Source organism: Hydrogenophaga sp., assembly GCF_030656115.1.
Taxonomy (GTDB): domain Bacteria; phylum Pseudomonadota; class Gammaproteobacteria; order Burkholderiales; family Burkholderiaceae_C; genus Hydrogenophaga.
Genome location: NZ_JAUSOO010000155.1, coordinates 1 through 48,222 on the forward strand (window position 1 = coordinate 1; position 48,222 = coordinate 48,222).

Annotated in this window: 46 protein-coding genes and 1 pseudogene; 33 read left to right on the forward strand and 14 right to left on the reverse strand. The window is 62.5% G+C overall.

The window, feature by feature from the left end:
- The first annotated feature begins 13 nt into the window (after positions 1-13).
- From yjgA to Q7J58_RS20540, 4 genes are all read left to right on the forward strand, one after another.
- Entirely contained in the window at positions 14-688 is a 675-nt protein-coding gene (gene yjgA, locus Q7J58_RS20525) for a ribosome biogenesis factor YjgA (RefSeq protein ID WP_304831763.1), read from the forward strand.
- Positions 685-1,284, forward strand: a complete 600-nt coding sequence (gene mog, locus Q7J58_RS20530; RefSeq protein WP_304831686.1) for a molybdopterin adenylyltransferase — start codon at positions 685-687, stop codon at positions 1,282-1,284. Before yjgA ends, mog begins: the two co-directional genes overlap by 4 nt.
- Positions 1,285-1,448: 164 nt before the next feature.
- Entirely contained in the window at positions 1,449-2,348 is a 900-nt protein-coding gene (locus tag Q7J58_RS20535) for a hypothetical protein (RefSeq protein ID WP_304831688.1), read from the forward strand.
- A gap of 21 nt (positions 2,349-2,369) precedes the next feature.
- On the forward strand, positions 2,370-2,846 hold the full coding sequence (locus tag Q7J58_RS20540; RefSeq protein WP_304831689.1) for a peptidylprolyl isomerase: 477 nt from the start codon (positions 2,370-2,372) through the stop codon (positions 2,844-2,846).
- Between the two features lie 25 nt (positions 2,847-2,871).
- On the opposite strand, the gene cysE is transcribed toward Q7J58_RS20540, so the two are convergent.
- Positions 2,872-3,645: a serine O-acetyltransferase gene (cysE, locus tag Q7J58_RS20545; protein WP_304831691.1), complete on the reverse strand. Its 774-nt coding sequence runs from the start codon at positions 3,643-3,645 to the stop codon at positions 2,872-2,874.
- A 9-nt stretch (positions 3,646-3,654) separates the two neighbouring features.
- Positions 3,655-4,416 carry an RNA methyltransferase gene (locus Q7J58_RS20550; protein WP_304831693.1) on the reverse strand — a complete coding sequence of 254 codons (762 nt, stop codon included), beginning with the start codon at positions 4,414-4,416 and terminating at the stop codon, positions 3,655-3,657.
- A 233-nt stretch (positions 4,417-4,649) separates the two neighbouring features.
- Between Q7J58_RS20550 and Q7J58_RS20555 the strand changes: the two genes are divergently transcribed.
- The 5 genes from Q7J58_RS20555 to Q7J58_RS20575 all read left to right on the forward strand — a co-directional run bounded on the left by Q7J58_RS20555 (position 4,650) and on the right by Q7J58_RS20575 (position 12,140).
- Positions 4,650-5,606: an inositol monophosphatase family protein gene (locus Q7J58_RS20555; protein WP_304831695.1), complete on the forward strand. Its 957-nt coding sequence runs from the start codon at positions 4,650-4,652 to the stop codon at positions 5,604-5,606.
- A gap of 233 nt (positions 5,607-5,839) precedes the next feature.
- Positions 5,840-8,422 (forward strand): DNA mismatch repair protein MutS, encoded by a 2,583-nt coding sequence (gene mutS / locus Q7J58_RS20560; protein WP_304831765.1) that lies wholly within the window; start codon positions 5,840-5,842, stop codon positions 8,420-8,422.
- Complete coding sequence (locus Q7J58_RS20565; protein WP_304831697.1) at positions 8,419-9,246, forward strand: proteasome-type protease; 828 nt, start codon at positions 8,419-8,421, stop codon at positions 9,244-9,246. The genes mutS and Q7J58_RS20565 overlap by 4 nt, the downstream gene beginning before the upstream one ends.
- 7 nt (positions 9,247-9,253) lie before the next feature.
- A complete protein-coding gene (locus tag Q7J58_RS20570) occupies positions 9,254-10,087 on the forward strand; it encodes an alpha/beta hydrolase (RefSeq protein ID WP_304831699.1) in 834 nt (277 codons plus the stop codon).
- A gap of 112 nt (positions 10,088-10,199) precedes the next feature.
- Positions 10,200-12,140 carry a PAS domain S-box protein gene (locus tag Q7J58_RS20575; RefSeq protein ID WP_304831701.1) on the forward strand — a complete coding sequence of 647 codons (1,941 nt, stop codon included), beginning with the start codon at positions 10,200-10,202 and terminating at the stop codon, positions 12,138-12,140.
- 64 nt (positions 12,141-12,204) lie between these two features.
- Here Q7J58_RS20575 and Q7J58_RS20580 read toward each other — a convergent pair whose 3' ends face one another.
- The 3 genes from Q7J58_RS20580 to Q7J58_RS20590 form a co-directional block, all read right to left on the reverse strand.
- Positions 12,205-13,497, reverse strand: coding sequence for an MFS transporter (locus Q7J58_RS20580; RefSeq protein WP_304831703.1), 1,293 nt, complete (start codon positions 13,495-13,497; stop codon positions 12,205-12,207).
- 19 nt (positions 13,498-13,516) lie between these two features.
- A complete protein-coding gene (locus Q7J58_RS20585; protein WP_304831705.1) occupies positions 13,517-14,347 on the reverse strand; it encodes an undecaprenyl-diphosphate phosphatase in 831 nt (276 codons plus the stop codon).
- A gap of 135 nt (positions 14,348-14,482) precedes the next feature.
- Positions 14,483-15,061: a hypothetical protein gene (locus tag Q7J58_RS20590; RefSeq protein ID WP_304831707.1), complete on the reverse strand. Its 579-nt coding sequence runs from the start codon at positions 15,059-15,061 to the stop codon at positions 14,483-14,485.
- Positions 15,062-15,304: 243 nt separating this feature from the next.
- On the opposite strand from Q7J58_RS20590, the gene Q7J58_RS20595 reads away from it, so the two are divergent.
- From Q7J58_RS20595 to yjjJ, 5 genes are all read left to right on the forward strand, one after another.
- Positions 15,305-15,733 carry a DUF2306 domain-containing protein gene (locus tag Q7J58_RS20595; protein ID WP_304831708.1) on the forward strand — a complete coding sequence of 143 codons (429 nt, stop codon included), beginning with the start codon at positions 15,305-15,307 and terminating at the stop codon, positions 15,731-15,733.
- Between the two features lie 41 nt (positions 15,734-15,774).
- The gene (locus tag Q7J58_RS20600) at positions 15,775-16,065 is read left to right on the forward strand and encodes a 2TM domain-containing protein (RefSeq protein WP_304831709.1); all 291 of its coding nucleotides are present in this window, start codon (positions 15,775-15,777) and stop codon (positions 16,063-16,065) included.
- Between the two features lie 100 nt (positions 16,066-16,165).
- On the forward strand, positions 16,166-17,299 hold the full coding sequence (locus Q7J58_RS20605) for a histidine kinase (protein ID WP_304831710.1): 1,134 nt from the start codon (positions 16,166-16,168) through the stop codon (positions 17,297-17,299).
- Complete coding sequence (locus tag Q7J58_RS20610) at positions 17,296-18,105, forward strand: LytTR family DNA-binding domain-containing protein (RefSeq protein ID WP_304831712.1); 810 nt, start codon at positions 17,296-17,298, stop codon at positions 18,103-18,105. Before Q7J58_RS20605 ends, Q7J58_RS20610 begins: the two co-directional genes overlap by 4 nt.
- A 92-nt stretch (positions 18,106-18,197) precedes the next feature.
- The gene (yjjJ, locus tag Q7J58_RS20615) at positions 18,198-19,520 is read left to right on the forward strand and encodes a type II toxin-antitoxin system HipA family toxin YjjJ (protein WP_304831714.1); all 1,323 of its coding nucleotides are present in this window, start codon (positions 18,198-18,200) and stop codon (positions 19,518-19,520) included.
- A gap of 44 nt (positions 19,521-19,564) precedes the next feature.
- Here the strand turns inward: yjjJ and Q7J58_RS20620 are convergent, their stop codons facing one another.
- A complete protein-coding gene (locus Q7J58_RS20620) occupies positions 19,565-20,017 on the reverse strand; it encodes a hypothetical protein (RefSeq protein WP_304831716.1) in 453 nt (150 codons plus the stop codon).
- A gap of 131 nt (positions 20,018-20,148) precedes the next feature.
- Between Q7J58_RS20620 and Q7J58_RS20625 the strand changes: the two genes are divergently transcribed.
- Positions 20,149-20,772, forward strand: coding sequence for a DUF924 family protein (locus Q7J58_RS20625; RefSeq protein WP_304831718.1), 624 nt, complete (start codon positions 20,149-20,151; stop codon positions 20,770-20,772).
- Positions 20,773-20,964: 192 nt separating this feature from the next.
- Complete coding sequence (locus tag Q7J58_RS20630) at positions 20,965-22,815, forward strand: choice-of-anchor I family protein (RefSeq protein WP_304831767.1); 1,851 nt, start codon at positions 20,965-20,967, stop codon at positions 22,813-22,815.
- Between the two features lie 113 nt (positions 22,816-22,928).
- On the opposite strand, the gene Q7J58_RS20635 is transcribed toward Q7J58_RS20630, so the two are convergent.
- Positions 22,929-23,297 carry a hypothetical protein gene (locus tag Q7J58_RS20635; protein ID WP_304831720.1) on the reverse strand — a complete coding sequence of 123 codons (369 nt, stop codon included), beginning with the start codon at positions 23,295-23,297 and terminating at the stop codon, positions 22,929-22,931.
- Positions 23,298-23,445: 148 nt separating this feature from the next.
- A complete protein-coding gene (locus tag Q7J58_RS20640) occupies positions 23,446-23,769 on the reverse strand; it encodes a hypothetical protein (protein ID WP_304831722.1) in 324 nt (107 codons plus the stop codon).
- Positions 23,770-23,984: 215 nt separating this feature from the next.
- Between Q7J58_RS20640 and Q7J58_RS20645 the strand changes: the two genes are divergently transcribed.
- The 13 genes and pseudogenes from Q7J58_RS20645 to Q7J58_RS20700 all read left to right on the forward strand — a co-directional run bounded on the left by Q7J58_RS20645 (position 23,985) and on the right by Q7J58_RS20700 (position 35,393).
- The gene (locus Q7J58_RS20645; RefSeq protein WP_304831724.1) at positions 23,985-25,835 is read left to right on the forward strand and encodes a glutamine--tRNA ligase/YqeY domain fusion protein; all 1,851 of its coding nucleotides are present in this window, start codon (positions 23,985-23,987) and stop codon (positions 25,833-25,835) included.
- 79 nt (positions 25,836-25,914) lie between these two features.
- Positions 25,915-29,415, forward strand: coding sequence for a hypothetical protein (locus Q7J58_RS20650; RefSeq protein ID WP_304831726.1), 3,501 nt, complete (start codon positions 25,915-25,917; stop codon positions 29,413-29,415).
- Entirely contained in the window at positions 29,396-29,848 is a 453-nt protein-coding gene (locus Q7J58_RS20655; RefSeq protein WP_304831727.1) for a hypothetical protein, read from the forward strand. Before Q7J58_RS20650 ends, Q7J58_RS20655 begins: the two co-directional genes overlap by 20 nt.
- Entirely contained in the window at positions 29,839-31,062 is a 1,224-nt protein-coding gene (locus tag Q7J58_RS20660) for a response regulator (protein ID WP_304831729.1), read from the forward strand. Before Q7J58_RS20655 ends, Q7J58_RS20660 begins: the two co-directional genes overlap by 10 nt.
- Positions 31,063-31,178: 116 nt before the next feature.
- Positions 31,179-31,895, forward strand: a complete 717-nt coding sequence (locus Q7J58_RS20665; RefSeq protein WP_304831731.1) for an AAA family ATPase — start codon at positions 31,179-31,181, stop codon at positions 31,893-31,895.
- 33 nt (positions 31,896-31,928) lie between these two features.
- Complete coding sequence (locus Q7J58_RS20670) at positions 31,929-32,177, forward strand: type II toxin-antitoxin system Phd/YefM family antitoxin (protein ID WP_304831733.1); 249 nt, start codon at positions 31,929-31,931, stop codon at positions 32,175-32,177.
- Positions 32,174-32,437, forward strand: a complete 264-nt coding sequence (locus Q7J58_RS20675) for a Txe/YoeB family addiction module toxin (protein ID WP_304831735.1) — start codon at positions 32,174-32,176, stop codon at positions 32,435-32,437. The genes Q7J58_RS20670 and Q7J58_RS20675 overlap by 4 nt, the downstream gene beginning before the upstream one ends.
- A gap of 203 nt (positions 32,438-32,640) precedes the next feature.
- Positions 32,641-33,162 carry a helix-turn-helix transcriptional regulator gene (locus tag Q7J58_RS20680; protein WP_304831737.1) on the forward strand — a complete coding sequence of 174 codons (522 nt, stop codon included), beginning with the start codon at positions 32,641-32,643 and terminating at the stop codon, positions 33,160-33,162.
- Positions 33,155-33,865: a nucleotidyl transferase AbiEii/AbiGii toxin family protein gene (locus tag Q7J58_RS20685; RefSeq protein ID WP_304831738.1), complete on the forward strand. Its 711-nt coding sequence runs from the start codon at positions 33,155-33,157 to the stop codon at positions 33,863-33,865. Before Q7J58_RS20680 ends, Q7J58_RS20685 begins: the two co-directional genes overlap by 8 nt.
- Positions 33,866-34,113: 248 nt before the next feature.
- On the forward strand, positions 34,114-34,350 hold the full coding sequence (locus Q7J58_RS20690; protein ID WP_304831740.1) for a nucleotidyltransferase domain-containing protein: 237 nt from the start codon (positions 34,114-34,116) through the stop codon (positions 34,348-34,350).
- 37 nt (positions 34,351-34,387) lie between these two features.
- Positions 34,388-34,522: pseudogene (locus Q7J58_RS23210) on the forward strand (HepT-like ribonuclease domain-containing protein); the annotation flags it as partial.
- 123 nt (positions 34,523-34,645) lie between these two features.
- A complete protein-coding gene (locus Q7J58_RS20695; RefSeq protein ID WP_304831769.1) occupies positions 34,646-35,053 on the forward strand; it encodes a phage holin family protein in 408 nt (135 codons plus the stop codon).
- A gap of 16 nt (positions 35,054-35,069) precedes the next feature.
- Positions 35,070-35,393 (forward strand): hypothetical protein, encoded by a 324-nt coding sequence (locus tag Q7J58_RS20700; protein ID WP_304831742.1) that lies wholly within the window; start codon positions 35,070-35,072, stop codon positions 35,391-35,393.
- Between the two features lie 44 nt (positions 35,394-35,437).
- On the opposite strand, the gene Q7J58_RS20705 is transcribed toward Q7J58_RS20700, so the two are convergent.
- The 3 genes from Q7J58_RS20705 to Q7J58_RS20715 all read right to left on the reverse strand — a co-directional run bounded on the left by Q7J58_RS20705 (position 35,438) and on the right by Q7J58_RS20715 (position 38,232).
- Positions 35,438-36,241 carry an alpha/beta hydrolase gene (locus tag Q7J58_RS20705; protein WP_304831744.1) on the reverse strand — a complete coding sequence of 268 codons (804 nt, stop codon included), beginning with the start codon at positions 36,239-36,241 and terminating at the stop codon, positions 35,438-35,440.
- Between the two features lie 226 nt (positions 36,242-36,467).
- Positions 36,468-36,962, reverse strand: a complete 495-nt coding sequence (locus Q7J58_RS20710; protein ID WP_304831746.1) for a hypothetical protein — start codon at positions 36,960-36,962, stop codon at positions 36,468-36,470.
- Between the two features lie 124 nt (positions 36,963-37,086).
- Positions 37,087-38,232 (reverse strand): alpha/beta hydrolase, encoded by a 1,146-nt coding sequence (locus Q7J58_RS20715; protein ID WP_304831748.1) that lies wholly within the window; start codon positions 38,230-38,232, stop codon positions 37,087-37,089.
- A gap of 208 nt (positions 38,233-38,440) precedes the next feature.
- On the opposite strand from Q7J58_RS20715, the gene Q7J58_RS20720 reads away from it, so the two are divergent.
- Positions 38,441-40,585, forward strand: a complete 2,145-nt coding sequence (locus tag Q7J58_RS20720) for a hypothetical protein (RefSeq protein WP_304831750.1) — start codon at positions 38,441-38,443, stop codon at positions 40,583-40,585.
- A gap of 18 nt (positions 40,586-40,603) precedes the next feature.
- On the opposite strand, the gene yghU is transcribed toward Q7J58_RS20720, so the two are convergent.
- Positions 40,604-41,428, reverse strand: a complete 825-nt coding sequence (gene yghU, locus Q7J58_RS20725) for a glutathione-dependent disulfide-bond oxidoreductase (RefSeq protein WP_304831752.1) — start codon at positions 41,426-41,428, stop codon at positions 40,604-40,606.
- A gap of 151 nt (positions 41,429-41,579) precedes the next feature.
- Positions 41,580-42,791: a serine hydrolase gene (locus Q7J58_RS20730; protein ID WP_304831754.1), complete on the reverse strand. Its 1,212-nt coding sequence runs from the start codon at positions 42,789-42,791 to the stop codon at positions 41,580-41,582.
- Between the two features lie 231 nt (positions 42,792-43,022).
- Between Q7J58_RS20730 and Q7J58_RS20735 the strand changes: the two genes are divergently transcribed.
- Complete coding sequence (locus tag Q7J58_RS20735; protein WP_304831756.1) at positions 43,023-43,682, forward strand: c-type cytochrome; 660 nt, start codon at positions 43,023-43,025, stop codon at positions 43,680-43,682.
- Entirely contained in the window at positions 43,679-44,320 is a 642-nt protein-coding gene (locus Q7J58_RS20740) for a rhodanese-like domain-containing protein (RefSeq protein WP_304831757.1), read from the forward strand. The genes Q7J58_RS20735 and Q7J58_RS20740 overlap by 4 nt, the downstream gene beginning before the upstream one ends.
- Before the next feature lie 81 nt (positions 44,321-44,401).
- Here Q7J58_RS20740 and Q7J58_RS20745 read toward each other — a convergent pair whose 3' ends face one another.
- Positions 44,402-46,303: a pyruvate kinase gene (locus Q7J58_RS20745; RefSeq protein ID WP_304831759.1), complete on the reverse strand. Its 1,902-nt coding sequence runs from the start codon at positions 46,301-46,303 to the stop codon at positions 44,402-44,404.
- A 297-nt stretch (positions 46,304-46,600) separates the two neighbouring features.
- Between Q7J58_RS20745 and Q7J58_RS20750 the strand changes: the two genes are divergently transcribed.
- Positions 46,601-48,222, forward strand: a 1,622-nt coding sequence (locus Q7J58_RS20750; RefSeq protein ID WP_304831761.1) for an AMP-binding protein, incomplete at its 3' end; no start/stop codon positions are given.

A 48,222-nucleotide genomic window follows, 5' to 3' on the forward strand; every position in this document is an offset into this window, starting at 1 on the left:
CACCCAGGAATTCATGTCCCGCAAACCCACCAAAGGCTATTTCGTCCGTGGCCAGTTCGTCGCCATCGGCAGCGAATTGGACCTTGAGCTCAAGCGCGAGCTCAAGGGCTCGGTCGACATGAGCAAGACCGACCTGAAAAAGTACAGCGACCGGCTACAGGAACTGGGCGAAAGCCTGCTGACCCTGCGCGCCGACCTGATGAAGCGGCTCGACCTGTCGGAAAAGCTGGTGGACGCAGTGGCCGAGGCCAAGCGCATCACCAACTTTGAAGGCCGCCGCCGCCAGATGCAGTTCATCGGCAAGCTCATGCGCGGCCTGCCCGAGGACACCATTGCCGCCGTGGAAGCCGCGCTGGACGAGCAAAACAAGGGCTCGGCCAAAGGCACGCTGTCGCTGCACCAGGCAGAGCAGTGGCGCGACCAGCTGATTGCCGACGACGATGCGCTGACCCGCTGGCTGCAACTGGACACCGACGCCGATGTGCAGCAACTGCGTGCTCTCATTCGCCAGGCACGCAAAGATGCACAGGCACCACAGGCCCAGGAACAGCCTGGCGAAGCGGTGCGCCACGGCAAGGCTTACCGCGAAGTCTTCCAGCTGGTCAAAGCCGTGCTGACGCGCCAGAACGCCAATGACAGCGCCGACGCCGCCGACGATGGCGCCCTTGAAGAAAACGAACAACCATGAACGACGCTCTGCAACCCGAGCCGGTGCGCATTGGCATTGTGTCCATCAGCGACCGCGCCAGCACGGGCGTGTACGAAGACAAGGGCCTGCCCGCGCTGCAAGACTGGCTCACGCGCGCGCTGAAAAACCCCATCAGCTTCGAGCCGCGCCTGATACCCGACGAGGTGGACCGCATCAGCGCCACGCTGATAGAGCTGGTCGACGCGGGCTGCTCGCTGGTGCTCACCACCGGCGGCACCGGCCCCGCGCTGCGCGACGTGACGCCCGAAGCCACGCTGGCAGTGGCCCACAAGGAAATGCCCGGTTTTGGCGAGCAGATGCGCCAGATCAGCCTCACGTTTGTGCCCACCGCCATCCTGTCGCGCCAGGTCGCGGTGGTCCGTGACCGCAGCCTCATCATCAACCTGCCCGGCCAGCCCAAGGCGATTGCCGAAACGCTGGAAGGCCTGAAAAACGCCGATGGCACGCAGAAGGTGAACGGCATCTTTGCCGCCGTGCCGTATTGCATCGACCTGATTGGCGGCCCGTACCTGGAAACGAACGACGACGTTTGCAAAGGCTTTCGCCCCAAATCGGCCGTGCGCCCGGCCCGCTGAGCCCGCGATGCGCCGGGGTCGTGCCCACGACCCACGGCCAGCTTTAAGACACCCTCGGGGAAATCCACATGCCTGTCTACCGCTGCAACCAGTGCGGTCATATCAGTGAATCGTCCGTGGCAGGCACCCAGGTGCCCTGCGCCGCCTGCCAAACACCCTGTTCCGTGTTCGACACCGCGTTCTACGTCCGCAAGGTGATCGAACGCTACGCCGCGGCGGTGCGAGAAATCAAGGCACTGAAGGCGGAGGATCAGCGCAACGCCGACAACGAGCCTGCGCCCACCGCTGACGAGCCATCCGCTGCCGATGAGGCCGGCAGCGTAGGCAGCAACGAAAATCTCGCCACCGCCGCGCAGCACGCGCCGATCGAAAAGTGGCTCAAGGCCCGCCAGATCGAGGCCCAGTTCGACCACAGCACCGTGGACACCAGTGGCTACTTCGACGAGGCCGCGCAGCAACTCGGACGGCGTTACGACCTGTTCGGCGAACTCGTCCAGCGCGTGGCCTTTGCTTACCGTAAGAGCCACACCGGTCTGAACATCGACCTCACCGGTCTGGCCCAGAAGGACGTCCAGGAGCTCACCACCCTGTGCCGGCAGCTGTACAGCCACACACTGTTCGCCCGCTACCACTACCAGAAGGTGGAAAAAGTGGTGCGCCTTACGCTGCAGTCCGCGCCCAAGGTGCGCCAGTTCTTTGAAGGCGCCTGGCTGGAGTGGTATGCCTTGCTGGAATTGCTGGAAGTCCTTCAGCAGCGCAAGCTGGGTTTTTCGTGTGCGCGAAGCGTGAAAGTGCTGTTTCCGAACGAGGACGTGCATGAACTGGATGTGGTGGCCCTGCCGGCCGGCCAATCCCCGATCTGCATCGAATGCAAGTCGGGCGAGTTCCGCCGCGACATCGACAAATACCAGCGCCTGCGCAAACGGCTGGGTATCGAGCGCAGCCGCTTCGTGATCTGCTCGACCGACATCACCGACGACCAAGCCAGCAGCCTCACCGCCATGTACGACCTCACCTTCGTGAGCCTTCAGTCTCTGCCCCGCTATCTCGCCAGCATCGTCTGACCACCACCCTGAATGAACCCCATGAAAATCACCAAAGACACCGTTGTCACCATCACCTTCCGCGCCACCGACGCCCAGGGCAAATTGCTAGAAGACGGCAAGGAACCCCGCGCCTACCTGCACGGCGGTTACAACAACACCCTGCCGGGCATTGAAAAGGCGCTGGAAGGCCAGGAAAAAGGCTTTGCGGCCACGCTGGTGTTGCCACCTGAAGACGCCTTTGGCGTGCGCGATGAAAGTCTGGTCACGAGCATCGCCAAAAAGGACTTTCCACCCGGCGTGAAGGTGGGCGGCCAGTTGCAAGGCGTGGACGACCAGGGTCGCGAACAGGTGTTCACCGTGATGAAGATCAAGGGCGACACGGTGCTGCTGGACGGCAACCACCCACTGGCTGGCGAGGTGCTGCACTTCGCGGTGAAAGTGGTGGATGTGCAGCCGGCCAGTGCCGAAGAGGTGGCGCATGGCCACGCGCACGGCGCCCACGGCCACCATCACTGATCCTGCCTGCGGCGCAGGGGTGGTTTTACTTCCCCACCAGTTGGTTCAGCTTGTCCGCCTCAAAGCACTCGCTGCGCGCCGCGTCTGCCGGTACGCAGTCGCCCTTTTGCTGCTGGGAGAGCGTTTCAATCGCCTTCCACAGCAGGGCAATCTGGTGCTCTTGGCCGGCAGCGCTGTCGATCAAGCCGCGCATGGCTTGTGAGAGCGGATCGTCTTCCTGCGTGATGCCGTAGGCCTGAAATTTGGGCTTGGCGTCTTCCATCACATCGGCGCTTTCACCGGCTTTGCTCTGGATGATGCGCGCCGGAATGCCCACCGCCGTGGCGCCCGGCGGCACCGGTTTGATGACCACGGCGTTGCTGCCGATCTTGGCGCCGTCGCCCACCACAAAGCCGCCCAGCACCTTGGCGCCTGCGCTCACCACCACGTTTTTGCCCAGCGTGGGGTGGCGTTTGGTGCCTTTGTAGAGCGAGGTGCCGCCCAGTGTGACACCCTGGTAAATGGTGCAGCCGTCGCCAATTTCGGCGGTTTCGCCAACCACCACACCCATGGCGTGGTCAAAAAACACCCGCTCGCCGACCTTGGCGCCGGGGTGAATCTCAATGCCGGTGAGCCAGCGTGCCAGGTGGGAAATAAACCGACCCGGCCACTTCAGGCCATGCGTCCAGCACCAGTGCGCTGGGCGGTGCAGCCACACAGCGTGCAGCCCGGGGTAGCAGGTGATGACTTCCCAGGTGCTGCGGGCGGCGGGGTCGCGTTCAAGAACGCACTGGATGTCGGAGCGGATGCGTGAAAACATGCGGTCAGTCTATCGCTTTGCCTTGGCGGCCATTTGCAGCATGGCTTTGGCAACACCGCGCAGGATGTGGATTTCTTCGTCGGTGGGTGCCGCGCGGTTGAACAGCTGGTTCAGGCGTGGCATGAGCTTTTTGGGCGCGGCAGGGTCTAAAAAATCCACCGCCACCAAGGCCTGTTCCAGGTGTGTGAGCATGCCTGCCAGCGCATGGGCGTCGGCGGCGGGGCGTGCGGGCTCGGCGGGTGGCAAGGCAAAGCCGCCGAGGGCCTGGCGCCAGTCATAGGCAATCAGCTGCACCGCAGCGGCCAGGTTGAGGGAGCCAAAGTGCGGGTCGGTCGGAATGCTCAGGCAGGCGTGGCAGCGGTACACGTCTTCGTTGCGCATGCCAAAGCGCTCGGAGCCAAACAAGAAGGCCACACCACCGGGCCGGTTGGATGGTGCTGCGTCGAGTGCCCCTGGAGCCTGGGCCAGCAAGGCTGCAAAGTGTTCGCGCGGCGCGCGGGTGGGCGGGCCAAAGTCGCGTGGGGTCATGGCGGTGGCGCACAGGTGGTCCATGCCGTCGAGCGCTTCGTCCAGCGTGTCCACGATGCGGGCTTTGGCCAGCACGTCGTTGGCCCCGCTGGCGCGTTGGATGGTTTCTTCGCGCCGCAGCACATTGGCCCAACGCGGGGCCACCAGCACCAGGTCGTCAAAGCCCATGACCTTCATGGCGCGGGCCACCGCGCCCACGTTGCCGGCGTGGCTGGTTTGGATCAGAACAAAACGGGAATGCATAAGGGTTCCCCCTGCGCCACTTCGCGCCGCCCCCCAAGGGGGGCCACACCAGCAAGCCCGGCAAAGACGGTTCTGCGGTGTGCTGGCGCGGTGCGTGGTCGGCAAAGATGGGGGTGTTGTGTTGAAACGGTAAAATCCGGTATTGTCGCCGCCCCGTATCGCCTGGGGCCCAGCCTTCCCGCTCTTCCACTGTCACGCGAGCCGCCCTGCGGCCGCGCAAAGGTTTACAACGTATGTCGTCCACACTCCACCCCATGCTCAACGTGGCCATCAAGGCCGCACGTACCGCCGGTACCATCATCAACCGCGCCGCGCTGGACGTGGAGTCCGTCCGGGTGTCTGCCAAGCAGACCAACGACTTTGTGACCGAGGTGGACCATGCGGCCGAAGCCGCCATCATCGACACCCTGCTCACCGCTTATCCCGACCACGCCATCTGGGCCGAAGAGTCGGGCCAACGCCCGGGCAAACACGGCGGTGCCGACCATGTCTGGATCATCGACCCGCTGGACGGCACCACCAACTTCATCCACGGTTTTCCGGTGTACTGCGTGAGCATTGCGCTCATGGTGGGCAACAAGCTGGAACAGGCCGTGGTGTACGACCCGAGCCGCAACGACCTGTTTTGTGCCACCAAAGGGCGTGGCGCCTACATGAACGACCGCCGCATCCGCGTGGCCAAACGCATCGCCCTGCGCGACTGCCTGCTCTCCACCGGCTTCCCGTTCCGTCCGGGCGACGCTTTTCAAACCTATATGCAAATGTTGGGCGATGTGATGCCCAAGTGCGCCGGTGTGCGCCGCCCCGGCTCCGCCGCACTGGACCTGGCCTATGTGGCCGCAGGTTTTACCGACGGCTTTTTTGAAATGGGCCTGTCGCCCTGGGACGTGGCCGCTGGCGCGCTGCTGGTGACCGAGGCCGGCGGCCTGGTCGGCAACTTCACCGGCGAGTCCAACTTCCTGGAGCAAAAGGAATGCATGGCCGCCAACCCGAAGATTTACGGCCAGCTGGTCGGCATCACATCCAGGTACAGCAAGTTCGCCAGCGCGGGCGACAAAGCCGCGCTGCGCCAGTCTCTGAAAAAATCGGGTGCTGAACCGGTTGCTGAAGCCGACGCCGAGACCCCAGAAGCCAGCGCACCCACCGCCACGCCTGCGGCAGGCCATGCGTCGGACGCTGCGCCGTTTTAACCATTTGACAGACCACGGGAAGTGAGCACGGGCCGGATGCGCCTCGGTCACGCCAGCCCCCATCCCAACCTTCCCCCAGAGGGGGAAGGGGCAAGACACGCCTTGGGCACAGCGCTTGAGCGTGGGCATGTCTGGCTCCCTCCCCCGCTGAGGGAGGGTTGGGGTGGGGGCTCTCCCGCGTTGTTTAACTTGAGACACATGCTTTGACCGCCCCGCTGGACAAACACACCCCCATGATGCAGCAGTACCTGGCCATCAAGGCCGGGTACCCGAACACGCTGGTGTTCTACCGCATGGGCGATTTTTACGAGCTGTTTTTTGGCGATGCCGAAAAAGCCTCGCGCTTGCTCGACATCACACTGACGCAGCGCGGCCAGTCGGCGGGCGAGCCGGTGGTCATGGCGGGCGTGCCGTTCCATTCGGTGGACAGCTACCTGGCCCGGCTGATCAAGCTGGGCGAGTCGGTGGCGCTGTGCGAGCAGGTGGGCGATGTGGCCACGGCCAAAGGCCCGGTGGAGCGCAAGGTGGTGCGGGTGGTGACACCCGGCACGCTGACCGACACCGAGCTGCTGTCGGACAAAAGCGAAGCCTTGCTGATGGCGGTGCACCCCGGCGCGCGCACCGGCTGTGGCCTGGCCTGGATGTCGGTCACGCAGGGCATTGTGTTTCTGGCGCAGTGTGCCAGCAGCGAACTGGCCGACTGGGTGGCGCGCATCGGCCCCGGCGAGCTGCTGTACAGCGCCGAGGTATCGCCCGCGTTTGAGAAACACCTGCAAACCCTGGCCAGCCAGCCCACTGCGGCGGGCGCGCGGCTGGTGGCGGTGTTGCGCCCGGCCTGGGCGTTTGACGCGGCCCTGGGCGAACGCAAGCTGCTGGAACAGCTGCAAGCCGCCAGCCTGGCCGCCTGGGACGCGCAAGACCTGCCCGACGCCCACGCCGCCGCCGCCGCGCTGCTGGATTACGCCGAACACACGCAGGGCCGCGCACTCACCCATGTGAAGAGCCTGAAGGTGGCGCGCACCGACGAGCTGATCGACCTGCCGCAGAACACCCGGCGCAACCTGGAACTGACCCACACCCTGCGCGGCGAAACCAGCCCCACGCTGTTTTCATTGCTCGACGTGTGCTGCACCGGCATGGGCAGCCGCATGCTGCGCAGCTGGCTGCTGGAACCCCCGCGCCAGCGCGCCACCGCCCGCGCCCGCCTGGGCGCCGTGGGCACGCTGCGCGCGGGCCTGTGGCACAGCCTGCGCCAGGCGCTCAAAGGCGCCAGCGATGTGGAACGCATCACCGCGCGCACGGCACTGCGCCAGGTGCGCCCGCGCGAACTGGTGGGCCTGGGTTTGACGCTGGCACGGGCACAACAACTGGCGCAACTGCTGGGCACACCCAGCGGTTTGCTGGGTCAACTGGCTGCCGATTTGCAACCGCCCACCGGCTGCGCTGAACTGCTGCACGCCGCCCTGTTGCCCGAGCCGGCCGCGCTGGTGCGCGACGGCGGCGTGATCAACGACGGTTTTGATGCCGACCTGGACGAGCTGCGCGGCATACAGAACAACTGCGACGGCTTCCTGATTGAGCTGGAAGCCCGCGAACGCGCCCGCACCGGCATTGCCAACTTGCGGGTGCAGTTCAACAAGGTGCACGGCTTATACATTGAAGTGACACAGGGCCAGGTGGACAAGGTGCCCGACGACTACCGCCGCCGCCAGACCCTGAAAAACGCCGAGCGCTTCATCACGCCCGAGCTGAAAGCCTTCGAAGACAAAGCGCTCAGCGCGCAAGACCGGGCGCTGGCCCGCGAAAAATGGCTGTACGACCAGCTGCTGGACCAGTTGCAAAGCTTTGTGCAACCGCTCACGCAGCTGGCCCGCGCCATGGCCGCGCTGGACGCGCTGTGCGCGCTGGCCGAGCGCTCGCTCACGCTGGAGTGGACCGAGCCGCAGTTTGTGCCCGAACCCTGCATCGACATCCGCGGCGGGCGCCACCCGGTGGTGCAAGCGCGGCTGAACGAAACCAGCGGCGCCAGCTTCATGGCCAACGACACGGTGTTGGGGCCGAAACAGCGCATGCAGGTCATCACCGGCCCCAACATGGGCGGCAAAAGCACCTACATGCGCCAGGTGGCGGTGATCGTGTTGCTGGCCAGCATGGGCAGCTACGTGCCCGCGCAGAGCTGCCGCCTGGGGCCGATCGACGCCATCCACACCCGCATTGGCGCGGCCGACGACCTGGCCAACGCGCAGTCCACCTTCATGGTCGAAATGACCGAAGCGGCGCAGATATTGCACGCCGCCACGCCCAACAGCCTGGTGCTGATGGACGAGATTGGCCGCGGCACCTCCACCTTTGACGGCCTGGCCCTGGCCGGTGGCATTGCCACCCATCTGCACGACAAGGCGCGCGCCTTCACCCTGTTTGCCACCCACTACTTCGAACTCACCGAATTCCCGGCCCACCACCACGCTGCGGTGAACGTGCACGTGAGCGCGGTCGAAAGCGGCAAGGGCGGCATTGTGTTTTTGCACCAGATCGAGCCCGGCCCGGCCAGCCGCAGCTACGGCATTCAGGTGGCCCGCCTGGCCGGTGTGCCCGCCAGCGTGGTGCAACACGCCCGCCACGCCCTCGCCGCGCTGGAAGCCCAGAGCGAAGAAAACCGCAGCCAGGTGGACCTGTTTGCCCCACCGCCGCTGAGCGCCGAACCCGAAACACACCCCCTGCAAGCCACCTTGCAGGGTATCAACCCCGACGCACTGAGCCCGCGCGAAGCGCTGGAACAGCTCTACCAACTCAAGCAACTCGCCGACAAAACATGACCTACTGCGTCGCCGTCAAACTCAACGCCGGACTGGTGTTCCTCTCCGACTCCCGCACCAACGCGGGCCTGGATCAGATCAGCACCTTCCGCAAAATGATCGTCTACGAGAAGCCGGGCGACCGCTTCATGTGCCTGCTGTCCGCTGGCAACCTGAGCATCTCGCAGTCGATCCGCGAAATTCTCCAGGTCGAACAAATCGACGACAACGCGGGCGGCGAGCCCATCACCATCTGGAACGCCAAAAGCATGTTCGACGCCGCCCGCGTGCTGGGTGCGGCGGTGCGCCATGTGTACGAGCGCGACGGCGAGTCGCTGCAACGCGCCGGGGTGGACTTCAACGTCTCCATCATTTTCGGCGGGCAAATTGCGGGCGAAGGCATGCGTCTGTTTCAGGTGTATTCGGCAGGCAACTTCATTGAAGCCACGTCGGAAACCCCGTTTTTCCAGATTGGCGAGTCCAAATACGGCAAGCCGGTGCTGGACCGCGTGATCACGCCCGACACACCGCTGAACGAAGCCGCCAAGTGCGCACTGGTCTCGATGGACTCCACACTCAAGTCCAACCTGTCGGTGGGCCTGCCGCTGGACCTGGCGGTGTACGAGGTGGACCGCCTGGCCTCGGACAAGATCACCTGCATCGATGAGAACAACCCCTACTTCCGGATGGTGCACAACACCTGGGGCCAAAAGCTGCGCGAGGTATTCGACAGCATTGAGCACCCCACCTGGGACGGCGCCCACACCGAGGTGCCTCTGTTGTGCGGCAGTGCGCGCAGCCAGCCGCTCAAAAAGATATCGAACGCCAAAGAACGGCTGATCTGACGCCGCGATGTCTCTCATCGTCTTTTCCCACGCCAACAGCTTTGGTGCCAGCACCTACCGCGTGCTGTTCAAGTCGCTGCGCGCGCGCGGGTTCTCGGTGCGCGCCGTGGACCAGTTCGGCCACGACCCGCGCTACCCCGTCACCAGCAACTGGCCGCACCTGGTGCAGCAGTTGGCCGACTTTGCCGGCCCCGAGGTGCAGCAGCACGGCCAGGGCGCCTGGCTGGTGGGCCATTCGCTGGGCGGGTTTCTGAGCCTCATGTGCGCGGCGCGGCATCCGCAGTTGGGCGGACACCCTGTCAAGGGCGTGCTGCTGCTGGACTCGCCCGTGCTCGGCGGCTGGCGGGCACGCACGCTGGAACTCGTCAAACGCACCCAGCTGGTGGGCTCGGTGTCGCCCGGCAAAGTGAGCCAGCGCCGGCGCAACAGCTGGCCCAGCGAAGCGGCCGCCCTGGAGCACTTCGCCAGCAAGAAAGCCTTTGCCCGCTGGGAACCTCAGGTGCTGCGCGACTACATTGCCCACGGCACACACGACACCCCCCACGGCACGGGCCTCCAACGGGTGCTCAGCTTTGACCGCGATGTGGAAACCGCGATCTACAACACCCTGCCCCACAACCTGGACCGCCTGCTGCGCCGCCACCCGCTGCAATGCCCCGTCGCCTTCATGGGCGGCACCGCATCGCAAGAAATGAAGCAGGTCGGCATGGCCATGACACACCGGCTGGTGGGCAAAGACCACCCCGAGCGCCTGCTCATGCTCGAAGGCAGCCACCTGTTCCCCATGGAAAAACCCCAGGAAACCGCCGCCGGTATTGAAAAACTGCTGCGAGCCATGTAACCGGCCAGCCTGGCCCTGGGCCGGGCGTTTTTGCGCGGTGCATCGCTTGGCCTGCAGGGTTTCGTTGGTATAAAACCATGGGCGACACGCCCAACCGCACACCGCCGCATTCATGACCAACAACACCATGCGCCCGGGCTCGCGCCTGCACCAAGCGGTGTGGCAACGCCTGACCACCTGGCAACCCGATACCCAGAGCATGTGGAAGCGCTACGCCGTGGCCGTGGTCCTCACCCTGCTGGCGACTTGGTTGCGTGTGGCGTTGGCGCCCGCCGAATCGGGAGGGCGCTTCGTCACCTTGTCACTGGCGGCGGCCCTCGCAGCCCTGTACGGCGGCTTTGGCGCCGGCATGGTCAGCACCCTGCTGGGCATGGTGCTGGTCAATTTTTTCCTGGTTGAACCGTATTTTTCCCTCGCGTTCAGCAACCTCAGGGAAGCCCTGTGGCTCAACCTTTGGCACCTGTTGGCCCAGTTGGTGGTGGTCGGGTCCATTGCCTTGATGCAACAGCAAAACCACGCGCTGCGCTTGGTCACCCAGCGCAGCGAGTTGAGCAACCAGCAACTCAAGGACACCTTTGAACACAGCGCCACCGGTATGGCGCACAGCCACCTGGACGGCCGCTGGATCCGCGTCAACCAAACCTATTGCGACCTGGTCGGTTACACGCACGGCGAGTTGCTGCGCATGCATTTTCGCGACTTCACGCACCCGCAAGATTTGGGGCTTGACCTGGATCTGCTGGCCCGCACCCTGGCTGGTGAACTCAACCACTACAGCTTCGAGAAGCGGTACATCCACAAACAAGGCCACACGGTGTGGGTTCACCTCACGCTGTCGCTGATCCGCACCACCGAAGGCGCCCCCGACTACCTGATTGCCGTGGTGCAAGACATCAGCACCCGCAAGTTCACAGAAACGGCACTGCGCACCAGTGAAATGCTGCTGCGCCAGGCACAGACCATGGCGGGCATGGCCACCTGGCAGGCCGACGTGGCACGGAACCACTTCACCACGCTGTCGGGTTCACACACCTTGCTGGGCCTGCCTTTCGCCGAATTTTCGAACGGCGACCTCATGGCCCTGACCCACCCCGACGACCAGGCCCGCATGCTGGAGAACTGGACTTCGGCCGTGCAGGGCCAGAGCGCCTACGACCACGAATACCGCGTGGTGCTCAACGGCAGCGTGCGCTGGTTTTCGGTGCAGGCCGAGTTTGAGCGCGATGCCCAGGGCCGTGCCGTGCGGGCGTTGGGCGTGACGCACGACGTGACCGAGCACAAGCGCGCACAACGGGAAATTCAGCAGCTCAACGCTTCGTTGGAGCAGCGCATCCAGGCCCGCACGCAAGCGCTCAAAAGCGCTTACGACGAACTGGAAATTTATTCTTATGCGGTCGCTCACGACCTGCGTTCACCGCTGCGCATCATCAACGGCTATGCCCAGGCTTTGCAAGAAGACGCGCCCACCCTGGACGCCAGCAGTCGCCAGCACCTGCAGCGCATCATGGCCGCCAGCACAAAAATGGGCGCGCTGATTGACGGCCTGCTGCGCCTGTCCAAATACGCCCGCAGCGCCATGCAGCGCCAGCCCGTCGACCTGAGCACCATGGCCACGCGCCTGCTGGACGAGCTGGCACACGAACAACCCGAGCGCCAGGTGCAATGGTCGGTAGAGCCCCACTTGCAAGCCCAGGCCGACCCGGTGCTGATGGAAGCGCTGTTGCAAAACCTGCTGCACAACGCCTGGAAGTACACCGGCCACACCGCTCAGCCGCAGATCCGCGTGTTGGCCCGCGAACGCGATGGTCAGCACCACTTTTGCGTGAGCGACAACGGTGCGGGCTTTGACATGGCGCGCGCCGACAAGTTGTTTCAACCCTTTCAGCGCCTGCACATGCCCCACGAATTCGGTGGCCTGGGCATTGGCCTGGCCACAGCCCTGCGCATCGTGAAGCGCCATGGTGGCGAACTGCAGGGCCATTCAGCACCCGGTGAGGGCGCCACATTTTGCTTCACCTTGCCGCCGGAAGCCTCGCCCCCGGCAACGGTCTAGGCGCCTGCCCGACTTGGGTGTCGTCGGCGGCAACGCCCACCCAACCAGAACGGCGTTGCGCAACTCAGCGCCTGGGCAAATTGCTGCTTGGCGCATCGGCCGCGGTGCCGGGCTCGCTCAGGCTGCGTGGGTCCATCTGCAACACCGCCTGCGAGCCGCCCCCCATCACCACGAAACTGGCCTTGTCTTCGGTGGGCACCGCCGCCGCCGCACGCAGGCGGTGCAGCGTGTAAAGCGCCAGCACACCCAGCACGGCGGCAAAGTACAGCATCAGGCTGGCTGGCCCCAATTGGTCCATGACCCCACCCGCCAGCGTGGGGCCAATGGCCGCGCCCACGCCATGAATCAGCAGCAGGCCGCCGGCAAATTCCACCAGCCGCGTGGAGTCGATCACGTCGTTGACGTGGGCCACCGCCAAGCCATAAATGGCAAACATCAGCCCACCCAGCAACAGCCCCAGCGGAATCAGCGCCATGCCCGACAGCGGTGTCAGCAGGTAAGCCGCGCCCGACACACCCGAACCCAGCGCGCAGACCCAGGCCAGCACCCAGCGGCGGTCGTGGCTGTCGGAATAGTGGCCCACGGGCCACTGAAACAGGGCACCGCCCAAAATGGTCGCCGCCAGAAACGAGGCCACGCCCGTGTCAGAAAACCCCACCCCTTGGGCAAACAGCGCGCCCATGCCGTAAAACGCCCCGGTGATCAGGCCCGAAGCCAGCGCCGCCGCCATGCCCATGGGCGAGGCTTCGTACAGTTTGCGCAGGCTCAGGCGCGGTGCCTGCACCGGCTCGGGCTCGTCCACCGGCGTCATGGTGATGGGCAGCAAGGCAAACGAAAACATCACCGACACCAGCGCAAACGGCACAAATCCCAGGCGATCGCCCACCAGAATCAGCCACTGCCCCACCGCCAGCGCCACGAAGTTGACCGACATGTACACCGCAAACAGTTTGCCCCGGTGCTCGCTCGGCGCCAGCGCGTTGAGCCAGCTTTCGACCACGATGTACAGGCCCACCAGGCACATGCCGGTGATCAGCCGCAACACACCCCAGAACCACGGGTCAACCCACAGCGCGTGAAGAATGGGCATGGTGGACGCCAGCGAGGCCATGGCGGCAAAAGCGCGGATATGGCCGACGCGGCGGATCACCGCCGGGCACAAATAGGTGCCCACCACAAAACCCATGAAATAAGCCGACGTGACCAGCCCCAGCGTGATGCTGGAAAACTCGGCCACCCCTGCGCGCAGGCCCAGCACCGAAAACAGCAGGCCCACACCCACCACCAACAGCCCGACGCCACTGAGCAAGGTGGACAGCCGCCACAGCAGCGGCCCCATGCCGGTGGCCGCGCTCATGGCGGTGCCTTGTGCAGGCTCATCCGACCCAGTCCACCCAGCCCATGGAGGCGGTCACCAAAATGAGCCCGCCAAAGGCAATGCGGTACCAGGCAAACGGCACAAAGGTGTGGTTGCCCACAAAGCGCAGCAGCCATTTCACACACACCCAGGCCGACAGCCACGACACCACCAAGCCCACGGCAAACAGCGGAATGTCTGCCGCGCTCAGCAGGTCGCTGTTTTTGTAGATGTCGTAAGCCGCCGCGCCAAACAGCATGGGAATGGCCAGAAAAAAGCTGAACTCGGTGGCCGCCTTGCGGTTGAAACCCAGCAGCATGGCGCCAATGATGGTGGCGCCCGAGCGGCTCACGCCCGGCACCAGCGCGGTGCACTGCACCAGCCCCACCTTCAAAGCGTCTGGCCAACGCACGCTGTCCACATCGTCAATGTGCACCTGAGTGCCCTTTTTTTGCAGGTATTCCGCCCACAAAATGACCAGGCCACCCACGATGAAACCCATCGCCACCACCACCGGGTTGAACAGCACGCCCTTGATGAAATCGATGAACAGCACGCCCGCCAGCGCAGCGGGGAAAAAACCGACCAAGATGTTCAGGGTGAAGCGCTGCGCCTGGCGTTCGGTGGGCAAGCCCACCAGCGTTTCCCACAGCTTGGCGGCGTAGAGCGAGACGATGGCCATGATCGCGCCGGTCTGAATCACCACCTCGAACAGCTTGATTTTTTCACCCGGCATGTCCAGCAGCGCGGCCGCGAGGATGAGGTGGCCGGTGGAAGAGATGGGTAAAAACTCGGTCAGGCCCTCCACCACGCCCATGATGGCGGCCTTGATCAACAACGCAAAATCCATGTTTCAGCCGCCGCGAAGGCGGTTCGCAATGAAAAGGCCAGCCAACCACTGGCCAGACACAGCCCGTGATGTTACCTGCCCAACAACCCATCACAGCGGGAATGGCCCGCTGAAAACCGGCCACGAAGACAGGATTCAGCGCCGCTGCACCGGGTCCAGCTGCAAGCGCAGACCGCCGGGCACCACCTCCAGCGCGCCCGGCTGGTAGCCCCAGCCTTGGGCGGTCCGCAAGTCTTCGGGCTTCAGGCGGTGGATCACAAAGTCTTTCAACAAGGCTTCGGCCAGAAAACCACCCAGCCGGTTGACGCGGGGGGCGATGCTGGGCGCCACGCCCGGCACATCGAAACGCTCGACCCGCACCTGGGTCAGGCGCACCGTCTGGTCGGCGGGCTCAAAGCGCAGGCTGTAGCTCAGGTCCAGCCGGCCCTGCGTGGGCCGCATGCCCAGCAACGAAGCGTCAATGCGGTAAGCCATGGCCGTGCCAATGCGGTTTTCAGCCGGCATCAGGCGCACCTGCGGCCGCTCCAGCACCACGTCAAACAGCTCCAGGTAACGGCTGTTGAACGGAAACTGATCGCCAATCATGGCGGCCAGCTTCGCTTCGGACACATGGATGCTGCGCGGGCCCAGGGGCAGCATGGAACAGCCGACCAGCCCCCCGGTCAGCAGCAGCGAGGCCAACCCGCTTATCACCGTGCGTTTGTATGTGTTCATGGGGTCATTGTAGAAATGCAAAGTCCCGCCTGGGGTTGCTGCGCCCGCGCAGCCGGTAACCGGCCGGTAAAGACAAGGCCTGGTTGCAACAGAGCGGCAACAACACGGCGCGGCTGCCGCCTGCACCGCCTGCACCGTCTACCCGCCATTTCGCGCCGGTCTGGCGTCGATCCGTCGCAAACCCCTGTGAACGCCGCTGCTGGCGCGGCACAGTGCGTGCAAAGCCCTCCTCCAAGAAGACCCATGCCACCCACGCCCGCCATCGCCATCCACCTCAGCGCCGCGCTCGGCGCACTCGCTCTCGGGCCCGTGGCCTTGTGGGCGCGCCGGGGCCACGCCGCTGGGACCAGCGGCCAGCGCCCGCGCCTGCACCGCGCGGCCGGTTATGCGTGGGTCACGCTCATGCTGGCCACCGCTGTGTCGGCCCTGTTCATCCGCGACCACAACCTGCCCAACATCGCCGGCTACACCCTGATCCACCTGTTTGTGCCCTACACGCTGGGCGGCCTGTTTCTGGCTTTTCGGCACCTGCTGCGCGGCAACATCCAGGGCCACCGCAACAACATGCTCGGCCTCTACCTTGGCGCCTGCATCGGCGCTGGCGTCTTCACCCTGCTGCCCAGCCGCATCCTGGGCCAACTGGTCTGGGGCCAGTGGCTGGGCCTGCTTTGAACCTGATTGAACCTGACATCCCTGAACAGAAAGAACCCACGATGAACACGAACGCAAACACCCACACCCTGTCGCCCGAACTCGAAGCCCTGGCTCGCAAGCGCGTCAACGCCCGCATAGGCTTCTTCACCCACGCCTGCGTGTACGCCGTGGTGGTCACAGGCCTGAACCTGCTGGCCTTCAGTCAGGGCAAAGTCTGGTCGCTCTGGCCCACGGCTGGCTGGGGCTTTGGCCTGCTGATGCACGGCCTGGGCGTGTTTGGCCTGGGCCCTGGCAGCGCCCTGCGCGAACGCCTGCTGCAGCGTGAACGCGAGCGCCTGAGCGGCCACTGAACCGCTGCGCCACCGGCCGCTGACCACGCCCTGCTCGGGCCCACCGGCGCGCGGCAGCCCATGCCAGAATGCCCCACGCTCACCCACACCACCCGCTGCCATGACCGCTCCCCCAGCCCCGACCCTGCTGCGTTGGCTGCCACCACATTGCCTGCCCGGCGTGCGCCAGCGGGGTCTCATCGTGTGGGCTGTCGCGCTCGTCATCGCCGTCTTCCAGTGGCTCACAGCCCCGCAAAACCACCCCCTGGTGGCCACGCTGGTTTACAGCTACGCCATCAGCACCAGCATCTGGTTTTTCTGCGACCCGCTGCGCATTGCGCTGCACCGCTGGCTGCACACCCCGCCGCCGCACTACTGGGCGCTGTCGCCCCGCACCGGCGCCTACATGCTGGCCAGCACCGTGCTGGGCTATGCCCTGGGTACCGCAGTGGGCGACGCCTACACCGGCCGCTCCACCTGGGAACTGCTCAGCCTGTCCCCACAGCGCTTCTGGGGCTTCTGGCTTTCTTCGCTCGGCATCAGTTGCGGTTTTCTGTTTTATTTTTACCACCGGGAAAAAGGCCTGGACCTGGAGCGCCAGGCCACCGAAGCGCGCCTCAAACTGCTGGAAACGCAGCTGGAACCGCACATGCTGTTCAACACGCTGGCCAACCTGCGCGCCCTGATTGCCACCGACCCGCCGCGCGCCATCCACATGCTCGACCGGCTCAACGACTACCTGCGCGCCACCCTCAAAGCCTCGCGCACCGACGCCCTCAGCGGCGCGCACACCCTGGCCGACGAATTCGCCCGCCTGCGCGATTACCTGGAACTCATGGCCGTGCGCATGGGCCCGCGCCTGGCCTACACCCTGAACCTGCCCGACGCGCTGCAAAACCACCCGGTGCCGCCCCTGCTGCTGCAACCGCTGGTGGAAAACGCCATTCGCCACGGGCTTGAACCCCACGTGGTGGGCGGCGCCATTTCGGTCAGCGCACACCAGGACGGCGCCCACGGCCTGCGGATTGAGGTCGCCGACACCGGTGTGGGCATGAACACCCACCCGCACACCGCAGCCCACAACACCCAAGCCAACGGCGGCGGCTTTGGTCTGGCGCAGGTGCGCGAGCGCGTGGCCAGTCTGCCCGGCGCAGGCCGGGTGGAGGTGCTCAGCCCACCCGGCGGCGGCACCACCATCCGCCTTCACCTGCCATTGAACCTGGCCCCCACGCCCGCACAACCCGCCAACCCATGAGCCCCACCGCCCTCATTGCCGAAGACGAGCCCCTGCTGGCCGCAGCCCTGCAAGCCGAACTGGCCCGCGCCTGGCCCCATCTGCAGGTCTGCGCCGTGGTGGGCGACGGCGCCAGCGCCGTGCGCCAAGCCCTGCTGCACCGGCCCGACGTGCTGTTTCTCGACATCCGCATGCCCGGCCTGAGCGGCCTGGAAGCCGCCGCCGAACTGGCCGACGCCTGGCCACAAGGCGCTGGCGCCCCGCCGTTCCCCGCCACCGTGTTTGTGACCGCCTACGACCAATACGCCGTGCAAGCCTTTGAAGCACAAGCGGTGGACTACCTGCTGAAGCCCGTGATGCCCGAGCGCCTGGCGCGCACCGTGCAGCGCTTGCAGCAACTGCTGGCCCAGCCCAGCCCAGCCCACCCCGGTGAGCCGCTGGAACACACCCTGGCCCAGCTGCGTGCCCTGCTCGCACCCGCAGCGCCGGCCCAGCCCCGGGAGCCGCTGCGGGTGATCCAGGCCAGCGTGGGCAACACCCTGCGCCTGGTGCCGGTGGACGACGTGCTGGTGTTCGAAGCCGCCGACAAATACGTGCGCGTGCTCACCGCCAGCGAAGAGCTGCTCATCCGTACCCCGCTCAAAGACCTGCTGCCGCAGCTCAGCAACACCGTGTTCTGGCAAATCCACCGCGGCACCGTGGTGCGCGCCAGCGCCATCCACACCGTCACACGCAACGAAGCCGGCCAGTTGCACCTGAGCCTGCGCGGGCGGCCCGAGGGGCACGCGGTCAGCCGGCTTTACGCACAACGCTTCAAAGCCATGTGATCGATCAATTTTTTCCATTCAAAAAATGGCAAAAATTCGCCATATTCAAGAATGAAATATGATGAACAAATATCTATTCATATTTCAATTCAATGAACCACCCCGCAACCGCTGAAACACCGGCCCTGAATGCCCTGCGCCAACTCGGCGGTGTGGCCACCAGCGCCGAGCTGCAAACCCGCCTGGGCGTGAGCCAGCCCACCGTGTCGCGGCTGCTCGCGCCACTGGTGCGCAGCGGGCAGGTGCTCAAAGTGGGGGCGGCGCGTTCGCAGCGCTACCTGCTGCCCCGCCACATCGACGGCGTGGGCGCCGAAGTGCCCATGATGCGGGTCGACGCGCAAGGCCGGGTGAGCCCGTTTGGGCGCATGGTGCCGCTGCCCGGTGGGCGCTTCTGGGTGGACGAAGCCGACGGCCTGAGCCAACTGCACGCCGGCCTGCCCTGGTTTCTGAACGACATGCGCCCCCAAGGCTTCATGGGCCGCACCTTTGCCCATGCCCACCCCGAACTGCGCCTGCCGCCCGACCTGCGCTACTGGAGCGACGACGACGTGCTCAAAGCCCTGGTGCAAGCCGGTGACGACCTGCCCGGCAACCTGGTGGTGGGCCAGCCCGCGCTGGAACGCCTGCACACGCTGGCGCAGCGCGCGGTGCGCGTGAGCGAGCCCGAACGCGACTACCCTGCCCTGGCCAACCAGGCCATGCAAGGCACCCTGCCCGGTTCGTCGGCCGGCGGCGAGCAGCCCAAGTTTTGCACCGTGCTGGGCGAGCAACCGGTGATCGTGAAGTTTTCGCCCGCGGGCAGCGCCCCGGCCGACCAGCGCCTGCGCGACCTGCTCGTGTGCGAACACCTGGCCCTGCACACGCTGGCGCAAGCCGGCTTGCCGGCGGCGCAAACGCGCATCGTCAGGGCCGGTGGCCGCGTGTTTCTGGAAGCCCAACGCTTTGACCGCACGGCAACGGGCCGCATCGGCATGGTGTCGCTGCTGGTGTACGACTCGGAATACGTGGGGCAGATGGACGACTGGGCCGCCACCGCGCGGCGCATGGCGCAGCGCCGCCTGCTCACCGAGCAAGACGCCAGCCACCTGCGCCTGCTGGAAGCCTACGGCGTGCTCATTGCCAACACCGACCGCCACTACGGCAACATTTCGCTGCTGCTGGACAACGACGACTGGCGCCTGTCACCCACCTACGACATGCTGCCCATGCTGTACGCGCCCATCAACGGCGAGCTGGTGCCGCGCGAGTTTGGCGAACGCGCCTTGCGCCCCACCGCCAACACCCTGGCCGAATGGCCGCAGGCGCGCACCCTGGCGCTGCGCTTCTGGCAGGCTGCGGCGGCCGACGAACGCATTTCCAGCGACTTTCGGGCCGTGGCGCAAGCCAACCAAAACACCGTGCAAGGGCTCGGCTGACGCGGCCAGAAGATGGCCCCGAAACCACCCACCGCGCCCACCCGTCAGCGCCGACCGTGGCCGCGCCGGTCGTCGTCGCGGTCATGGCGGTCATGGCGGTCATGCCGCTTGTGGCGGCGGTCACGGCGATCGTCCCAGCGCGAACCATAGCCTGGGCTGTACACGTACACCGGCTGGGGCACCACCACCACCGGGCGCACGTACGGGTAAGGCTGCTGGTGCACCACCACCGGGCGCACAGAGAGGTGAGGCGGGTGAATCACCACCGGACGGTGCTGCACCACGGGGTACGGGTGTACCACCACCGGCGGCGCATTGGACACCCCCACCGACACGCCCGGCTGGTGAATGCCGACCGACCAATACACGCCGTTGGCGTGTGCCTGCGTCAAGCCAGCCGACAGCGCCCAAGCGCTCGCCGCCAGGGCAGACAGCGCCCAGCCACGGGTCAAGGCCGAGGTGCGGCTCCAATGGGTGTTCAAAGACAGCGTTTTCATGGTGTGCTCCTGGTTGCAAGGCAGTTGGTGCCCTGTCAGTGCATTACAGAAAAAAACGCTGTAACCTGTACCGCACGCACCGTCAAAGTGGTTGCCAGACGTAACCGGCGCCACAAACACCCGAGCCGACCATGAACCACCCCACCCCCCACACCGCCACCGCACAAGACGTGCTCAGCTTCTGGTTCGGCGACGGTCTGCAACACGACTGGCCCAGCACCGACCACAACGCCCTCTGGTTTGGCGGCGGCACCGTGCAAGACGAACACATTCGCCAACGCTTTGGCCCCTTGGTGGACGAAGCGCTCAGCGGCGGCCTGAGCAACTGGGAAGCCGAGCTCGACACCCGGCTCGCGCTCACCATCGTGCTCGACCAATTCACCCGCAACGTGCACCGCGGTCAGGCGCGCGCCTTTGCCGGCGACCCGCGCGCCCAGCAACTGGTGATGCAAACGCTCGCCACGCAGGAAGACACCCAGCTCCCCCGCGTGGGCCGCGTGTTTCTCTACATGCCCCTCATGCACGCCGAAAACCTCGCCCTGCAAGACGTGTGCGTGGCGCGCTTCACCCACCTGCTCAACACCGCACCGCCCGAACGCCGCGACACCCTGGCCGGCAACCTGCGCTTTGCCCAGCAACACCGCGACATCGTGGCCCAATACGGCCGCTTCCCGTACCGCAACGCCGCGCTGGGCCGAACAAACACACCCGAAGAAACCGAATTTCTGAAAAACGGCCCCCGCTTCGGGCAATAACACAACCGCCGCACACAGGCGCCCCAACATCGGCGTCATGCAGACGTCACCACACCGTCACACGGCGGACATGGGCGCTGCTTACAAACGTGTTTTTAACCAAAAAAACACGCCATGAAGACCATCCCCACCGCAGCCCAAGCCCCAATCCGCCAGCGTTTGCCCGTGCACCGCTTCGCCGCCACGCTGGTCATGGCAGCCGTGCTCACCGCCTGCGGCGGCAGCGACGACCCCATCACCCCGGTCGAAGCCACGCCCGCCCAACTCACGCTGCAGAAAATCGGCTCGTACCAAACCGGCCAATACGAAGTGAGCGCCGCCGAGATTCCCGCCTATGACGCCGCCAGCAAACGCCTGTTTGTGGTGAACGCCCTGGTCGGCGCCGTGGACGTGATCGACCTCAGCGACCCCACCAAACCCGTCAAACTCGGCCAGCTCGACGCCACCGCCGTGCTGGCAGGCTCGTCCATCAACAGCGTGGCCGTGTTCAACGGCACCGTGGCCGTGGCCATTCAAGCCCCCGTCAAAACCGACGCCGGCCGCATGGCCCTCTACCGAGCCAGCGACCTGAGCCTGCTCGGCTCGGCCACCGTCGGCGCGCTGCCCGACATGATCACCTTCACCCCCGACGGCAAAACCGTACTGACCGCCAACGAAGGCGAGCCCAGCGACGACTACCAGATCGACCCCGAAGGTAGCATCAGCATCATCGACGTGAGCAACCCGGCCAAACCCGTGGTGCGCACCGCCGGCTTTGGCGCCTTCACCGGCCAGGAAGCCGCCCTGCGCGCCAAAGGCATCCGCATCTACGGCCCCGGCGCCTCGGCCTCGCAAGACTTCGAACCCGAATACATCGCCATCTCGGCCGACGGCAAAACCGCCTGGGTCACGCTGCAAGAAAACAACGCCCTGGCCAAGGTGGACATCGCCACCGCCACCGTGACCGACATCTTCCCGCTGGGCTTCAAAGACTACGGCGCCACCGGCAACGAACTCGACGTCTCGGACAACGACGGCAAGACCATCAACATCAAGACCTGGCCCGGCGTGTTCGGCATGTATCAGCCCGACAGCATGGCCTCGTACGCCGTGGACGGAAAAACCTACCTGGTCACCGCCAACGAGGGCGACGCCCGCGCCTGGGGCGAAACCAACCCGCTCTACTGGGGCGACAAAACCAGCAAAACCCCCGGTGACGCCAACAAAGGCTTCGTTGAAGAATTCCGCGTCAAGCACCTGATCAACAAAAGCGGCTGGGCCGGGCGAGAGTACGACGACCTGCCACCCCAACTGAAATCACTGGCCGCCGGTGGCCTGCTCAACCCCGCCACCTTCGGCTACTGCGGCGCCATTGACGGCGACCCCAAAGGCTGCCGCGACGACGCCCAACTCGGCCGCCTGAACATCAGCTGGACCATGGGCTACCAGACCAACGCCGACGGCTCGCCCAAAAAGTTCACCGCCGCTGGCGTGGCCGACCCCACCGGCGACCGCCTCATGTACGACCAGCTCTACAGCTACGGCGCCCGCTCGTTCACCATCTGGGACGAAGACGGCGCAAAGGTATGGGACTCGGGCGCAGAAATTGAAAAATTCCTGGCCAGCGCCGACTGCAAACTCGGCAGCACACGCAACATACCCTGCGCCGACTTCTTCAACAGCGGCCACAACGAAGGCAACGCCAAAGACAGCCGCAGCGACGCCAAAGGCCCCGAGCCCGAAGGCCTGGCGTTGGGCAAAATCGGCAACAAAACCTTTGCCTTCATCGGCCTGGAGCGCATGGGTGGCGTGTTGGTGTACGACATCACCAACCCCAAAGCACCCACCCGCGTGGACTACCTGAACACCCGCGACGAGTGGCTGACCGACCCCAAAACCGAAGCCGCTGCCACCCCCAGCCGCCTGGCCGCCATTGGCGACCTCGGCCCTGAAGGCCTCACGTTCATCCCAGCCGCCCAATCGCCCAACGGCAAACCGCTGCTGATTGTGGGCAACGAAGTCAGCGGCACCACGGCGGTTCTGCAGCTCAACCTGACGTACTGAAGACGCCCTGAAGCGGCCCCTGGCAGCCGCTCACCGGAAAGCAAAAAGCCGCTCCCATGGAGCGGCTTTTTTGTACGGCATTTGCACAACGCCCATTCAAAAGCAAACGCGGTTCAGCCGCCCAACAACAGCCAAGCGCCGCCCGCCCCCAACAACACACCCGCCACCAGCCACAACCCGCTGCGCTGCACAGCCCCTGGGTTTTGGATCGCAGGCATCGGTTCATCCGTCGACGCTGTCTTTGTCGGCACCACGTCTGGCGCGGGAACGTGGGCGCCCACCCGCAAACCACTCCACGGCGAAGCCCAGTCGGCCCACAGCTGGTGGGCTTGCTGCGGCACCACCGCACCCCGCTCAACGGCGGACATCACATCCTTCCAACCCAACTGCACACGCACGCTGGGCACGAACACATCGTCCAGCTCGGTGTGCTGCCACTGGGTTTCTTCAATAGCAATGGTGTCGGGGCCGTTTCTTTGCATGATCCTCACCGGTTGAACAGGAATCTTCACCTGCGAAGAAATGTAACCAAAAACAATGGGCACACCAGCACCGCTGGTCGCATTCAGTCATCCCCTTGTAGGACAGCCTTGTGCCCTGCAGGCCCGCTCCGGCGCGCCCTGCGGCCGATCAGGCGCTGCGCTTGCCGCTGCCGTCGGAGTCGTCGCGGTTGTCGGCCAAATCGTCGGCCGCTTGCTGAGCGGCATCGCCCACCGGGTCATCGGCTTCGGCGTCTGCAGCCGCAGCGCTGCCACCGCCCACCCACTGCTCCACGGCAGAAATGACCGCGTCTTTGGCACTGGAAATCCGATCCATCACCGTGTCCAAAATACCTGAACCTGTTTCTGCAACCGCTTCAGCAGCGTTGCCGATCGCGTCGGTCACCCCCTCAACAGCGGTGTGAGCGGTATCGCCCGGGGTGTTTTCGGTGTTTTCGGTGTTTTCGATGCTCATATGGACTCCATCAGAAGTGAATACACACAAAAATATGTGCAACCCAGTGTATGAAGCCCATTGCGTCACGTTTATGACGCATTCAACGTGTTTTGGTCCATTTTAGAAGCGGATAAACCCCATTCGCAGCCATACCCACCCAGCAAGCCACCAACAGACGGCAACACGGCCAACCGCCCACCGCCACCGCAAGGGCCACGCCCTAGAATGCTTGAATGAGCCAGAACACCACCCCAAAAGCCCCCAAAAACAACCCCGCAACCCCCGCCAGCGAAGCGGCCGGCGAGCACAAAGTCAGCAACTTCCTGCGCCAGATCATTGAAAAAGACCTGGAACAAGGCACCTACGCCAGCCGCCGCTGGGCCGGCACCCCCGGCGACGCCGCCCACCACGCCGCCGGCCAGCCCGACCCCGCCAAAATCCGCACCCGCTTCCCGCCTGAGCCCAACGGCTACCTGCACGTCGGCCACGCCAAAAGCATCTGCCTCAACTTTGGCCTGGCGCGCGACTACGGCGGCGTCTGTCACATGCGCTTTGACGACACCAACCCCGAAAAAGAAGACACCGAATACGTCAACTCCATCCTGGACGCGGTGCAGTGGCTCGGCTTTGGCTGGGAAGCCAACGGCCAGAGCCACCTGTTTCAGGCCAGCGACTACTTCGGCTTCATGTACCGCGCCGCCGAACACCTGGTGCAAGCCGGCCACGCCTACGTGGACGAACAAACCGCCGAACAAATGCGCGCCGCCCGGGGCGACTTCGGCAAACCCGGCGTAGACAGCCCCTACCGCAGCCGCAGCGCGGAAGAAAACCTGGCGCGCTTTCGCGAAATGCGCGACGGCAAACACGAAGACGGCAGCATGGTGCTGCGCGCCAAGATCGACATGGCCTCGCCCAACATCAACCTGCGCGACCCCGCCATCTACCGCATCCGCCGCGCCACGCACCACAACACGGGCGACACATGGTGCATCTACCCCATGTACACCTTTGCGCACCCCATTGAGGACGCGCTGGAGCAGATCACCCACAGCATCTGCACGCTGGAATTTGAAGACCAGCGCCCGTTTTACGACTGGCTGATGGAGCGCTTGACCGAAGGCGGCCTGCTGGCAGCCCCCAATCCCAAGCAGTACGAATTTGCCCGCCTGAACCTCACCTACGTCATCACCAGCAAGCGCAAGCTGGCCCAACTGGTGTACGACCACAAAGTCAGCGGCTGGGACGACCCGCGCATGCCCACCATCGTCGGCCTGCGCCGCCGGGGCTACACGCCCGAAAGCATCCAGCTCTTTGCCGAACGCATCGGCGTGACCAAGAGCGACAGTTGGATCGACTACAGCACACTCGAAGGCTGCCTGCGCGAAGACCTGGAAAACAAAGCCCACCGTGGCATGGCCGTGCTCGACCCCGTCAAGTTGGTGCTCACCAACTGGGCAGAGGCCTTCGGCGCTGACGATTACACCGAAGACTGCACCCAGCCCGCCCTGCCCCACAGCGCCATTGCGGAGGGCCAAACCCCGCCGCCCGACCGCGTGTTCAAGATCGGCAAAGAGGTGTGGATTGAGCGCGAAGACTTTGAAGAAGCGCCGCCCAAGGGCTACAAGCGCCTGTTCCCAGGCAACGTCGTGCGCCTCAAAGGCGGCTACGTCATCGAATGCACCGGCTGCGCACGCGATGCCACCGGCACCGTGCTTGAGGTGCACGCCAAAGTCATCCCCGGCACCAAGAGCGGCACCCCCGGCGCCGACAGCGTGAAAGCCAAAGCCGCCATCACCTGGGTGAGCGTGGCCAGCGGCGTGAGCGCCGAAGTGCGCCTGTACGACCGCCTGTTCAGCGACCCGAACCCGGACGCGGGCGGGAAAGACTTTATTGAAGCACTGAACCCGAACAGCTTGAAGGTGGTGACGGCTTATGTGGAGCCTTCATTGGCTGCTGCGAAACCGGATGAGAAGTTTCAGTTTGAGCGGTTTGGATACTTTGTGGCGGATCGGGTGGATCACGTGGCTGGGGGGATGCCGGTGTTCAATAGGGTGACGGGGTTGAAAGATTCTTGGGGGAAATAGACACATTAATTTAGAGAAATGACGAACGCATAAAAACAAACATTTCCGAGATATTCAGAATTCAGGCGAGGCAACACAAATGGGCAGATCACTGAACACGTTTAAAAAAAACAAACAACCCCTCAAGTTACTACGAACACTGCAAGCACAAATACGAACATCAGGATTAGATCGATACAAGGGAATTCATAGATTTAGAACATTAACGGATTCCAAGGAATTCTTTAACCACTTCCAGATTCTTTTTCCATATAAAAACTCCCTACTCGACTACTTCGGATCGCCATTCCCAATATCTTTTTCTGGCATTTTTGCAAATAAGTCCCCAAAATCTCCAAGCAACGGCCATCGAGAAATTCTCTGGTCTGCAGCAAGATTTTTACCTTTCAAAAACGAGCTTGCTAATTTTGTTAGCCTAAGGCTGAAATACGAAGAATCAACAGCTGATGGAAACTGGACGTCGAGCAAAAGCATTCTAGACCATATCGAAGACAAGTATGGGAAATCATTGTGGTTATTGCAAAATCAACTATCAATAACGTATCTGAAAAATGCACCCCATGCATTCTCAGAAGTAGCTGACCAACTAATTGAAGATCTCAAACCGTACCCCCTATCTCAGTTTGTTCTAGCCTTTGCCAGAAAGAGAATAGAAGGAGCAGCTCTAAAAAACCAATTAATAGAGGAACTCGAACAAACCAAAGTCGCTCCATCGCTAAAAGACTATGTTCGAGCCAAGTGTCTTGACAATACTGACTCCCGTGCGAACGTCGTCACAAACTTGCTATTTTTTGACTCACAAGCTTCTTTGATTGATCATTATGAGAGCCTTATCCAGGTACTGATAGTTGCAGCCTCAGATAGAATACTGACCGACGAAAACCTCGGAAGCTCACTGCGCGCTCCACTTCAAAAGCTTTTTGATGCAACCAAAGACAGCAGACTAATTGGGCCTCTAACCACTATAGGGAAGTTGCCACAGCCCGAAACTTCACTAGATGCGACACAACGTGCGAAGATCATTGAAAGCTATACCAAAGAAGAAATCGATGAATGCATTAAGCTTTCATCTGCGTGGCTCTCAGAAAAACCGTTTGACTCAGCTGTAAGGCTCTTACGAGCGAAGGCGCAGTCCACAGTAAATATAAGATCAGATCAAAATAGCACATATCTTTCGAATATCGATCAGTATCTATTCGACATATTTACTGCTAACGAAAACTTTTTCGTTGCGCTTCATGAAATTCTACTAATCTCCGACCGGTTCTTCACCCTGCAATGGGCAAGCATACTAAAGACCAATGTTCTATATGAGGCTGGTCATGAGGAAGCAAAAAGATCTCAGATGTGGCAACGAGATGCATATGTGCGAGAAATGAACGTGTCACCGTTCACCGCAATGCTCCTTGACCATCCCCTTGATGAAGAATTTTTAGATATATCGACAATTGAGGACCTATTTCCCAACACAAAAAAAGTAGCACTAATTGCAAAGGGACTCAATTCAAGCTCAAGCTTCAATATTCCCCGAAACCTACGATACGGTGCTAGACGCGATTTGTCTGAAGAACGATACATTGACGCAGCAGAAAAATATCGAAGTGCAGCCAAAGAAGAAAAAGGTCTATTTAGAATTAAGTCGTTAGGTGGCGCTGCGCTTGCCTACGCTCTCGATGGACAATCGAAACTTTCGGTTGAAATAGTAGTTGACGCATACCTTGAAAATCCAAATGCGCCCACCGCGCTACCATTCGAGGCATTAATCAAACGTCTCGATCACCCAGAAGAATGGCCAAACAGCATAAAGCTCGGAATCTTGCAGGAACTACATGCACAAAATGCCGGAGAATCTGACCTTAGTCACCAGAGACTTGCCTTTGAAACGTTTTGTGTGAATAACAATGTAACCAGTCCTCGCGACCTCAGCAATAGGATTGAGGAGCTAGGAGAAAAGAGTGTTGTATTTTACTTGGAGAAAGTTTGGCGTCCAGAAATTATGCGGCAAACTCTTCTCTATGATAACGACAATGCTATTGAAGAAGCGCGTATTGAAGTTTGCAAGGTCCTAGCGCAAATAAATCCAGCAAATGCGCGCTTGTATCAAGAAGAGCTAGCAGCAAGAATTAAGCAACAAGAAATCTCGAAAGCGACCGCCTTAGTTGAATCGAGCCGAGTCTACGTCGACATTGAGGCCATCAAGCGAAGTCTCAAGGGCAAGATTGGAAAAACATATGCACAATATAAAAGCTCCGCTTCTCAAGCGCAAAAATCCAACGATTTAATTCTTGAAAAACTTAGTGACATCTTGACCGAGTCAAATATTGCCTCGCTGCCAACAATGCTGTCACAGCTGCACGTTTTTGATCAAAAAGCCTCATCGGAACCAACCGATTTACAGTTTAACGTTATTTTCAACGAAATTACTCGGGAATTTCTTCAGGGCGACCACGGTTTGAATGCGTACCTTAGCACTAGAGTGCGGCATGGAAAGCTAGTAGATGCATTGAGGAAGCCGGTAATGGATGAGCATCTTGTCACTCAAAAAACTACTACCGGTCAATACGTTCCTAATACTTATTGGAATTCGTCATCCGATAAACTGACTCTCGAAAAGATCCTTCTAGCGCTAGAAAAATTCTCGCTTGCATTTGATGAAATCCTTAGCCTCACTAGAGATAACCTAATTCAGATACAGATACTCGATACGGCACTACAAAAAGCAAACAGAGCTGCCGGTCTATTTATATATCGCTCGTCACAGCTCGAAAGATCATTGCTTCAAAAATACGATAGCGGATTCAAAGACCTTGAAGAACTTATAAATAAGTGTGTTGATTCGCTTTGGGAAAAGACAGATATCAACCTCAAAGAGGTTCAAATAGAATTAGATTCAGCTGTACGTTCGCGTGTAATCACCCAATTTGATACTTTAGGAACGGAACTAGTCGCGATCTGTGGCGGATTTGTTCCAGCAGCACTTTCGTCGGCCACAGCAAGAGCGCGCACTGCAACACAGCAGGCCCTTGACGGTGTAATTGGTTGGTTTCGAAGAAACGAAGTCTATGATCGGCACGACTACGACGTGGATTTTCCGCCAAGAATTGCCGCGTCAATGGTTCTTCGAACAATGTCGCTTCCCGAAACTTGGGATGGTCCCGAAATAAACATAGCTGAACAGCTAGACAAGTTGCCAGGTCGTTCACTCGATGGAATGGTCGACATTTACTACGTTCTGTTTGAAAACGCTGTAAAGCATTCAGTTCAGGAAGGCCTAAGGCCAGATGTAAAAATCGATGTCAAGTATGCTCAAGGAAATTTTGCATGCACGGTGGTATCAGCAGCGAAAAAGCCCACTGAGAGTCAACTCGCTCACCTTCAAGAGGTACGCGAAACCTTGGTCAGCCCAGAATCACGTCGCCTAGCACAGGTAGAGGGAAGAAGCGGCTTTCGGAAGATTTGGATGACCTTGGACAACACTCTGTACAAAGCACCCGAACTGATATTTGAGCATCAAGAAGACGGATTCTTTAGAGTAAATATTTCATTTAGAACTTCCAGCAATGAACCTTCTATTTATTGAAGATGACGACGACAAGGCTGAACGCATCGCTGCAGTCGTAGGGTCTCGGGCGCCTGAAATTCACCTCCATAGAGCGAAATCTTTTGATAGTGCATTACGCAGGATTGTTCATGACCGTGTGAATTTGGATGGCATTCTATTGGACATGAGCATGCCAAATTATGATAAATCCGATAGCCGTCCAGAGGCATTCGCGGGTCGTGACCTATTGAAGCAATGCAAACTCCGAAGAATTTCCATACCGACTATTGTTATCACAATGTTTGATCTATTTGGAGCACCACCCGATCAATTAACATTCAACGAACTAGATGACCAGTTAAAGACAGAGTTTGCACCGGTCTACGTTGGTATGATTTATTACAGCTCAGCCCAAGAAGGCTGGAAGAACGAACTAATCAATCTGATTGAGAGGATGAAAGAATGCCCCTAAGAGTACTTATCGTAGATGATGATCATCTAAAGGTGCAGCAAATCAGAGAGGTGCTTGAGAGAGAGAAGATTGCATGCACATTCGAACACTGCTCATCTGGGGCCTCAGCCCGCACCAAACTTCGACAGGATACTTATGATCTTCTGTTAATTGACCTCTGCCTACCAGATACAGCAGGCGGCAAGCCGAAACTCGAAGGTGGAATTGATTTCTTTGATATATTGTGCGCCGATCCAGTCTCTCACATCCCGAGCACCACCTCTTTTATTACAGCAGTTCAGCCTGTAAGTGATGTTTGCAAAAATAGGCTCTTAGAACACGGGGTCTCGCTTTGCGAGTTCTCATCAGCAAGCAATTCATGGCAGAAAACAATTCTTGGCCTAGCCAAAAGATCCGCTCGAATAGCAAAAAGCAATGAGAGCATTCCTGTTGATTTTGCAATACTAACTGCATTGGATAACCCTGAATTGAATGCTGTTCTGGCACTACCGTACGATTGGGTGCCCCATCATTTTTCGGATGATCCAACGACGTATTATCGTGGGCAGATTAGTATCGCTGGAAAGAAGTCCACTTTCGTGGCTGCAAGCGCGCAGAAGAAGGGAATGGCATGGTCCTCGTCACTTGCTACAAAGATGATTTTGAGGTTTAAGCCTAAAATTATCGCCATGACAGGAATCTGCGCTGGTGTTAAAGGAAAGACTTCGCTGGGTGATGTAGTAATTGCCGACCCAACATGGGATTGGGGCAGTGGAAAACATGCCGAGAGTGAAATAGGATCGCCAGTCTTCCGCCTATCTCCTGTCCAACGTCCACTCAGCTCCGTGCTATCGAGCATATGCTATGAAATTAGTCGATCCGAAACCTTTAAACAAAAAATCAGAGCTAATTGGAGCTCATCAAGCCCTGCAGGTCAATTTTCTGCTCATGTTGGGCCAATGGCCTCTGGGGCAAGTGTAATAGCAAACAACTCTACGGCAGCGCTGATTTCTGAGCAAAATCGCGATCTAATTGCCATTGAGATGGAGGCATTCGCAGTCATGGCAGCGTCAGAATACGCGATCACTCCTTCCCCGATGAGTATTGCAATAAAGTCTGTATGCGATTTCGCAGATAATGAAAAGGGCGACGACTGGCAAGCCTATGCTGCCTATACGAGCGCTCAATTCGCAAATGCGTTTTTTGCAGCCTACGTAGGACGAATTAATAACTAATCCAGGGATTTAAATAAAATTTGCCTATTTTACTCAAGTTGAATTAAAAGTTATTCCCAGAATATTCGGGGTCAGATTCTAATTAATCCAAGTTAAAAACAGCAACAGCAAACCGCATGCTAGAAACCCAGCCCCGCGCCATCATCATTGCAGGCCCCAACGGGGCAGGCAAAACCACTTTTGCGCGCGAGTTTCTGCCGGTGGAGGAGCAATGCCCGGTGTTCGTCAATGCCGACCTGATTGCAGCGGGACTGTCGCCCTTTGCGCCCGAGGCTGCTGCCATCAAGGCGGGACGCATCATGCTGGCGGAAATCGATGACCATGTGGCCCACTGCCGCAGCTTTGCGCTGGAGACCACGTTGTCTGGCCGGGCGTATGCGGCCAAGGTGCAGCACTGGCGGGCGCTGGGCTATCAGGTCAGCTTGTATTTTTTGCAACTGCCCACCTCTGAAATGGCCATTGAGCGGGTGCGCTTGCGGGTGGCCCAAGGCGGGCACCATATTCCAGACGACGTGGTTCGGCGTCGGTTTGCTGCGGGGTTGCAGCAGTTCGAAAACACCTACAAGCCCATCGTCAACGCCTGGTTTTTGTACGGTCAACCCGCACCGCCATCCCACACTGCTGGCCAGAGGAACCCAGCGATGAACACCGTTCTGAACACATCCCCTCTTGCGCTTGACCCCGCCCAAGCGGCCTTGAATGCACTGGCCCGTGCCGGGTTGCGTGCCGCCGAAGAAGCCCAACGCGCCAACACCCACATGGTGTTGGCTGAAAACGGGCAGGTGGTGCATGTCAGCCCGCAGGCGTATTTGCATTTGACTATTCGTACTTAAAAACGTACGCCTCTCCCTCTTTCGGAGATTCCCATGACCGCCACCACCCTCACCGCCAGCGAAGCCCGCGCCAACCTTTACCACCTGATGGACCAGACGGCAGAGTCGCACCAGCCTGTGACCATCGTGGGCAAGCGCCACGACGCGGTGCTGGTGTCTGCCGAAGACTGGCAGGCCATTCAGGAAACGCTGGTCCTGCTCTCGGTGCCGGGCATGCGCGAGTCGATCAAGGCGGGCATGGCCGAGCCAGTGGACGGCTGCGCCACGGAGCCAGGCTGGTGAGCTGGAACCTCGTCTTTACCAAGCACGCGCAGAAAGATGCGCAAAAACTCGCCGCCAGTGGCTTGAAGTCGAAAGCGCAGGAACTGCTGGCCGCGATCCGGGGAAACCCGTTTCAAAACCCGCCGCCCTACGAGAAGCTGGTGGGCGATCTGGCGGGAGCGTATTTCCGCCGCATCAACATCCAGCACCGGCTGGTGTATCAGGTGCTGGAAGCGGAACACACGGTGAAGGTGCTGCGCATGTGGTCGCACTACGGGTAGAGAAATCTCAACAAGGTCAGGTCTTGTCTTGAGAATTCGGGGTCAGCACCTTGATGCTGTGGTGGCGGCAGAGGTGGCCATGTCGGCCCAGGCGTGGCCTTCGCTCTGGCAGCGTCCAAGTGCTTGACGGCTTGTGTGGGAAATTCAAAAAAAGTGTTTCTCAAACTTGACAACATCGTCATATTGAACAGAATGAGAAACACATGTCAGCAAAACCACCCCTTTCGACCCCCCAAAGCACCACCCAGCTGCAGGCCCTGGGCACGCAGCTTCGCGCGCGCCGCAAGGCGTTGCGGGTGAGCAGCACAGCGGCAGCGGAGGCCGCAGGCATTTCGCGGGTGACGCTGCATCGCATCGAGAAGGGGGAGCCTTCTGTGGCGGCGGGCGCCTGGGCCAACGCCATGGCGGCGCTGGGTATGTCGCTGGTGGCGCTCAACGCCGAAGACGCACACGGCACGCGCCCCGAAGGTGCCAACGGGCCGGATCTACCCAACTGGATACCCGTGCGTGTGCGCCTGGCGGACTATCCGCAGCTCAAGGCACTGGCCTGGCAGGTGCACGGAACCGACGCGCTCACGCCCATGGAGGCCCTGGGCATTTACGAGCGCAACGCGCGCCATCTGGATACGGCGGCCATGTCGCCCGCCGAGCAGGCGCTGCTGCAGGCCTTGCGCACGGGCGTGGGCCAGGGGGATGCGGCGGCAGTGGGTACGTCCGATGTTTGAACGCCCGCACCACCAGCGCATTGCGCATGTGCTGGCCGTGCTGGATGGCGAATTGCTGCGCCAGCATGGCTGCCTGTTCGGTGGGGGCACCTGCATCGCTCTGCGCCACGGTGAGTACCGGGAGTCCGTTGACATCGACTTTCTGGTGTCGGACGCAGCAGGTTACCGAGAACTGCGCCAGTCACTCACGGGGCCAGCAGGGCTCAACGCGCTTGTTCGGGCCGGAGCGCAGCCATTGACCATGCTGCGCGACGTGCGTGCCGATCAGTACGGCTTGCGCACGGTGGTGCAGATGGACGGTCAGGCGATCAAGTTTGAAATCGTCCGCGAGGCCCGGATCGCACTGGAGACGCCCGGCCCGGAAGATGTGGTGTGCGGCATCGGCACGCTGACGCGGCTCGACCTGGCAAGCTCCAAACTGCTGGCCAACTCAGACCGTCAGGCAGACGATGGCGTGTTCAGCCGCGATGTGATCGACCTGGCGATGATGGACCTGCGCCTGCCCTTGTTGCGCGCGGCGCTGACCAAGGCCACACAAGCCTATGGAACTGCCGTGGCGCGCGACCTGGGCAAGGCGATTGACCGCCTGCAAGAGCGCCAGGGCTGGCTGGAGCGGTGCATGCAGACCATGGCCATGACGATGCCACGGGCCGTGCTCTGGCAAAAAGTCCGTGCCTTGCGCAGGGTGTTGAAGGCCGACTGAGGCGATGCGGGTCGAACCGAGCAACATACGACAGCTGACTGAAAAATACCCAAAGTGGGTATGAAAGAACCCAATATGGGTATCAGATCCACCCCATCTTCGTCGACAGCCGAAGCCCTGTTCCCCAAGGTGCGCCCGCGCGTGCTGGCGGTTCTGATTGGTGGGCCAAACCGCAGCTTTTACACGAACGAGGTGATCGACTTGGCTGGTGCGGGCATGCTCACGGTGCGCAAATCCGCGAGATCGCGATGCGCCACCGCGTGGCCGGTGTGAGCGTGTTCGGCTCGGCCATTCATGGTGACGATGTCGAGGGCAGCGATCTGGATGTGCTGGTGGACCCGACGTCCGCGACCACGCTGCTGGACATTGGCGCGATCAGCTACGAGCTGAAAGCGTTGCTGGGTATGGAGGTGGACGTGTTGACGCCCAATGGTCTGCCAGACAGCTTTCGCGAGCAGGTGCTTCGCGAGGCGGTGCGGCTGTGAGGCGCCAGCATCCGCTGCGGCGGACTACCTGCAGCACATGGCGCAGGCGATTGACAACATCCAGAGCTACACGGCAGGCATGGATGGCACGAGCTTCAAGGCAGACCGCAAAACGCAAGACGCGGTGATCCGCCAGCTGGAGATCATGGGCAAGGAAAGCGCAGTTGTCGGTACCGACGCCGTCCGTCTTCAACACCCCTCTGCCGGTACACGCCGCAACGCCGCCTCAGGTCTGAAGTCACCGATACTTCCGCTTCCAGCCGTCGGATCACGCGGCGCCAGTCACTTTCACGCCATGCTCACCAACCTCACCCCCTTTTTGCTCCACTGGGCCATCACCGCCGTTTCGCTGTGGGTGGCCAGCCACCTGTTCAAAGGCATTCGTTTTGGCAGCACAGGCGCGCTGGTGGTGTCGGCCCTGCTGCTGGGCCTGGCCAACGCGGTGGTGCGGCCGCTGCTGGTGCTGCTGACGCTGCCGCTGACACTGATCACCTTTGGCCTGTTTTTGCTGGTGATCAACGCGCTGATGCTGTTGCTGGTGGCGAAGCTGGTGGACGGCTTCAAGGTGGATGGGTTCTGGACGGCGCTGTGGGCGAGCATGTTCATTGCGCTGCTGAGCCTGGTGCTGGGCGCTTTTGTGCTGGGCGGCTCGCCCGACTTCACCATAGAGACGGGTCCGGCGCCGGGGCAGGTGTGGCTTTGAACCGCAGGCGCCACCCGTGCCCCGCCACCACCACCACGTTTACGTGATTGAGTTGCACCCGGACGTGCTGCTGGAGCCCAGATTTCGCCGCTGCAACCCGGGTTATGTGGTGGGCATGCCCTGTGTGTATGTGGGCATGACGGGGCTGGACCCGGACGTGCGGTTTGACAAACACAAAGCGGGCATACAGGCCAACACCTACGCGATGAAATACGGCCTGCGCCTGCTGCCCGACCTGTACGAGGGCTTCAACCCCATGACGTACAAGGTGGCACAGGTGCGCGAGGTGGAGATGGGCATTGACCTGCGCTCAGCCGGGTTTGGGGTGTGGCAGGCCTGAGAGGCTTTCGCAAAGGTACCCGCTGGCCGCTCCCGCTGTGGCCGTCAGAGCCTGGTGCGGGCCTCGGCCATGGCTGCGCGCACGGCGTTGACCACGGCTTCAGGCTTTTCGAGGGGTATGGCGTGGCCACTCTCTACCCAAACCTGCTTGGCGTTGGGGTACATGTGGGCCATGTCTTGGCGCATGGCATTGGAAAATTGGGCCAGTTCGGAGGTTTCTTTCATGGGCTCGGCGGCACTGAGCACATACACCGGCATGTCGGTGACGGTGGGCAGCGACAGCACCTGCTGGCCGGTCTGGGTCAGGCCGTCCAACTCGTTTTTGGCGGTGCCGGTGATCAGTGCTTTGGCCATGCCACGGACCAGCAGTGACTGGCTCTCAATGGCCCCGGCACCTTCCAGTTGCCTGGGGTGGGTCGAATCGACCAGCACCAGGGCCGCCACCTCTTGCCGGTATTTGCGCGCAAACAACTGCATGTAGAGGCCGCCCAACGAGTGGCCAACCAGAACATAAGGCGGCTGCATGCCTTGCAGCAGCAAGGTTCTGCGCAGCTCTTGAACGATGTGTTCGCCATCGCGCGGGGTGTCGGCGGGTGCGCTTTTGCCCAAACCTGGCCGGTTGTAGGCAAAGTAGGCCGTGCCCGCAGGCAGGGCTGGCAAGACTTTGCCCCACCACGCCATATGGCCGCCCAGCCCGTTTTCAAACACGACGACGGGCCCAGCCCCTGGTTGGACCACCATTTCCAGCGGGCGGGCATCCACTTGCCTGATTTGGGCCCCGGGCATTCCGGCACAACCAGCAAGCAAGACGGCGGCAAAAAAGGCGGCTGCGCGGCGCAGGGTCTTCATGGGGTTCATGGGCGTTTTGAGAGGCTGGGTTTTCAGGGTGCTGGCCGCAGGCTTGCGAGCATTGCCCGATCGTAACCATGCACTTATTGCCAAACAACATCTATATTTTTAGATGATTCATACAAAAATGCATGAACAAACACGGCAACCGCGGGGTCTGGACGGCATGGCGGCCCGTCCGTTCTTTGCACAGGTTCCACGTTCAAAAGGACCTGCTCACCCGGGCTCAAAGGCCCTGCGGTCGGCTCGGTATGTTGGCGCTGTAGATCAGCTCGACGGTTTTGCCGTCGGCCATCAACAGTTGCACGGTCATGCGGCGGTAGGCCCACAGCAGATCCACGGTGCCCAACGCTGGCACCGGGCGCGAAGCGGCGCTCACGGGCAATCCGTAGCTTGCGCGCAGCGAGGTCTGCAAGGTTTTCAGCAGCGCCTGGGTGCGCTCGCGGGTGGCGGGCTGGGCGCGCAGGTGGATGCGCTGCAGGCGCTCGGCCTCGAAGTGGTAGGTGGCAGAGAAGGTTTCGTCGGCAATGGGCGTGGCCGGAATTTCAAGCAAGGCGCTGGGGTCCACCGCGCGCTGGGCGGGTGTGGTTTCGCGGGCTTGCGGCATGAGGGCGCGAATGTCGGCTGGGCTGGCCAGCATCGGTGCGTCTCGCCACAGCGTTTGCGCCGTGGCGCCCCATGCCATGCTGGCCAGCACGAGGCTGGTGAGAAGTTGTTTCATGGGGGCTAGTGTGACGCAAGCGCCCGCTGAGGGCGTGTTGGGGATCGGAATCCCGGCTGCGACACCCAGGCACCCCGGTTGGCCTGGTGCCCCACACGCTCCGCGTTGCTCGGGGCTGACCAGCTCAATCGCGCAGAAAACCCAGCAGCGCTGCGTTGAAGGCCTGCGGGTGCGACACGTTCAGCCCGTGCGGTGCCCCGCTCACCGCCACCCACTGGCTGTGGGGCACGGCGCGGTGGGTGCGCAGGCCCGAGCCTTCCATGGGCACAACCGCGTCGGCATCGCCGTGGATCACCAGCGTGGGCACGGTGATGCGCTTCAGGTCTTCGCGAAAGTCGGTGGTGGCGAACGCTTCCATGCAGGCCAATGCGGCGTGTTGTGCCGACTGTTCGCACAGCGCGATGGTGTCGGCGCGCTGCGACTCGGTGACCTGCAGCACGCCATGGGCCGAGAAGAAGTCTCGGGTGAACTGGTCAAAGTAGGCGCTTCGGTCGCGCTGGAAAGCGGCTTTCTTGTCTTGCGCAAGCTCGGGCGTCAGCGGCCCTTCGGGGTTGCTGGGCGACTGCAGGAGGCACGGGGGAACGGCCGCGGCAAACACCACGCTGTGCAAGCGCGATTCGCCGTGCCGCGCGATGTAGCGCGCCACTTCGCCGCCACCCATGGAAAAGCCCACCAGCGTCACCTGTTGCAGGGCGCATTGCTCCAACACGTGCTGCAGGTCGTCGGCCAGCGTGTCGTAGCTGTAGCCGGTGTCGGGCTTGTCGGACTGGCCGAAGCCGCGCCGGTCGTAGGCCACCACCCGGTAGCCGGCGGCTTGCAGCACCGGCACCTGCGCCGCCCAGGCCTGGGCCGACAGGGGCCAGCCGTGGATGAGCACCACCGGGCGGCCACTGCCACCGCTGTCTTCAATGTGCAGGCGCACGCTGGACGCAGGCGCTGCATCGGCTGCTGCGGGGTTGCCCAGGCTGGTGTTGGCGCCAGCGGCGGCGCCCCCCAGTGAGCCGGCCACGGCACCCAAAGCGCCTCCGACCACCAGCCCGGCGGGCCCAGCCACCCCGGCGCCGATGGCCGCGCCCGTGGCCATGCCGGCCACCAGGCCGCCCGCCAGAAACACCGAATCGGCTTCGCGCTCCGCTTCCTGGGGTTCCAGCGCCGTCTGGGCTGCGGGGTCCGGGTCTTGCGACGGAATGCCGTGGCCGGGGCGGGCTTGCTCGACGAGGTCTTCGTCTACAACGGGGGCGGGGGTGGTTGGGCTGGTGAGGGGGTTCATGCTGCGCTCCTGGGTGCGTTGACGGCGGAAGAACCGCAGCGCTGGTGCGGTTGCCGTTGGTGCCACGTTATGTCGGTGGGGGTTCCCATGTCCGTGCGGCAGCGAACGGTGGTGATGGCGGCAACCCTCTGACCAGTGCTGCTATCTTCGTGCCATAAAGAGCCCTTTTTTTCAGAGGGGTGGGTAGCCAACCATCAGGAGCAACAACATGAATGAACCACTCAGCCTGCACCGCTGGCGATTTTTTCGCACCGGCGGTTTCGACCAGGTGCGCATGGAAACGGCCGACGACTTGCGGCACCTGGCCGAGCTGGACCAGAAACTTTGGGCGGTTTTGGCGTGCCCCGCTGCGGGGCTGGAATTTGATGAACAGACGCTGCGCCTGATCGATGGCAACGCCGACGGCAACATTCGCGCGCTCGAGTTGCGCACTGCGGTGCAATGGGTGTGCGAGCGGCTGCGCGACCCGGGCGTGTTGTTCCAGCCTGGCAGCCAGGTGGCGCTGGCGAACCTGAACGACTCAGACGCTGACGGCGCGGGCCTGCTGGCGGCGGCCCAAGAGGTGTTGGAGCGTGTGGGGCGCGCCGGGGCGACCGAGGTGTCGCTGGCGGATCTGGCCGACACTGCCCTGCTCTTTCCCGCCAACCGGTTCAACGGCGACGGTGTGGTGCCGCCGGCGCTGGCCGACAATGAGGCGGTTCGTGCCTTGGTTGAGGCGGTGGTGGGCCACGCGGGTGGCCTGCCCGACCGCAGTGGCGAAGCGGGGGTTTCGCTGGACACGCTGAACGCCTTTCTGGCGGTGGCCGACGCGGTGCGCCAGTGGCGTGCCCGCGCCGCCGACGATGCGGCGCAGGTGCTGGCCTTTGGCGATGACACGGCGGCCGCTTTGGCGGCCTTCGATGCGGTCCAAGTCAAAGTGGAAGACCACTTCACGCGCTGCCGCCTGGCGGCGTTTGATGCGCGGGCGGTGGTGGCCTTGAACCCTGCTGATACCGACTACACCGGCATGGCGGCCCTGCCCTTGAGCGAAGCCCGCGCCGAGGTGGCGGCGTTGCCGTTGGCTGAGGTGGTGCCCGGTGACACGCTGCCTTTGGTGGAGGGCATCAACCCCGCCTGGCAACACGCCATGGCCGCTTTGCGCCAGCAGGTGGTGGTGCCGGTGTTGGGCGAGCGCACCACCCTGACCTGGGCCGAGTGGCAGCAACTGAGCGCCCGCCTGAGCGCTTACCGCGGCTGGCAGGCGGCCAAGCCTGCGTCGGCGCTGGCCGACTGCGCGGCGGCCGACCTGGACCGGCTGCTGGCGCCCGACACGGTGGCGGCGCTCACCGCGCTGATCGCACAAGATGCCGAATCGGCCACCGATGCCACCCGCGTGGATGCGCTGAACAAGCTGCTGCACCTGCGCCGCGATCTGGTGACGTTGCTGCGCAACTTTGTGAACCTGAGCGATTTTTACGATGATGGGCAAAGCGCCATCTTTCAGGCTGGCACGCTGTACATAGACCGGCGCAGCTGCACCCTGTGCCTGCGCGTTAACGACATGGCGCGGCACGCGGCGCTGGCGCCGTTGTCGGGTGCGTATTTGGTGTACTGCCAATGCGTCCGCCAGGGCGAAGCGCCCATGACCATCGTGGCGGCCATGACCGGCGGCGAAGCCGACGAGATGATGGTGCCGGGGCGCAACGGGGTGTTTTACGACCGGCAAGGCCGCGACTGGAGCGCCAGTGTGGTGAAGGTGGTGGAGGCGCCGATCAGCGTGCGGCAGGCGTTTTGGTCGCCCTACCAACGCGTGGCCCGCATGATCGGCAACCAGATCCAGAAGTTGGCGGCAGACCGCGACAAGGACGTGGAAGCCCAGTCGGCCGCGCGCGTGACCACCGTGGGCAGCCAGGCCGCAGCGCCGGCCGATGGCGCCAAACAGCAGGCTTTTGACATTGCCAAGTTCGCCGGTATTTTTGCGGCCATGGGTTTGGCGGTGGGCGCGCTGGGCACCGCCTTGGTGGCGGTGGTCACCGGCTTTTTCGGCTTGCCGGCCTGGCAAATGCCGCTGGTGGTGCTGGGGTTGGTGTTGTTGGTGTCGGGGCCGTCCATGCTGCTGGCGTGGTTGAAACTGCGCCAGCGCAACCTCGGGCCGTTGCTCGATGCCAACGGCTGGGCGGTGAACATCCGGGCGCGCATCAACGTCCCGTTTGGCACCTCACTCACCGGCGTGGCGCAATTGCCCGAAGGCTCTGAGCGCTCGCTGCAAGACCCCTACGCCGACGCCGCCAGCCCGTGGCCCTGGTGGCTGCTGCTGGCGGTGTTGATGGCGGGGCTGTATGTGGTCTGGAAGCAAGGCTGGCTCACGGGCTGAGCCAGCGGCCACGGCCGTTCAATGCCGCTCGGGCACCTGCTCGGATTCTTCACCCCACACGCGGTTGATGCAGCGCCCGCGTTGCACGGCCGGGCGCGCGGCGATGGACACGGCCCAGCGCTGCACGTGGGTGTATTCGTGCACCGATAGAAACTCACCCGCGTTGTAGGCCTTGCCCTCCACCATCAAGCCGTACCAGGGGTAGATGGCGATGTCGGCAATGCTGTAGTCGTCTCCGGCCATGTAGGTGTGCATGGCCAGGTGGCGGTTGAGCACGTCAAGCTGGCGCTTGACTTCCATGGCGAAGCGGTTGATGGGGTATTCGAACTTCTCGGGGGCGTAGGCGTAGAAGTGCCCGAAGCCGCCGCCGAGGTAAGGCGCGGAACCCATTTGCCAGAACAGCCAGTTGAGCGCTTCGGTGCGCGGGCCGTGGGCCTTGGGCAACAAGGCGCCAAACTTTTCGGCCAGATACAGCAGGATGGCGCCGGACTCGAACACGCGCGTGGGCGGCTCGGTGCTGCGGTCGAGCAGGGCCGGAATTTTGGAATTGGGGTTGACCTCGACAAAGCCGCTGGAGAACTGGTCGCCGTCGCTGATTTTGATGAGCCAGGCGTCGTATTCGGCGCCGGTGTGGCCCAGGGCGAGCAGCTCTTCGAGCATCACCGTGACCTTCACGCCGTTGGGCGTGGCCATGGAGTACAGCTGCAGCGGGTGCTGGCCCACGGGCAGGGCTTTGTCGTGCGTGGGGCCGGCGATGGGGCGGTTGATGTTGGCAAATTTGCCGCCGCTGGCCTGGTCCCAGGTCCAGACGGTGGGCGGTGTGTAGGGGGTTTTGTCGGTCATGGTGGAAGTGGGTTCGTTGAGGGCGGCACGGCGAAAGGGGTCTGACGGCGCACCGAACGGAAACCGGATCGTAAGCCGGGTGGCCCCTGTCTGCAGCGCAGCGGGCCGACAGCCACGCCAACCCAGGCTTGCCGTCGGTACCGGCAGCGCATCAACGGCTTTTTGCAGTAGCCACTTCGCCGTCCACCGCCTGTTGCACCGCCCGGTAAAACGCTTCCCGGTCGGCGCTGGCCGCCGGGTCGCTGGCGCTGGTGCCCCAGTTGGCGTTGGACGCGATCACGAGCTGGCGCGCGGGGTCGATGAAGATACCCTGGCCAAAGATGCCGCGTGCGGCAAAGGTGCCGTCGTCGTAGGTCCACCACTGGTAGCCGTAGCCGCGCCCGGGCGTGTTGATGCCGGTGCGGGTGGTGGTGGCCTCCGTCAACCAGCCTTCGGGCACGATGCTTTGGCCGTTCACCGCCGCGCCGTTCAAGATGAACTGCCCAAAGCGGGCGAAGTCGCGCGTGGCGGCCTGCAGGCAGCAGCCGCTGATTTCTTGCCCGGTTTTGCTCAGAATCCAGGTGGCGGGCTGCTCCATGCCCGCAGGCACCCAGATTTTTTCAGACAGGTAACTGGACAACGGTTTTTGGGTGGCCCGGCTGAGCAACACGCCCACCAGGTTGGTTTCGCCGGTGCTGTAGTGCCAGCGTGTGCCCGCTGGCACGGCGCGGGGCAGCTGGCGCATGTAGCTCACCAGGGCATCCACACCCGCTTCGGGCTTGTGGTTGTTGAACTGGGCCACGTCAGATTTTGGGTCGCCGTAGTCTTCGTTCCACGCCACGCCCGAGGTCATGGTGAGCAGCTGGCGGATGCTCACATCGTCGTAGGCCGAGCCTTTCATCTCCTGGATGTATTGGCTGACCTTGTCGTCCATGCTTTTGATATGGCCGTCGCGCACGGCCGCGCCCACCAGGGTGGACGTGAAGGACTTGGCCACGGAAAAACTGGTCCAGCGGCCCTGGCTGTCAAAGTCCAGCCCGTAGCGCTCCAGCCGCACCTGCCCGTGGTGCACCACCATGAGTGCGGCGCTGCGCTGGCGTTGCATGTAGGCGTCCACGTCCAGCGGCAAGGCCAGCGGCGGGCCCGGTGGCAAAGCCGACGGTGTGGCACCGGCGGGAACCACGCGGTGCTTGGCCAGAAATGGCAGCCGGTCCAGCGCCCGGAAAGCGGCGTCGCGTTGCGGCACTTTCCAGAACAGCACGTCGCGGTTGGTGGGAAACGCGGCCAGGAAGCCCCGGGTTTCTTTGTCCAGGCTCTGCCAGGCGAGCGCGCCGGCGCCGGCAATGGCGGCCAGGCTGACCAGGGCGATGGTTTTGAATTTCATGGCGGGGCTCCTGCGCAGGGATGGGTTGGCGTTCGTGCCGACGATCACACCGGGATCGCACGCACGTTCAAGGGGTTGGGCAAGTTCGTTCAGTATCCCTTGTCCCAACCCCTTGGATGAGCAGACACGGTGAGCACTTAAAGAAGCCATCGCTTATTGATGAGCATCAAATACCCTTTAGGGTATTGATCCCAGAATCGATTCATTTTCAAACGATCTGGGGCAACAACCATGGGTTTTAAACGGATTTCACCGCAGCGCAGGCGTCTGCAGGTGTGGGCAGCGGGCTTGTGGGTGGCAGGTTGGGCGGTATGCAGCGCGGCTTGGGCGGCAGGGCCGGTGCCGCCGGCGGCGGACGACATCGCCACCGGCGCCCAGTTGGCCGCCAAGCACTGCGCCAGCTGCCATGGAGCAACCGGCCAAGGCGCGTCCACAGATTTCCCCAACCTGGCCGGACAGAACGAGAAATACCTGGCCAAGCAGTTGCGCGACTTTGCCTCGGGCCAGCGCGACAGCACGGTGATGGACATGAAAGCGGCCGTGCTGAGCGAATGCTCTATCCGTGCGGTGTCGCGCTACTACCAAAGCCAAACGCCGAAGGTCGCCCCAGCCAAAGACCCGATGCTGGCCAACGCCGGTGCCTTTGTGTACGAGCGTGGCAACCCTTACACCGGCCTGCCGGCCTGCGTGTCGTGCCACGGCACAGGCGGACGGGGCAATGCGGAATTGCCGCGTCTGGCCGGTCAAAACCCGCTCTACATTGAGCGCCAGCTCAAGAAGTTTGTGGACCGCAGCCGGGTGGATGAAAGCGCGGTGATGAATGTGATCGCCTCGCGCATGAGCGAAATTGAGATGAAGTCGGTGGTGGAATACCTGGGGGCCATGAAATGAAGCCAACGCAACGCACCGCTTTCTTGCCGCATGTCCGGCAGCGTTTGCTGTCACCGCCAGCCACGTTTGTGGCGCTGCTGCTGGCGTTGGCCGTGAGCAGCGCCATGGCCATTGAGCCCGACCAGGTGCCCGACAGCAAGCGCTCGGCCTCTGGCCTGCACCTGACGGCGCTGGAAGCCGCCGCCATGAAGCAAGCCAACCCCTCGAGCGTGTTGCTGATCGACATACGCACCCGGGCAGAAGCCATGTACCTGGGCATGCCCACGCTGGCTGACCACCTGGTGCCGGTGCTGGATTTTCCCGAGACGTGGGAATGGAGCGAAGCGCAGGGTGAATACCTGCAACAAGGCAACCCGAATTTCGTCAAAGACATTGAAAAGCGCCTGCAACAAGCGGGGCTGACCAAAGACGACGCGGTGATTTTGATCTGCCGCTCGGGTGTGCGCAGCAACAGCGCTTCGGGCCTGTTGGCGCACTTCGGCTTTAAAAAGGCCTACACCGTGGTGGACGGCTTTGAAGGCGACAAGGCCGAAAGCGGGCCCGACAAGGGCCAGCGCACCGTCAACGGCTGGAAGAACGCCAAGCTGCCGTGGACCTACAAGCTGGAAACCCGAAAGATGTACATCGACCCGCTGTGAAGCTGCAGGCACGTGTTTGCGATTGCGCCGGGGCCACGTTGAGAGGCGGTTGAGGCCAACGCACCAACGGCGGCACCTGTTTCAGCCCGACGGCCCCCACGCGCGCAGTGCGCGCAGCAGGGGCGTTTTTTTGGTCTGGTGCCCGGCCATGCGGCGCAAGATGTTGTCCAACGTGCGGATGGCTTCGACGATGTAGGGGCCTTTGTTGAGCATGACGCATTCGGCCCGCACGCCCATGCTGGCGTCGGAAATCTCAGCCCGCGAGGGCACGCCCGTCCTGGCCTGGCTCTCCAGCACTTGGGTGGCCCAGATGACGGGCATGTGCGCGGCTTCGGAGCACCACAAAATTTCTTCCTGCACCTCGGCCATGCGCTCAAAGCCGCATTCCACCGCCAGATCGCCCCGTGCAATCATCACTCCGGCACTGGCACCCGCCATGGCGGCGAGCATCAGTTCGGGCAGGTTTTCAAAGCCGCGCAGGGTTTCAATTTTGAGCACCACGCCCACCGTTTTGCCGTTGGCAAATTGCAGGGCGTTGAGCAATTGGCGCACGTCTTGGGGTTGCTGCACAAAAGACAGGCCCACCATATCGGCCACCTTGGCCACGGTCTGCAGGTCTTGCAGGTCTTTGTCGGTGAGGGCCGGCAGATCGAGTGTGCTGTCGGGAAAGTTGATGCCCTTGTCGGCCGAGAGCTTTTCACCGCCATCGCGGGCTTGCACGATCTCCAGCTCCAACTGCAGGCGCGAGGCTTTGCGCACCACGGCACCGATGCGACCGTCATCCAGCCAGACGCGTTCGCCTGTGCGGATTTGGCCAATCACCTGCGGCAAGGTACAGGCAACGCGCGGGTGCTGCGGGTCCAGCGGCAGCGTCAGGTCCAACGGCTCGGCACTCAGGGTGAGCCGGTCGCCTCGGTGCAGGCGAACGGCGGCGGGCAGCGGTGCGATGCCACCTGGGTAAATGCTGTAGACGCGGCGCTCGTTCGGCCCCTTGAGCGAGAGCGGCGTCTCGGGTGTGATGTAACAGGTCTCCAACCCCTCCGCCACGGCGCCGTGGGCGTCCATTTTCACCACGAGCATGCGGCGTTTTTTGGAGCGTGCATCGCGCAAGTGGATTTGCTGGCCCACGCGCAACAGGGCCAACCAGTCGCCGTCCACGACAATGCACGGGTCGGTGCCGACCGGCGCTGGCGTGTCGGCGGGCAGCAGCCGCAGGCGCCAGGACTCGGTGGCAAAACCGTGTTCGTCGCGCATCGGTCGCAGCTTGAGCACCGCCGGGCCATCGGGCAGTGGGCCGGTGCGAATTTTGGGGCCGCCCAGGTCCATCAGCACCTTGACTTCGCGCTGCGCCGCCTTGGCGGCACGCCGCACCCGTTTGGCCATGGCCGTCCAGTCGGAGGCCTGGTCGTGGGCGCAGTTGATGCGCGCCACGTCCATGCCCGCTTCCACCAGACTGCGCACCAGCGCGGCGTCGGTCGCGGCTTCGCTGGGCAAGGTGACCATGATGCGTACGTTGCGATCGCGCGCCACCGAGCCGAGCAATGTCTGGGCGTGGCTGGCCAGCAGCGCCGGACCCGAGACGCTGCCCACCGGTTCTTCGGGCGAGCGGTCTTGCCAGGCCTGCCCGGTCAGGCGGTGCAAGATGCCCAGCACCTTGTCCACATTGGCCAACACATGCGATTCGGCGCGGCCCAACGACGACAAACCCAGCCACGCCAACCGGTTCTGCAACGCGCGCAAATCGGTGGCGCGCAGGGCCAGAAAATGCACCAGGTTGCGGGCGCTCTCACGCTGCTGGGGGTGAACGTGGGCGATGGCGTCTGCATAGCGCTGCTCGCTTTGCTGCATGGCGGCTCGCAGCGCCCAGAGTTGCTCGATCAGCGCCAGACAGACGCTGCGGTCCCACGGTGGAGAAACGGGCAATGCCTCAACGGGTGCTGCAACGGATGAACGGGTCGAACGGGTCGAACGGGTGGTAAGCATGACCCTTTTTAAGACAACAAGGTTTCACTTTCATGTCAAAGCCTGGGCTGCTGAGCGTTTTCGGGCGTGTCCAGGGAACGCCGCACAACGTGCCCGATCCTGGCACCCAGCACCACCACCGCTCGGGCCAGCGAAGCGCATTGGCAACGCAGAGCGGGTGCGTCTTGTGGGTACGAGGGTATACCCCGACACAAATAGGAGATCAAACCCGAAAAAACCAATCTTTGTTTGACTACCATCGGGGCAATCCAAAAAACGAACGCCCGTTCTTTTATCAACCCCTCGCCGGAACCTCTCATGACCGAATCACCTGCGCGTCTTTGGCACGCGTCGTACCAACAGGTCGGCATTGCCCAGGCACTGGAGCAGTTGCCTTACCGCAACCTGGCCGAATTGGCCCACGAAAGCTGCAAGAAATGGCAGCTTGAGAGCCAGGTCAAGGCCGCCTTCAGTTGCGTGGTCCCCAACGGCATGAACGGACGGCTGAGCTTTGCGCAGGTGGACGAACTTTCGGACGCGTTTGCCGGCTACCTGCGGGCTGTGCTGGGGCTGAAAGCCGGCGACCGGGTGGCCGTGCAGCTGCCCAACAGCCTGGGCTACCCGGTGGCGGCGCTGGGTGTGTTCAAGGCGGGCTGCGTGCTGGTGAACACCAATCCGCTCTACACCGAATCGGAAATGATCCACCAGTTCAACAACGCGGGCGCGCAGGTGCTGGTGATGGTGGACATGTTTGCCGACAAGCTGCCCGCCGTGCTGGCCAAGACGGGCATACAGCAGGTGGTGCTGGCGTCGGTATCGGAGTTTTTTCCGGCGATTCCGGGCGCCATTGTGCGGGGCGTGCAGCGCTACTGGAACCGTGTGCTGCCACCGGTGACGGCGCCGCATGTGCGGCTGAAGGACGCGCTGGCCCAGGGCCGCGCCACGCTGGCCAAAACACCGGCGAGCACCTACTGGCAACGTGTGGGCCGCGACGACCTGGCCGTGCTGCAGTACACCGGCGGCACCACCGGCGTGAGCAAGGGTGCCATGCTGACCCACGGCAACCTGCTGAGCAACGTCCAGCAAACCCGGGCCATGGGCCAGAGCCACATGGCCCCAGGCCAGGAATGTGTGCTCACCGCCCTGCCGCTGTACCACATCTTCGCGTTCACGACCAACCTGCTGGGCTTCCTGGCCATGGGTGGACACAACGTGCTGATTCCCAACCCGCGGCCGGTACAGAGCCTGCAGCGGGCGATGGAGAACTTCCCCATCACCTGGATGACAGGGGTGAACACCTTGTTCAACGGCCTGCTGAACGAAGAGTGGTTTGTGTCCTACCCGCCCAAAACGCTCAAGGCCTCGATCTCGGGCGGCACGGCGCTGCACAGCGCGGTGGCGCAGCGCTGGCGCGAGTTGACGAAAACCCCGATTGCCGAGGGCTACGGCCTGACCGAGACCTCGCCGGTGGTGAGCTTCAACCCGCTGACGGGCACGCCGCGCGAAGGCAGTATCGGCATTCCAGCCCCGGGCACCGACGTGCGCCTGGTGAGCGACGACGGGCAGGATGTGGCACCCGGCACACCCGGCGAGATTTGGGTGCAGGGCCCACAGGTGATGCAGGGCTACTGGAACGCAGAAGAAGAAACGGCCAAAGTCATGCAAGGCAGCTGGTTTGCCACGGGTGACGTGGCGGTGATGGACGAAACCGGCTTCATGCGCATCGTGGACCGCAAGAAAGACATGATTCTGGTGTCGGGCTTCAACGTGTACCCCAACGAGGTGGAAGACGTGATCGCCGACATGGACCACGTGCTGGAAGTGGCTGTGATCGGCGTGCCCGATGGCAAGACGGGCGAGGCGGTACGCGCCTACGTGGTGCAGAACCCGGACCACGCCAAGGAGGTGATGCCGGCCGACGTGATCGCCCACTGCAAGCA

Bases quoted from the DNA above. Each gene is read 5' to 3' on its own strand.
- yjgA (WP_304831763.1), top strand. From the start codon at position 14: ATGTCCCGCAAACCCACCAAAGGCTATTTCGTCCGTGGCCAGTTCGTC.
- mog (WP_304831686.1), top strand. From the start codon at position 685: ATGAACGACGCTCTGCAACCCGAGCCGGTGCGCATTGGCATTGTGTCC.
- Q7J58_RS20540 (WP_304831689.1), top strand. From the start codon at position 2,370: ATGAAAATCACCAAAGACACCGTTGTCACCATCACCTTCCGCGCCACC.
- cysE (WP_304831691.1), bottom strand. From the start codon at position 3,645: ATGTTTTCACGCATCCGCTCCGACATCCAGTGCGTTCTTGAACGCGAC.
- Q7J58_RS20550 (WP_304831693.1), bottom strand. From the start codon at position 4,416: ATGCATTCCCGTTTTGTTCTGATCCAAACCAGCCACGCCGGCAACGTG.
- Q7J58_RS20555 (WP_304831695.1), top strand. From the start codon at position 4,650: ATGTCGTCCACACTCCACCCCATGCTCAACGTGGCCATCAAGGCCGCA.
- mutS (WP_304831765.1), top strand. From the start codon at position 5,840: ATGATGCAGCAGTACCTGGCCATCAAGGCCGGGTACCCGAACACGCTG.
- Q7J58_RS20565 (WP_304831697.1), top strand. From the start codon at position 8,419: ATGACCTACTGCGTCGCCGTCAAACTCAACGCCGGACTGGTGTTCCTC.
- Q7J58_RS20570 (WP_304831699.1), top strand. From the start codon at position 9,254: ATGTCTCTCATCGTCTTTTCCCACGCCAACAGCTTTGGTGCCAGCACC.
- Q7J58_RS20575 (WP_304831701.1), top strand. From the start codon at position 10,200: ATGACCAACAACACCATGCGCCCGGGCTCGCGCCTGCACCAAGCGGTG.
- Q7J58_RS20580 (WP_304831703.1), bottom strand. From the start codon at position 13,497: ATGAGCGCGGCCACCGGCATGGGGCCGCTGCTGTGGCGGCTGTCCACC.
- Q7J58_RS20585 (WP_304831705.1), bottom strand. From the start codon at position 14,347: ATGGATTTTGCGTTGTTGATCAAGGCCGCCATCATGGGCGTGGTGGAG.
- Q7J58_RS20590 (WP_304831707.1), bottom strand. From the start codon at position 15,061: ATGAACACATACAAACGCACGGTGATAAGCGGGTTGGCCTCGCTGCTG.
- Q7J58_RS20595 (WP_304831708.1), top strand. From the start codon at position 15,305: ATGCCACCCACGCCCGCCATCGCCATCCACCTCAGCGCCGCGCTCGGC.
- Q7J58_RS20600 (WP_304831709.1), top strand. From the start codon at position 15,775: ATGAACACGAACGCAAACACCCACACCCTGTCGCCCGAACTCGAAGCC.
- Q7J58_RS20605 (WP_304831710.1), top strand. From the start codon at position 16,166: ATGACCGCTCCCCCAGCCCCGACCCTGCTGCGTTGGCTGCCACCACAT.
- Q7J58_RS20610 (WP_304831712.1), top strand. From the start codon at position 17,296: ATGAGCCCCACCGCCCTCATTGCCGAAGACGAGCCCCTGCTGGCCGCA.
- yjjJ (WP_304831714.1), top strand. From the start codon at position 18,198: ATGAACCACCCCGCAACCGCTGAAACACCGGCCCTGAATGCCCTGCGC.
- Q7J58_RS20620 (WP_304831716.1), bottom strand. From the start codon at position 20,017: ATGAAAACGCTGTCTTTGAACACCCATTGGAGCCGCACCTCGGCCTTG.
- Q7J58_RS20625 (WP_304831718.1), top strand. From the start codon at position 20,149: ATGAACCACCCCACCCCCCACACCGCCACCGCACAAGACGTGCTCAGC.
- Q7J58_RS20630 (WP_304831767.1), top strand. From the start codon at position 20,965: ATGGCAGCCGTGCTCACCGCCTGCGGCGGCAGCGACGACCCCATCACC.
- Q7J58_RS20635 (WP_304831720.1), bottom strand. From the start codon at position 23,297: ATGCAAAGAAACGGCCCCGACACCATTGCTATTGAAGAAACCCAGTGG.
- Q7J58_RS20640 (WP_304831722.1), bottom strand. From the start codon at position 23,769: ATGAGCATCGAAAACACCGAAAACACCGAAAACACCCCGGGCGATACC.
- Q7J58_RS20645 (WP_304831724.1), top strand. From the start codon at position 23,985: ATGAGCCAGAACACCACCCCAAAAGCCCCCAAAAACAACCCCGCAACC.
- Q7J58_RS20650 (WP_304831726.1), top strand. From the start codon at position 25,915: ATGGGCAGATCACTGAACACGTTTAAAAAAAACAAACAACCCCTCAAG.
- Q7J58_RS20655 (WP_304831727.1), top strand. From the start codon at position 29,396: ATGAACCTTCTATTTATTGAAGATGACGACGACAAGGCTGAACGCATC.
- Q7J58_RS20660 (WP_304831729.1), top strand. From the start codon at position 29,839: ATGCCCCTAAGAGTACTTATCGTAGATGATGATCATCTAAAGGTGCAG.
- Q7J58_RS20665 (WP_304831731.1), top strand. From the start codon at position 31,179: ATGCTAGAAACCCAGCCCCGCGCCATCATCATTGCAGGCCCCAACGGG.
- Q7J58_RS20670 (WP_304831733.1), top strand. From the start codon at position 31,929: ATGACCGCCACCACCCTCACCGCCAGCGAAGCCCGCGCCAACCTTTAC.
- Q7J58_RS20680 (WP_304831737.1), top strand. From the start codon at position 32,641: ATGTCAGCAAAACCACCCCTTTCGACCCCCCAAAGCACCACCCAGCTG.
- Q7J58_RS20685 (WP_304831738.1), top strand. From the start codon at position 33,155: ATGTTTGAACGCCCGCACCACCAGCGCATTGCGCATGTGCTGGCCGTG.
- Q7J58_RS20690 (WP_304831740.1), top strand. From the start codon at position 34,114: ATGCGCCACCGCGTGGCCGGTGTGAGCGTGTTCGGCTCGGCCATTCAT.
- Q7J58_RS20695 (WP_304831769.1), top strand. From the start codon at position 34,646: ATGCTCACCAACCTCACCCCCTTTTTGCTCCACTGGGCCATCACCGCC.
- Q7J58_RS20705 (WP_304831744.1), bottom strand. From the start codon at position 36,241: ATGAAGACCCTGCGCCGCGCAGCCGCCTTTTTTGCCGCCGTCTTGCTT.
- Q7J58_RS20710 (WP_304831746.1), bottom strand. From the start codon at position 36,962: ATGAAACAACTTCTCACCAGCCTCGTGCTGGCCAGCATGGCATGGGGC.
- Q7J58_RS20715 (WP_304831748.1), bottom strand. From the start codon at position 38,232: ATGAACCCCCTCACCAGCCCAACCACCCCCGCCCCCGTTGTAGACGAA.
- Q7J58_RS20720 (WP_304831750.1), top strand. From the start codon at position 38,441: ATGAATGAACCACTCAGCCTGCACCGCTGGCGATTTTTTCGCACCGGC.
- yghU (WP_304831752.1), bottom strand. From the start codon at position 41,428: ATGACCGACAAAACCCCCTACACACCGCCCACCGTCTGGACCTGGGAC.
- Q7J58_RS20730 (WP_304831754.1), bottom strand. From the start codon at position 42,791: ATGAAATTCAAAACCATCGCCCTGGTCAGCCTGGCCGCCATTGCCGGC.
- Q7J58_RS20735 (WP_304831756.1), top strand. From the start codon at position 43,023: ATGGGTTTTAAACGGATTTCACCGCAGCGCAGGCGTCTGCAGGTGTGG.
- Q7J58_RS20740 (WP_304831757.1), top strand. From the start codon at position 43,679: ATGAAGCCAACGCAACGCACCGCTTTCTTGCCGCATGTCCGGCAGCGT.
- Q7J58_RS20745 (WP_304831759.1), bottom strand. From the start codon at position 46,303: ATGCTTACCACCCGTTCGACCCGTTCGACCCGTTCATCCGTTGCAGCA.